Origin of the sequence: Salmonella sp. NW645, from assembly GCF_051703725.1 — a bacterium.
GTDB classification, from domain to species: domain Bacteria; phylum Pseudomonadota; class Gammaproteobacteria; order Enterobacterales; family Enterobacteriaceae; genus Salmonella; species Salmonella enterica.
This window is the reverse complement of the sequence record NZ_JAMMKR010000002.1, coordinates 575,752-633,422: the sequence shown is the minus strand read 5'-3', so window position 1 is coordinate 633,422 and position 57,671 is coordinate 575,752. Positions and strand designations below refer to the sequence as shown.

The 57,671-nt window shown below is 53.6% G+C and carries 50 protein-coding genes and 2 pseudogenes (2 of these 52 only partly in view); 22 read left to right on the top strand and 30 right to left on the bottom strand.

The features are described from left to right. Positions 1-1,098, bottom strand: partial view of a polysaccharide deacetylase family protein gene (locus NA389_RS06810; protein WP_000245325.1) — the 5' portion only. Its footprint begins 132 nt before the window's first position; only the first 1,098 of its 1,230 coding nucleotides appear in the window; its start codon is at positions 1,096-1,098; the stop codon falls past the left edge of the window. A 61-nt stretch (positions 1,099-1,159) separates the two neighbouring features. After that, positions 1,160-1,600, bottom strand: a complete 441-nt coding sequence (locus NA389_RS06805; RefSeq protein ID WP_000901967.1) for a PTS sugar transporter subunit IIA — start codon at positions 1,598-1,600, stop codon at positions 1,160-1,162. A 365-nt stretch (positions 1,601-1,965) separates the two neighbouring features. On the opposite strand from NA389_RS06805, the gene NA389_RS06800 reads away from it, so the two are divergent. From NA389_RS06800 to NA389_RS06785, 4 genes are read left to right on the top strand one after another with little or no spacing between them, the layout of a single operon-like run. Continuing rightward, positions 1,966-2,517 (top strand): fimbrial protein, encoded by a 552-nt coding sequence (locus NA389_RS06800; protein ID WP_000779119.1) that lies wholly within the window; start codon positions 1,966-1,968, stop codon positions 2,515-2,517. Between the two features lie 47 nt (positions 2,518-2,564). Next, a complete protein-coding gene (gene stiB, locus NA389_RS06795) occupies positions 2,565-3,248 on the top strand; it encodes a fimbrial biogenesis chaperone StiB (RefSeq protein WP_001086397.1) in 684 nt (227 codons plus the stop codon). A 26-nt stretch (positions 3,249-3,274) separates the two neighbouring features. Next, positions 3,275-5,821, top strand: coding sequence for a fimbrial outer membrane usher protein (locus NA389_RS06790; protein WP_001225426.1), 2,547 nt, complete (start codon positions 3,275-3,277; stop codon positions 5,819-5,821). Between the two features lie 8 nt (positions 5,822-5,829). Further along, complete coding sequence (locus NA389_RS06785; RefSeq protein WP_000794036.1) at positions 5,830-6,906, top strand: fimbrial protein; 1,077 nt, start codon at positions 5,830-5,832, stop codon at positions 6,904-6,906. Between the two features lie 117 nt (positions 6,907-7,023). Here the strand turns inward: NA389_RS06785 and NA389_RS06780 are convergent, their stop codons facing one another. Next, positions 7,024-7,794: an ABC transporter permease gene (locus NA389_RS06780; RefSeq protein ID WP_000983418.1), complete on the bottom strand. Its 771-nt coding sequence runs from the start codon at positions 7,792-7,794 to the stop codon at positions 7,024-7,026. After that, positions 7,791-8,717, bottom strand: coding sequence for an ABC transporter ATP-binding protein (locus tag NA389_RS06775; protein ID WP_000150617.1), 927 nt, complete (start codon positions 8,715-8,717; stop codon positions 7,791-7,793). Before NA389_RS06775 ends, NA389_RS06780 begins: the two co-directional genes overlap by 4 nt. A 108-nt stretch (positions 8,718-8,825) precedes the next feature. Between NA389_RS06775 and can the strand changes: the two genes are divergently transcribed. Then, complete coding sequence (can, locus tag NA389_RS06770; protein WP_000651590.1) at positions 8,826-9,488, top strand: carbonate dehydratase; 663 nt, start codon at positions 8,826-8,828, stop codon at positions 9,486-9,488. Between the two features lie 57 nt (positions 9,489-9,545). On the opposite strand, the gene hpt is transcribed toward can, so the two are convergent. Further along, positions 9,546-10,082 carry a hypoxanthine phosphoribosyltransferase gene (hpt, locus tag NA389_RS06765; RefSeq protein WP_000683342.1) on the bottom strand — a complete coding sequence of 179 codons (537 nt, stop codon included), beginning with the start codon at positions 10,080-10,082 and terminating at the stop codon, positions 9,546-9,548. A gap of 205 nt (positions 10,083-10,287) precedes the next feature. Here hpt and NA389_RS06760 point away from each other — a divergent pair, with 205 nt between their 5' ends. Further along, positions 10,288-12,678, top strand: a complete 2,391-nt coding sequence (locus tag NA389_RS06760; protein WP_000829733.1) for a glucose/quinate/shikimate family membrane-bound PQQ-dependent dehydrogenase — start codon at positions 10,288-10,290, stop codon at positions 12,676-12,678. 77 nt (positions 12,679-12,755) lie between these two features. Here the strand turns inward: NA389_RS06760 and cueO are convergent, their stop codons facing one another. Further along, positions 12,756-14,366, bottom strand: coding sequence for a multicopper oxidase CueO (cueO, locus tag NA389_RS06755; RefSeq protein WP_000946047.1), 1,611 nt, complete (start codon positions 14,364-14,366; stop codon positions 12,756-12,758). A 201-nt stretch (positions 14,367-14,567) separates the two neighbouring features. On the opposite strand from cueO, the gene NA389_RS06750 reads away from it, so the two are divergent. The 3 genes from NA389_RS06750 (at position 14,568) to speD (ending at position 16,697) form a co-directional block, all read left to right on the top strand. Next, positions 14,568-14,915 carry a YacC family pilotin-like protein gene (locus NA389_RS06750; RefSeq protein ID WP_000846613.1) on the top strand — a complete coding sequence of 116 codons (348 nt, stop codon included), beginning with the start codon at positions 14,568-14,570 and terminating at the stop codon, positions 14,913-14,915. Positions 14,916-15,021: 106 nt separating this feature from the next. Further along, positions 15,022-15,882, top strand: a complete 861-nt coding sequence (gene speE, locus NA389_RS06745; protein ID WP_000829964.1) for a polyamine aminopropyltransferase — start codon at positions 15,022-15,024, stop codon at positions 15,880-15,882. A gap of 20 nt (positions 15,883-15,902) precedes the next feature. After that, positions 15,903-16,697 (top strand): adenosylmethionine decarboxylase, encoded by a 795-nt coding sequence (speD, locus tag NA389_RS06740; protein WP_000734276.1) that lies wholly within the window; start codon positions 15,903-15,905, stop codon positions 16,695-16,697. Between the two features lie 29 nt (positions 16,698-16,726). Here speD and NA389_RS06735 read toward each other — a convergent pair whose 3' ends face one another. The 6 genes from NA389_RS06735 to acnB form a co-directional block, all read right to left on the bottom strand. Further along, positions 16,727-17,494 carry a DeoR/GlpR family DNA-binding transcription regulator gene (locus NA389_RS06735; protein WP_000678255.1) on the bottom strand — a complete coding sequence of 256 codons (768 nt, stop codon included), beginning with the start codon at positions 17,492-17,494 and terminating at the stop codon, positions 16,727-16,729. A 9-nt stretch (positions 17,495-17,503) separates the two neighbouring features. After that, positions 17,504-18,487, bottom strand: coding sequence for a D-threonate 4-phosphate dehydrogenase (locus tag NA389_RS06730; RefSeq protein ID WP_000448749.1), 984 nt, complete (start codon positions 18,485-18,487; stop codon positions 17,504-17,506). Beyond that, positions 18,477-19,748 carry a D-threonate kinase gene (gene dtnK, locus NA389_RS06725; RefSeq protein ID WP_000782193.1) on the bottom strand — a complete coding sequence of 424 codons (1,272 nt, stop codon included), beginning with the start codon at positions 19,746-19,748 and terminating at the stop codon, positions 18,477-18,479. Before dtnK ends, NA389_RS06730 begins: the two co-directional genes overlap by 11 nt. Continuing rightward, positions 19,745-20,698 (bottom strand): 2-keto-3-deoxygluconate permease 1, encoded by a 954-nt coding sequence (locus tag NA389_RS06720; RefSeq protein ID WP_001022084.1) that lies wholly within the window; start codon positions 20,696-20,698, stop codon positions 19,745-19,747. Before NA389_RS06720 ends, dtnK begins: the two co-directional genes overlap by 4 nt. A 233-nt stretch (positions 20,699-20,931) precedes the next feature. Beyond that, complete coding sequence (gene yacL, locus NA389_RS06715; RefSeq protein ID WP_000384308.1) at positions 20,932-21,294, bottom strand: protein YacL; 363 nt, start codon at positions 21,292-21,294, stop codon at positions 20,932-20,934. 188 nt (positions 21,295-21,482) lie between these two features. Beyond that, positions 21,483-24,080, bottom strand: coding sequence for a bifunctional aconitate hydratase 2/2-methylisocitrate dehydratase (gene acnB, locus NA389_RS06710; RefSeq protein WP_000888966.1), 2,598 nt, complete (start codon positions 24,078-24,080; stop codon positions 21,483-21,485). Positions 24,081-24,468: 388 nt separating this feature from the next. Between acnB and NA389_RS06705 the strand changes: the two genes are divergently transcribed. Continuing rightward, positions 24,469-26,091, top strand: a complete 1,623-nt coding sequence (locus tag NA389_RS06705) for a DUF3300 domain-containing protein (protein WP_000174537.1) — start codon at positions 24,469-24,471, stop codon at positions 26,089-26,091. 12 nt (positions 26,092-26,103) lie between these two features. Continuing rightward, a complete protein-coding gene (locus NA389_RS06700; RefSeq protein WP_000757456.1) occupies positions 26,104-26,895 on the top strand; it encodes a DUF2950 family protein in 792 nt (263 codons plus the stop codon). Positions 26,896-26,932: 37 nt separating this feature from the next. Here NA389_RS06700 and NA389_RS06695 read toward each other — a convergent pair whose 3' ends face one another. The 5 genes from NA389_RS06695 to pdhR all read right to left on the bottom strand — a co-directional run bounded on the left by NA389_RS06695 (position 26,933) and on the right by pdhR (position 34,620). Continuing rightward, entirely contained in the window at positions 26,933-27,217 is a 285-nt protein-coding gene (locus tag NA389_RS06695; protein ID WP_000765368.1) for a hypothetical protein, read from the bottom strand. Positions 27,218-27,505: 288 nt separating this feature from the next. Next, entirely contained in the window at positions 27,506-28,930 is a 1,425-nt protein-coding gene (gene lpdA, locus NA389_RS06690; RefSeq protein ID WP_001529952.1) for a dihydrolipoyl dehydrogenase, read from the bottom strand. 201 nt (positions 28,931-29,131) lie between these two features. Next, on the bottom strand, positions 29,132-31,018 hold the full coding sequence (aceF, locus tag NA389_RS06685) for a pyruvate dehydrogenase complex dihydrolipoyllysine-residue acetyltransferase (protein WP_000963593.1): 1,887 nt from the start codon (positions 31,016-31,018) through the stop codon (positions 29,132-29,134). Between the two features lie 14 nt (positions 31,019-31,032). Next, entirely contained in the window at positions 31,033-33,696 is a 2,664-nt protein-coding gene (gene aceE, locus NA389_RS06680) for a pyruvate dehydrogenase (acetyl-transferring), homodimeric type (protein WP_000003840.1), read from the bottom strand. 159 nt (positions 33,697-33,855) lie between these two features. Continuing rightward, positions 33,856-34,620: a pyruvate dehydrogenase complex transcriptional repressor PdhR gene (pdhR, locus tag NA389_RS06675; RefSeq protein ID WP_000331771.1), complete on the bottom strand. Its 765-nt coding sequence runs from the start codon at positions 34,618-34,620 to the stop codon at positions 33,856-33,858. A gap of 562 nt (positions 34,621-35,182) precedes the next feature. Here pdhR and aroP point away from each other — a divergent pair. The 3 genes from aroP to NA389_RS06660 all read left to right on the top strand — a co-directional run bounded on the left by aroP (position 35,183) and on the right by NA389_RS06660 (position 39,076). Beyond that, on the top strand, positions 35,183-36,556 hold the full coding sequence (gene aroP, locus NA389_RS06670; RefSeq protein ID WP_000969487.1) for an aromatic amino acid transporter AroP: 1,374 nt from the start codon (positions 35,183-35,185) through the stop codon (positions 36,554-36,556). Positions 36,557-36,719: 163 nt separating this feature from the next. Further along, positions 36,720-38,126 (top strand): glycoside-pentoside-hexuronide (GPH):cation symporter, encoded by a 1,407-nt coding sequence (locus NA389_RS06665; RefSeq protein ID WP_000357539.1) that lies wholly within the window; start codon positions 36,720-36,722, stop codon positions 38,124-38,126. Further along, a complete protein-coding gene (locus tag NA389_RS06660; protein WP_000024771.1) occupies positions 38,126-39,076 on the top strand; it encodes a glycoside hydrolase family 43 protein in 951 nt (316 codons plus the stop codon). Before NA389_RS06665 ends, NA389_RS06660 begins: the two co-directional genes overlap by 1 nt. A 91-nt stretch (positions 39,077-39,167) precedes the next feature. On the opposite strand, the gene ampE is transcribed toward NA389_RS06660, so the two are convergent. Both ampE and ampD read right to left on the bottom strand, forming a co-directional pair. Next, entirely contained in the window at positions 39,168-40,022 is an 855-nt protein-coding gene (gene ampE, locus NA389_RS06655) for a beta-lactamase regulator AmpE (protein ID WP_000172039.1), read from the bottom strand. After that, the gene (gene ampD, locus NA389_RS06650; protein WP_000936326.1) at positions 40,019-40,582 is read right to left on the bottom strand and encodes a 1,6-anhydro-N-acetylmuramyl-L-alanine amidase AmpD; all 564 of its coding nucleotides are present in this window, start codon (positions 40,580-40,582) and stop codon (positions 40,019-40,021) included. Before ampD ends, ampE begins: the two co-directional genes overlap by 4 nt. Positions 40,583-40,669: 87 nt before the next feature. Here ampD and nadC point away from each other — a divergent pair, with 87 nt between their 5' ends. The 4 genes from nadC to hofC all read left to right on the top strand — a co-directional run bounded on the left by nadC (position 40,670) and on the right by hofC (position 44,809). Beyond that, entirely contained in the window at positions 40,670-41,563 is an 894-nt protein-coding gene (nadC, locus tag NA389_RS06645) for a carboxylating nicotinate-nucleotide diphosphorylase (protein WP_001135132.1), read from the top strand. Between the two features lie 221 nt (positions 41,564-41,784). Beyond that, positions 41,785-42,222, top strand: coding sequence for a prepilin peptidase-dependent pilin (gene ppdD, locus NA389_RS06640; protein WP_000414986.1), 438 nt, complete (start codon positions 41,785-41,787; stop codon positions 42,220-42,222). A gap of 9 nt (positions 42,223-42,231) precedes the next feature. Further along, entirely contained in the window at positions 42,232-43,617 is a 1,386-nt protein-coding gene (gene gspE / locus NA389_RS06635; protein WP_000650588.1) for a type II secretion system protein GspE, read from the top strand. Beyond that, the gene (gene hofC, locus NA389_RS06630) at positions 43,607-44,809 is read left to right on the top strand and encodes a protein transport protein HofC (protein WP_000114112.1); all 1,203 of its coding nucleotides are present in this window, start codon (positions 43,607-43,609) and stop codon (positions 44,807-44,809) included. The genes gspE and hofC overlap by 11 nt, the downstream gene beginning before the upstream one ends. Before the next feature lie 30 nt (positions 44,810-44,839). Here hofC and NA389_RS06625 read toward each other — a convergent pair whose 3' ends face one another. Further along, the gene (locus NA389_RS06625; protein ID WP_001217363.1) at positions 44,840-45,883 is read right to left on the bottom strand and encodes a GMP reductase; all 1,044 of its coding nucleotides are present in this window, start codon (positions 45,881-45,883) and stop codon (positions 44,840-44,842) included. Positions 45,884-46,108: 225 nt separating this feature from the next. Between NA389_RS06625 and coaE the strand changes: the two genes are divergently transcribed. The 3 genes from coaE to yacG are packed head-to-tail and all read left to right on the top strand — an operon-like array spanning position 46,109 to position 47,673. Continuing rightward, positions 46,109-46,729 carry a dephospho-CoA kinase gene (gene coaE, locus NA389_RS06620; RefSeq protein ID WP_001270914.1) on the top strand — a complete coding sequence of 207 codons (621 nt, stop codon included), beginning with the start codon at positions 46,109-46,111 and terminating at the stop codon, positions 46,727-46,729. Beyond that, the gene (zapD, locus tag NA389_RS06615) at positions 46,729-47,472 is read left to right on the top strand and encodes a cell division protein ZapD (RefSeq protein ID WP_000557445.1); all 744 of its coding nucleotides are present in this window, start codon (positions 46,729-46,731) and stop codon (positions 47,470-47,472) included. The genes coaE and zapD overlap by 1 nt, the downstream gene beginning before the upstream one ends. A 9-nt stretch (positions 47,473-47,481) precedes the next feature. After that, positions 47,482-47,673: a DNA gyrase inhibitor YacG gene (gene yacG / locus NA389_RS06610; RefSeq protein WP_001286419.1), complete on the top strand. Its 192-nt coding sequence runs from the start codon at positions 47,482-47,484 to the stop codon at positions 47,671-47,673. Here yacG and NA389_RS06605 read toward each other — a convergent pair. Next, a pseudogene (locus NA389_RS06605) lies at positions 47,670-47,783 on the bottom strand (LysR family transcriptional regulator); the annotation flags it as partial. The gene yacG and the pseudogene NA389_RS06605 overlap by 4 nt on opposite strands. Before the next feature lie 36 nt (positions 47,784-47,819). Here NA389_RS06605 and NA389_RS06600 point away from each other — a divergent pair. Then, positions 47,820-47,954 (top strand): annotated as a pseudogene (locus tag NA389_RS06600) (aldo/keto reductase); the annotation flags it as partial. Between the two features lie 33 nt (positions 47,955-47,987). Here the strand turns inward: NA389_RS06600 and mutT are convergent. The 9 genes from mutT to murC form a co-directional block, all read right to left on the bottom strand. Then, complete coding sequence (gene mutT, locus NA389_RS06595) at positions 47,988-48,383, bottom strand: 8-oxo-dGTP diphosphatase MutT (RefSeq protein ID WP_000736058.1); 396 nt, start codon at positions 48,381-48,383, stop codon at positions 47,988-47,990. A gap of 151 nt (positions 48,384-48,534) precedes the next feature. After that, positions 48,535-51,240: a preprotein translocase subunit SecA gene (gene secA / locus NA389_RS06590; RefSeq protein ID WP_000905754.1), complete on the bottom strand. Its 2,706-nt coding sequence runs from the start codon at positions 51,238-51,240 to the stop codon at positions 48,535-48,537. Positions 51,241-51,301: 61 nt separating this feature from the next. After that, complete coding sequence (gene secM, locus NA389_RS06585; protein WP_000014338.1) at positions 51,302-51,799, bottom strand: secA translation cis-regulator SecM; 498 nt, start codon at positions 51,797-51,799, stop codon at positions 51,302-51,304. A gap of 278 nt (positions 51,800-52,077) precedes the next feature. Next, entirely contained in the window at positions 52,078-52,995 is a 918-nt protein-coding gene (lpxC, locus tag NA389_RS06580) for a UDP-3-O-acyl-N-acetylglucosamine deacetylase (RefSeq protein ID WP_000595487.1), read from the bottom strand. 100 nt (positions 52,996-53,095) lie between these two features. Continuing rightward, on the bottom strand, positions 53,096-54,247 hold the full coding sequence (gene ftsZ / locus NA389_RS06575; RefSeq protein ID WP_000462785.1) for a cell division protein FtsZ: 1,152 nt from the start codon (positions 54,245-54,247) through the stop codon (positions 53,096-53,098). Positions 54,248-54,307: 60 nt separating this feature from the next. Further along, positions 54,308-55,570, bottom strand: a complete 1,263-nt coding sequence (ftsA, locus tag NA389_RS06570; RefSeq protein ID WP_000588463.1) for a cell division protein FtsA — start codon at positions 55,568-55,570, stop codon at positions 54,308-54,310. Continuing rightward, positions 55,567-56,397: a cell division protein FtsQ gene (gene ftsQ, locus NA389_RS06565; RefSeq protein ID WP_000075728.1), complete on the bottom strand. Its 831-nt coding sequence runs from the start codon at positions 56,395-56,397 to the stop codon at positions 55,567-55,569. The genes ftsA and ftsQ overlap by 4 nt, the downstream gene beginning before the upstream one ends. Position 56,398: 1 nt before the next feature. Next, positions 56,399-57,319 carry a D-alanine--D-alanine ligase gene (locus tag NA389_RS06560; protein WP_000763892.1) on the bottom strand — a complete coding sequence of 307 codons (921 nt, stop codon included), beginning with the start codon at positions 57,317-57,319 and terminating at the stop codon, positions 56,399-56,401. Then, positions 57,312-57,671 carry the 3' end of a UDP-N-acetylmuramate--L-alanine ligase gene (murC, locus tag NA389_RS06555; RefSeq protein ID WP_001096070.1) on the bottom strand. It continues 1,116 nt past the right edge of the window, so 360 of the gene's 1,476 nt are visible here — the last part of the coding sequence; the start codon falls outside the window, past its right edge — the gene reads right to left on this strand; its stop codon occupies positions 57,312-57,314. The genes NA389_RS06560 and murC overlap by 8 nt, the downstream gene beginning before the upstream one ends.

Below are 57,671 nucleotides of genomic sequence, written 5' to 3'. Positions count from 1 at the left end.
ATGGAAACCGGCGTCTTTTGCTGCTTTGATCGCGGTCGCGTTATAGCCGCCAAAGGGATAAGAAAGATAAAATACGTGCGGAGTAAACTGTGCGAGCGCCCGCCGCGAACGTTCAAAATCAAACAGAATATTATGGTAGCTGCGGCTATATAAAATCGGACGACGATGCCCATCTACCCGATGTAAAAAGTGAGTATGCGACTGAAAATCAAAAACATCGCTTATCTTGCGCAATTCGGACACGCTCATAAATTGCAGCGACCTGGGATTCCATTTTTGCGGATGGCGCTTAATACGCGATGAAATAATAAATGCCGTCGCTTTCATATCGTACTGCTTTAATATCGGATACGCATAGCGACTCACCGATTTAAGGCCATCATCAAAGGTGATAGCCACCGCGCGCGCCGGGAAATTCGCACGGTTATGGATGTAATCCTCCAGTTGGTACATCGTCAACGTGGCATAGCCGCGATCGCGAAGCCAGGTCATTTGGTTGCTGAATGCCCGAACCGAAGTCGTGGTGGACGTATGGCGAAAACGGGTATTCTCTTCATCACGTAAGATGTGATGATAGGTCAAAATCGGAATGCCGTTGTCTTCCTGCGCATCCATGGCGCTGACATAAGCCAGCCTGTCGCCAATACGGATCTGATACCAGGTTTGATGTAGCCTGCCTTTCAGCTTACTAATAATGGGGTAACGCAAGTTATCCACCAATACGCCAAACGGGGCGCTACTGATGTCCGGCGCGTTATACACCGGCGTGTCCTTCCAGGTCACCAGATTCTGATTGCTGAGCGGCTTGTTAAGATCGCCCAGGCCATCTTCCACTTTTTGTTTTCCCTGCACAGGTTCCAGATGGTCTTTATCGATAAACCCCTCGCCGAAGCCGAATTTAAAGGCATAATAATCAGCCGCAACAGGCGTTACGGAAAGAATTTGTCCGGCGCGGATATTCCCTACGGTCACCATTTTATCGCCAATCTGCGACCAGATGGCGGCGTCTTTCGTCGTTTGCATATAACGAGCGGGCAAGGCAGCCAACACATTACCGGAGAAAAAGAACAGCAAGATAAGAACAACGCGCATAACCATATATCATAACCGAGGCGAAAAAACGCCGTTATTGTAGCAAAAGCGTCGTCAATGGTATTGATCAAAACTCATACAAATCATGTAGCAATACAAAAGGCGGGTTTTTCTGCTGCTGATGCCAGAGACTGGTGACATCCGGCGCGCCAAGCGCGACAATCTGGTCGCGAAATGCTGAACTGCTCATCGACTCTCGCAAAGGAAGCATTTCCTCTATCAATGAATAGCTGACACCTGAAATAACTTCACATTGAGAATGTTTATGGCTCATCAGCGACGCTACACGATAAGGCGCCGCGCCGGAAATGTCGGTTAAAAATATCACGCCTTCACCGGAGTCGGTGGCATGGAGGGCATCACACATCATACGGCTCAGCATGTTTGAGCTCAGGCCGCGCCAAAAATTGACCGCCCGGCATTGCGCCAGCGGACCATTTTTTCTCTCCAGGCGATCAAGCATATCCTGTGCGCGATCGTCATGGCAGGTAATCACCCATCCCAGCATAACTTCTCCTCCATTGAGCTCCAATCCAGCATGTCAGCATGTTTTTTTGGCCGACAACACTCTATGACCACGATCATTTTTTATTCAAAAAAATTTGCATTATTTTTAAAAATGTTCGCAGCCTTCATAGAATCTGGCCCATTGAAAGTATAATCACGGCAATTCTTAAATAAACATCCACCGAAACAATCAATAAAATATATATTATAAATATTTTATATTTATGTATTCTGAATTTTTCTTCGCGCCGCAAAAATCATCGAACATCATATTTACTCATTCGGGAATAAAAAGAACAATAACTTTCCACACAATAAATATTGCTACTATGTCAATATTTATAATATCTTAAAGGATCAAAGATAATGAAACTCACCTTAAAAACACTCGCTGTGGCACTGGCTGCCATCACCCTCTCCCCCGCCGCGCTGGCAGACACCGCTAAAGACGGCACCGTACATATCACCGGCCTCATTCAGCAAAACGCCTGTACGGTAAAAACGGATTCAGTATTAATAGAGGTAACATTACAGAACGAATTTGCCTCTCTTTTTACTGCCGCAGGGCAAACGGCAGGGGATAAAGGCTTCACCATCGATCTCGAAAACTGCGACGCAAACATCTACAGCAATGTACAGGCACGCTTTGAAGGTACGCTCGACGGAACCGATGCGACCATCCTGAAAAATGAGGCTGATGCTCAGAATATTGGCGTGCAAATTCTTGATAAAACGGGTGACAGTACGCCAGTGACCTTTAACGATCTTCAGGCATGGTCTTCCGCAGTCGCGCTCCCTACAGAAGAGGGGGTGACGACACTCTCAATGCCTTTCACCGCCCGCTATATCGCCACCGCGGTTCCCGTTGGGTCGGGAAATGTCGATGCAAGCGCAACATTCTATCTGCAATATAACTGATCCTGGCGGCCAGCGTCGGCTGGCCCATTTGTTTATTGAGGTCATCAATGAATTCATTGGCTAAAGCAGGGTTGCTTTGTTGCCTGTTGTGCGGTTCGCTGGCGCATGCCGCAGGGATAAACATCGGCGCAACGCGGGTTATTTTTCACGGCGATGCCAAAGATGCATCCATATCGATAAGCAATAGCGACAACGTTCCCTATTTAATTCAGTCCTGGGCGCAATCGATCAGCGAAACCGGGGCGAGCGGCGATGCGCCGTTTATGGTCACCCCGCCGCTTTTTCGCCTTAATGGCGGGCAAAAGAACGTACTGCGAATTATCCGTACCGGCGGCAATTTGCCGGAAGATCGCGAGTCGCTGTACTGGCTGGATATTAAATCGATTCCCAGCAGCAATCCGGACAATAAGCACAATACGCTCATGCTGGCCGTTAAAGCGGAATTTAAGCTGATTTACCGGCCAAAAGCGTTAACCCAAAAGCCAGAAGAGGTTGCCGATCGGTTAACGTGGTCGCGTCAGGGTCGCACGCTCACCGTGAAGAACCCCACGCCCTATTATATAAACTTCGCCACCCTTTCCGTTGGCAGTCAAAAAGTAAAAGCCCCGCGCTATGTGGCGCCTTTCGGCAACGCGCAGTACACGCTGCCTGCCGCCGCCAGCGGCCCGATCGCCTGGTCTATCATCAACGATTTTGGCGGTACTGGCCCCGAACATAAACAAACGCCTTGAGAAGAGTGACAGGGATGAGAGTGCCGATGCGCAAAGGGCAACACAGGGGATTTTATTTATCGCGCTGCGCTGTGTGTATCGCGCTGGGCAGCACGTTCGCACATGTTGCATGGGCGCGCGACTATTTCAATCCGGCATTTATTGAACACCATGGGCAGGCGAATCGCACAAGCGTCGATCTGTCGACATTTGATAACGACAAAAGCCAACTTCCTGGCACCTATTACGTCACTATCATTATCAACAAAACAGAAATCGGCGCGCGAAACGTTGATTTTCAACTCACGACGCTCAGTGACGGTCAACAGGCATTACAGGGCTGTTTACGGCTTCAGGAACTAAAAGATAACGGCGTCAAAACCGACCTTTTTCCAACGCTGGAGAGTGAAAAAAGCTGCGTCGATCTCAGCGCTATCCCCGGTGCCAGCCAGCAGTTTGATTTTCAGCAACAGGCATTATCGATAAGCATCCCTCAACTCTACATCGCCAACAACGCGCGCGGCTACGTGCCGCCGGAAAAGTGGCAGGAGGGAATTACCGCGCTAATGCTGAACTACAGTTTCAGCGGCTATAAAGAGTACGGTTCCAGTGAGGATTCCGACGATGCGGAATCGAAGTATCTCGCTCTCCAGCCGGGTTTTAACCTCGGGCCGTGGCGTTTTCGCAACTACAGTAACTGGAGCGCAAATAACGGCGAGAGCGGTAGCTGGAACAGCGTTTATAACTATTTACAGCGCGACATTATCGCGCTGAAAAGCCAGTTCACCGCCGGAGACAGCAATACGCCATCCGACGTGTTCGACAGCGTACCTTTTCGCGGCCTCCAGCTCACCTCTGACGATCAAATGCAGCCCAACAGCCAGCGTGGTTACGCCCCGACGATTCGCGGCATCGCCCGTTCAAACGCGCAGGTTATCGTGCGGCAAAACGGTTATATCGCCTATCAAACTGCCGTTTCGCCGGGCGAATTTGAAATCAACGATATGTTTCCCACCGGCAGCAACGGCGACTACGACGTGACGGTAAAAGAAGCCGACGGTAGCGAACAGCATTTTATCGTGCCCTACTCTTCGCTGCCGATTCTGCAGCGCACCGGACGGGCAAAATACAGCGTGACCGTGGGTAAATATCGTGATTACGACAACCACACGCTGGACGACTTCGGCCAGGCGACCCTGCTGTACGGCCTGCCGTGGGGTATCACGCTGTACGGCGGCAGCCAGATTGCCGGCGATAAATACCAGTCCGTCGCCTTCGGCGTCGGGCAAAATATGCAGATGCTGGGGGCCATTTCCCTGGACGGTATCTGGTCGCACGCCAAATTTGACGATGGCCGCAAAGAAGCCGGGCAATCCTGGCGCGTCCGCTACAGCAAGGGCGTCGTCAGCACGGGCACCACGTTTTCGCTGGCCGGCTATCGTTACGCCAGCGAAAACTACAATTCGCTGAGCGAGGTGATCAACCCGGACGACGATTTTTATGATAACTACGGCAAGCGCCATAATCGTTTCGAAGCCTCGGTCAACCAGCAAATTAGCAATACGCTCGGTTCCTTAACGCTAAGTTGGGTCAAAGAAGATTACTGGCACAGCGCGCAGCAGATGGAATCCCTGAGCGCCAGCTACAACAATAGCTGGGGTCCGGTGAGCTATACGCTGAGCTACAGCTATAACAAAAACACCTACCAGTACCGTTCGGACAATGACGATGATGACAACGACGACGATCGTTATAACCAGAACGATCGGCTGTTCACGCTGTCGCTGCACGTTCCGTTTACGGTGTTCGATTCCAGGCTATACGCCAGCTATATGCTGAACACGCGTAAGCACGATGCCACGGTGAACAGCACCACCCTTAGCGGCACTGCGCTGCGTGACAGAAACCTGAACTGGTCGTTACAGCAAAGCCACAGCACACAAGACGGTGATTCCGGCGGGGTAAACGCCAGCTATAAAGGCACTTATGCCAACCTCAACGCCGGTTACAATCAGTCGCCAGATAGCCAACAGGTCAGCTACGGCATCAGCGGCGGCATTCTGGCGCACGAAAACGGTATTACCCTGAGCCAGCCGATTACCGGCGCGGCGATTTTAATTAAAGCGCCCGGCGCCAGCGGCGTTTCGGTTGAAAACCAGACCGGCGTCGCCACCGACTTCCGGGGTTATACGGTGATCCCCAACGTCACGCCGTATTATCGCTACGATATCTCGCTCGACAGCAGCACGTTTGCCGACAACGTGGATATTCCGCTCAACAACCAGACTGTCTACCCGACACGTAATGCGGTGGTGCGCGCGGCGTATGACACGCATAAGGGCTATCGCGTGCTGTTAACGCTGACGCGTAGCAATGGCGAGCCCGTGCCCTTTGGCGCGACGGCAAGCGTCGATGGGCAGGATGCGAACCTGGCCAGTATCGTCGGCGATAAAGGCCAGGTCTTCCTCAGCGGCCTGCCGGAAGAGGGCCTGCTCCTGGTGAACTGGGGAAGCGCCTCTTGCCGCGCGGATTACCGTCTGGATATCAGCAAAAATATGAACGGCATAGTGATGGCGAACGCCGTCTGCCAGTGAGGAACACAATGAAGAATTTATGGATGCTGCTGGCGTTGTCGCTATTTTCAGGCCATGCGCTGGCAGACGGAACGATGGGCAACGGAAGCGGCTGGTGTCAACCAACCAGCGGCACGCATGATTTTCCTTTTAGTTTTAATCAAACCATTACCGATACGGATGGGAACCAGACGGGAACCATCGTTGAAGAGCACTGGTCAGCAGGCGGAGAATATTCGGCTAAATGCGACTGCGATAACAGTGATTATCGCGGGTACAACTATTTCACCGCGACCACCGGCGATCTGACGCAGAAAGGCACGCACAGCGAGACGCGATACTACGGACATATGGATTACTATGTCCTCGTGACAGGCAAACTGGAAATTGGTACCGAAGCGTATATAGCCGGGAAGCTTGGCGAATATATTCCCGTCCCGTTTTCCTCAATCAGCAATAATGATGCCTCCGCAGGCGGCTGTGGCGATGCAGAAATGAAATCAATGACGGCGGGTAATAAAGGCACGGTAAGGATTTATATTACTCATCCTTTGGTCGGAGAAATCTCGATCCCGCAAACAACGATCATGAATCTCTATTTATCAAAAACGCCGGGCAGCAGTGGAGATAATATTCCCCCCTCCATTCCCCCTATCGCGCACGTCACCATGTCCGGGACCATTACCGTGCCGCAGTCCTGTTCCATCAACGCCGGGCAGGTTATCGAGGTCAGGCTGCCGGATATTGAGGGCAAAGATATTCGTCACCTCGGCGACAGTCCGCAGAACTCGCACGTCACCACTCAGGTAAACTTTACCTGTAGCAACGTGGCGGACGGCACCAACCTGTCAATGTCATTGAATGGAGAAACCGATCCGCACAACCCGGAATACCTGAAAACCGACAATGAGAATTTAGGGATACGGATTTCCGATAAATACGATAAGACCATCGTTCCCGGCGGCAGCGCCGAATTGCCGATTGAAGATTACGCCGACGGTAGAGGCAGCACCGAGTTCACCGCCGCGCCGGTCAATACCACCGGACATGTTCCCCACACCGGAGAATACCAGGCTACCGCCACGCTGGAGATTCAGATTCGCTGAGAGAAGCGTTGGGTTTCAGCAAGCCTCCCCCTACAGACCCGTAACCCATTGATATTACGGCCCCGTAGATGGGGTGAAGCGAAGTGCAACCCAACGCCCCATCTCCCCTGTCAACACTTAACTGCGCAAACCGCGCCCACGCTGGATCAGCGACCAGCACAGCAGGTAGAAAGCGGCGATAAAGATCACCAGTACACCAAACGTCGTCACCAGCGGCACATCATGGATACCCAGGAAACCATAACGGAAGCCGCTGATCATGTAGACGATCGGGTTCAGGTGCGACAACCCTTGCCAGAACGGCGGCAGCAGCGTCAGCGAGTAAAATACCCCGCCGAGGTAGGTCAGCGGCGTCAGCACAAAGGTCGGGATCAGGCTGATATCGTCAAAGGTTTTCGCAAACACGGCGTTCAGCAGTCCGGCCAGCGAGAACAGAATCGCGGTCAGAATCAGCGTTAGCGCGACAAATACCCAGGAATGCACCTGGAAAGGCACAAAAAAGAGCGAAATCGCCGTCACCAGAATCCCCACGCACAGCCCGCGCGCCACGCCGCCGCCGACAAATCCGGCGATAATCACGTGCGTTGGTACCGGCGCGACCAGCAGTTCCTCAATATTGCGCTGAAACTTGGCGCTAAAAAATGACGACGCGACATTCGCGTAGGAGTTAGTAATAACCGCCATCATAATCAGGCCCGGCACAATAAATTGCATATAGCTAAAACCATGCATTTCGCCGATGCGCGAACCGATCAGGTTACCGAAAATAATAAAATAGAGCGTCATCGTGATGACAGGCGGCACTAGCGTTTGCACCCAGATCCGCATAAAGCGGTGGATCTCTTTCGCCCAGATGCTTTTAAGGGCAACCCAGTAAAGCTGCATCATGCGCGATCTCCTTGTTTTTCATGCACCAGCGACACAAACAGTTCTTCCAGACGGTTGGCTTTATTACGCATACTTAATACCTGAACCCCCTGCTCGCTCAGTTGGCTAAAAACGCTGTTAACCCCCTGCTCGCGCAACACTTCAACCTCCAGAGTCGAGGTATCCACCAGACGATATTGATAACCCGCAAGCTTAGGCAGCGGGCTTTTTGGCGCTAAATCCAGAATAAACGTCTCCGATTTCAGCTTTGAAAGCAGATTTTTCATGGAGGTATTTTCCACCAGCTCGCCGTGCTGAATAATACCGATATTGCGGCACAGCATTTCCGCCTCTTCCAGATAGTGGGTGGTGAGAATAATCGTGGTGCCTTTGGCGTTTAAGTCTTTCAGGAATCCCCACATCGAGCGACGCAATTCGATATCGACGCCCGCCGTCGGCTCATCGAGAATCAATAGCTTAGGCTCATGCATCAATGCGCGGGCGATCATCAGGCGGCGTTTCATCCCACCGGAGAGCATCCGCGCGCGTTCATGACGTTTTTCCCACAGATCGAGCTGTTTTAAATACTTTTCGCTACGTAAAACCGCCTCTTTATGTTCCACGCCGTAATAACCGGCCTGATTCACTACGATCTGTTGCACCGTTTCAAACGGGTTAAAGTTAAACTCCTGTGGCACCAGTCCAAGCTGTCGCTTAGCGTTAACCACGTCTTTTTCCAGGTCGTAACCAAAAACATTAACGCGCCCGGACGTTTTATTAACCAATGAGCTGATAATACCGATGGTGGTCGATTTCCCTGCTCCATTTGGCCCCAGAAGCGCGTAAAAATCCCCCGCTTCGACCTGCAAATCTATGCCGCGCAGCGCCTGAACGCCGCCGGGATAGGTTTTTTTAAGTTGTTGAAGTTCCAGCGCAATGGTCATAAATTCTCACTTACTTTACGTTCTTACACTTTATATATGGTTTAAATAACTACGGAGTTGCCCTATATTAGCCCAACGCACTTATTTGGTTACAGGTCGTTAACTTCCATGAAAGACATAGATACACTCATCAGCAACAATGCACTATGGTCAAAAATGCTGGTGGAAGAGGACCCCGGATTTTTTGAGAAACTGGCGCAAGCGCAAAAACCGCGCTTTCTATGGATTGGATGTTCCGACAGCCGCGTTCCCGCAGAGCGTTTAACCGGGCTTGAACCGGGCGAATTGTTTGTTCACCGTAATGTGGCTAACCTGGTTATTCACACCGATCTGAACTGTCTCTCCGTGGTTCAGTATGCGGTAGATGTTCTGGAAGTTGAGCATATTATCATTTGCGGCCACTCCGGTTGCGGCGGTATCAAGGCTGCGGTAGAAAACCCTGAGCTGGGCTTGATTAATAACTGGTTGCTGCATATCCGCGACATCTGGCTTAAACATAGCTCGCTGTTGGGAAAAATGCCCGAAGAGCAACGTCTGGACGCGCTCTATGAATTGAACGTCATGGAGCAGGTCTATAACCTGGGGCATTCCACCATTATGCAGTCAGCGTGGAAACGCGGGCAGAATGTGACCATTCACGGCTGGGCGTACAGTATCAATGATGGCCTGCTGCGCGATCTTGACGTCACCGCCACCAACAAAAAAACGCTGGAGAACGGCTATCATAAGGGTATCTCCGCCCTAAGTCTGAAATACATTCCCCACCAATAAGCCATTAGCTATAGGCCGGATAAGTCGCTTTAGCGACGCCATCCGGCATTTCTGCTCTTACTCGTCCAGCAGCACCACTTTACCAACATACGGTAGATGGCGATAACGCTGGGCGTAGTCGATACCGTAACCGACTACGAATTCGTCCGGAATCGAAAAGCCAACGAACTCAACCGGCACGTCCACTTCGCGACGAGACGGTTTATCCAGCAGCGTACAAATCGCCAGCGATTTCGGCTCGCGCAGGCCCAGGATTTCACGGACCTTCGACAGCGTATTACCGGAATCAATAATGTCTTCGACAATCAGCACGTCTTTACCGCGAATATCCTCATCCAGATCTTTGAGGATTTTCACGTCGCGGGTGGTGGACATGCCGCTACCATAACTGGAGGCGGTCATAAAATCGACTTCATGAGGAACCTGGACTTCACGGCACAGGTCCGCCATAAACATAAATGAGCCACGCAACAGACCTACCAGCACCATTTCACTGCCGCTGTCTTTATAACGTTCGGTAATCTGACGACCCAGCTCGGCAATACGTGCTTTGATCTCCGCTTCGGGGATCATGACTTCAACAGTATGTTTCATATTTATAACCATATGATTTAAAAACAAATCACTCAATGCCGGTGACTAATAACGCCGCATTGACGCGCAAGGCACGCAGTATAACAGCAAACGTATTCATTCGCGGCATTTGATAAGAAAGCTCATTTTGTGATTACGATCACACATGTTAATTCCTATACTTAATTGCTACTAAAAAATTAACAATTTGGGATGGTGTCTTTTTATGGCAGAAAATAACGCACGATCGCCACGATTACTCGTGACGCTGACGGCCCTCTTTGCAGCGCTTTGTGGGCTGTATCTTCTTATCGGAGGTGTCTGGCTGGTTGCTATTGGCGGTTCCTGGTACTACCCCATCGCGGGCCTCGTGATGCTGGTTGTGGCCGGATTGCTATGGCGCAGTAAACGTGCCGCGCTGTGGCTGTATGCCGCCTTGCTGCTGGCGACAATGATTTGGGGCGTATGGGAAGTCGGGTTCGACTTCTGGGCGCTCACGCCGCGTAGCGATATCCTGGTGTTTTTCGGCATCTGGCTAATATTGCCGTTTGTCTGGCATCGTCTGGTGGTTCCTTCCAGCGGTGCAGTGGCGGCGCTGGTCGTGGCGCTGCTGATTAGCGGCGGCATTCTGACCTGGGCTGGCTTCAACGACCCGCAGGAGATCAACGGTACGCTTCGCGCCGACGCCACGCCCGCCGCAACAAGCTCGTCGATCGCCGACGAAGACTGGCCGGCCTATGGACGTAATCAGGAAGGCCAACGCTATTCGCCGCTGAAACAGATCACTGCGGATAACGTTCACCAACTGAAAGAAGCGTGGGTCTTCCGCACCGGCGATCTGAAACAACCCAACGATCCGGGCGAAATCACCAACGAAGTGACCCCGATTAAAGTCGGCGATACGCTTTATCTGTGTACAGCTCACCAGCGTCTGTTCGCGCTGGACGCCGCCAGCGGTAAAGAGAAGTGGCATTTTGATCCTCAGTTGAAGACCGATTCGTCTTTCCAGCATGTGACCTGCCGCGGCGTCTCTTATCATGAGGCCAAAGCGGATACCGCCTCGCCGGAGGTCATCGCCGACTGTCCGCGCCGCATTATCCTCCCGGTCAATGACGGTCGCCTTTTCGCGGTGAATGCCGAAACCGGCAAGCTGTGTGAAACCTTCGCCAATAAAGGCGTCCTGAATCTGCAAACCAATATGCCGGACACCACGCCGGGACTGTATGAACCGACGTCGCCGCCGATTATCACCGATAAAACGATCGTCATTGCCGGTTCGGTCACGGATAACTTCTCTACCCGCGAAACGTCCGGCGTTATCCGTGGTTTTGACGTTAATACCGGTAAGCTACTGTGGGCCTTCGATCCGGGGGCGAAAGATCCGAACGCGATTCCAGCCGATGAGCACGCTTTTACCTTTAACTCGCCGAACTCCTGGGCGCCTGCCGCCTATGATGCGAAACTGGATCTGGTCTATCTGCCGATGGGCGTGACCACGCCGGATATCTGGGGCGGTAACCGCACGCCGGAGCAGGAACGTTATGCCAGCTCCATCCTGGCGCTGAATGCCACCACCGGGAAACTGGCCTGGAGTTATCAGACCGTCCATCACGATCTGTGGGATATGGACCTGCCGGCACAGCCGACGCTGGCGGATATCACCGTTAACGGTACCACCGTTCCGGTTATCTATGCGCCAGCGAAAACCGGTAATATCTTTGTGCTCGACAGACGTAATGGCGAGCTGGTCGTACCCGCTCCGGAAAAACCGGTCCCACAGGGCGCGGCAAAAGGCGATTACGTCGCCAAAACTCAGCCGTTCTCTGATTTAACCTTCCGCCCGAAAAAAGATCTCTCCGGCGCGGATATGTGGGGCGCGACCATGTTCGACCAACTGGTGTGCCGCGTTATGTTCCACCAGTTGCGCTATGAAGGTATCTTCACTCCACCGTCCGAGCAGGGGACATTGGTATTCCCTGGCAACCTGGGGATGTTTGAATGGGGCGGTATTTCCGTCGATCCAGACCGTCAGGTCGCTATCGCTAACCCGATGGCGCTGCCGTTTGTCTCGAAGCTGATCCCACGCGGCCCGGGTAATCCGATGGAGCCGCCGAAAGACGCGAAAGGTACCGGTACAGAAGCAGGTATTCAGCCACAGTACGGCGTACCATTCGGCGTCACGCTGAATCCGTTCCTTTCGCCGTTTGGCCTGCCGTGTAAACAACCGGCCTGGGGCTATATTTCCGCGTTGGATCTGAAGACCAATGAAATCGTATGGAAGAAACGTATAGGGACGCCGCGCGACAGTATGCCGTTCCCGATGCCGGTTCCGGTGCCGTTCAACATGGGGATGCCCATGCTCGGCGGGCCAATCTCAACCGCCGGTAACGTGCTGTTTATCGCCGCGACCGCCGACAACTACCTGCGCGCTTATAACATGAGCAACGGAGAAAAACTGTGGCAGGGACGTTTACCCGCCGGAGGCCAGGCAACGCCGATGACCTATGAGGTAAACGGTAAGCAGTATGTGGTCGTTTCTGCCGGAGGCCACGGTTCGTTTGGTACGAAGATGGGCGACTATATCGTCGCCTATGCTTTGCCTGACGACGCGAAATAACCATTAATGCCCGGCGTATGCCGGGCATTGTGCCGGGTGGCGGCTTCTCCTTACCCGGCCTGCGTCGGAGACAGCGATTAGACCGTAAATCCTAACATCATTCCCGTATCTTCATGTTCTAACAGATGACAGTGCGCCATATAGGCATGTTCCTTCGGCGCGTCGTGATCGAACTTGACCAGCACTTCACTGATACCGCCCTCAACGCGTACCGTATCCTTCCAGCCCGTTCTGTGCGCCGCTGGCGCTTTGCCGTTCTCTGACAGAATACGGAACTGCGTGCCGTGAATATGGAAAGGATGCAGCATCATGTCGCCCACGCCGGAAATCACCCAACGTTCATGTCGGCCTTTTTGCGCCGCGAACATCGGTTTGTTCATATCGAAGACCTGGCCGTTGATAAAGTTAGCGTTATGGAAGTCGAATTTTCCGCCGTGATTCATATTGCCCATCGCGCCATGATTCATCCCGCTGTGATCCATGTTGCCATGATCCATCTCGCCATGCCCCATATTGCCGCCCTGCATATGCGCGTTCATGCTGTCATGATCCATACCGCTCATCGCCTGAGCGCCATATTTCTTCATCAGCATTTGCATCCCCATCATATCAAGACGCGGGTCCATCGACAGTTTCAGGTTGCGCACCGTTAGCCCTTCCAGCGACGGCAACGCAGGCATCGTCGTCAACGTATCCGGCAGCGTACCGGAGGCGGTAATCCGCAGCGGCTGGATACGCATCACCGGATGCGGTTTATCAAACGGAGCGATCGCCATTCCCATCTGGCTGACCGGCAGCGTCACCAGATCAAAGGCTTTCCCGTCGCTGATATCCACCAGCACTTCAAAACGCTCGCCCATTAATAACGGCAGTTCGGTGACTTTCACCGGCTCCGCCAGCAGGCCGCCGTCGCTGGCGATCACATAAAGCGGACGATTATCGCTGGCGGCGATATTCAGCGAACGCGCATTACAGCCATTTAGCAAGCGCAGACGTAGCCAGCCTTTCGGCGCGGAATGCTGCGGATAGATAGCGCCATTGGTCAGCAGCGTATCGCCAAACCAGCCGACGGCGGCGGTCATAATATCCAGTTGATAATCAATCTGACCATCGGCGGAGAAGCGTTTGTCCTGAATGATCACCGGCACATCATCGATGCCCCACTGTTTCGGCAGGCGCAATTTGCGAATCTCGTCATCTTCAATCAGCACCAGTCCAGCAAGGCCCATCGCCACCTGGCGCCCGGTTTTGCCGTGTTTATGCGGATGAATCCAGCAGGTCGCGGCGCGTTGCTCCGGTGTAAACGTCACCGTGCGGGTTCCGCCTGCGGGAATAATCCCCTGCGGGCCGCCGTCGACGATGCCCGGAATCTCCAGACCATGCCAGTGAAGCGTCGTGTCTTCGGCCAGTTGGTTATGGATATCAACGGTCACACTTTTTCCTTTGTGAAGCTGTACCGCTGGCCCCAGCAAATTACCGTTGTAGCCCCAGGTTGTCGCGTTCTTACCGGCGAATGTCGACTGTCCGGCTTTAACAATTAACTGCATACGGTTGCTCGCATCTGCCGTTAACAGGTCAGGAATAGGCAACGCGGGACGTTCGGCGGCAAAAGCGGCGCGGCTCCACAGCGGCAGCGCTGATGCAACCCCCAGCGCCACTGAATATTTTAAGAAATCACGGCGTAACATAATCATTTCCTTATAATGAACAGGCGGGTGTCTAAGCTTAGACCCTGCCCTAACGGGAAGGTCAAGCCAGCAACACGTCTTTACCATTCCTGACAGCAATACAATAAGAATGAAAACGCCGCGACCAATCCTGATAATAAAAGTCGTCGCTACGTTCTCAGTATGCTAACGTTGACTTTCCCTGATGCCGTGGTAGAAGCAATGAAGACGTTTTTCAGACCCGTGTTGTTTGGCAGCCTGATGGCCTTATGCGCAAATAGCTATGCGCTTACTGAATCCGAAGCCGAAGATATGGCCGATTTAACGGCGGTTTTCGTTTTTCTGAAAAATGACTGTGGTTACCAAAATTTACCCAACAGTCAGATTCGCCGTGCGCTGGTCTTTTTTGCCCAGCAAAATCAGTGGGACCTGAGTAACTACGACACCTTCGATATGAAATCGTTGGGCGAAGACAGCTACCGCGATCTTAGCGGCATCGGTATTCCGGTCGCTAAAAAATGCAAAGCTCTGGCCCGTGATTCTCTGAGCCTGTTAGCCTACGTTAAATAATCCTCCGCGATCCTATTGCTGAAATAATGACCGTGCATCCACGGTCATTGTTAGCTATGATGTTGCGCCCTTTTTTTACGGGTGTTAACAATGGAGGTATCAGCCAATGGCCGAAAATACGATGTGGCATGAAACGCTACACGACCAGTTTGGTCAGTACTTTGCCGTAGACAACGTTCTGTATCATGAAAAAACCGATCACCAGGATTTAATCATCTTTGAAAACGCCGCTTTTGGCCGCGTGATGGCGCTGGACGGCGTGGTACAGACCACCGAACGCGACGAGTTTATTTATCATGAAATGATGACCCACGTCCCGCTGCTGGCGCACGGTCATGCGAAACACGTTCTGATTATCGGCGGCGGCGACGGCGCAATGCTACGTGAAGTTACCCGGCATAAAAACGTCGAAACCATCACCATGGTGGAGATCGACGCTGGCGTAGTCTCGTTTTGCCGCCAGTATTTACCCAACCACAATGCCGGCAGCTACGACGATCCGCGCTTTACGCTGGTAATCGACGACGGCGTGAATTTCGTCAATCAGACCCATCAGGCCTTTGATGTGATCATTTCCGACTGTACCGATCCGATAGGCCCCGGCGAAAGCCTGTTTACCTCCGCCTTTTATGAAGGCTGTAAGCGTTGCCTGAATCCGGGCGGCATTTTTGTCGCCCAGAACGGCGTGTGCTTCCTGCAACAGGATGAAGCGCTCGATAGCCACCGCAAGCTGAGTCATTACTTCAGCGATGTCGGCTTCTACCAGGCGGCGATTCCGACCTATTACGGCGGCATTATGACCTTCGCCTGGGCGACGGACAACGACGCTCTTCGTCACCTGTCGAGCGAAATTATTCAGGCGCGTTTTCATGCCGCCGGCCTCAAATGTCGCTATTACAACCCGGCTATTCATGCCGCTGCATTTGCGCTACCGCAATATCTACATGACGCACTGTCCGCACAGTGACGTTAAGGAGGTGATAAAAATTGAAAAAGCTGAAACTGCATGGCTTTAACAATCTGACGAAAAGCCTGAGTTTTTGTATTTACGATATCTGCTACGCCAAAACCGCAGAAGAGCGCGATGGCTATATCGCCTATATCGATGAACTCTATAACGCCAACCGACTGACCGAGATCCTGTCGGAGACCTGCTCCATTATCGGCGCGAACATCCTGAACATCGCCCGTCAGGATTATGAACCGCAGGGTGCCAGCGTCACGATTCTGGTGAGCGAAGAGCCGATCGACCCGAAACTTATCGACCAAACCGAACATCCCGGCCCGCTGCCGGAAACCGTGGTAGCGCACCTCGATAAGAGCCATATCTGTGTGCATACCTATCCGGAAAGCCATCCGGAAGGCGGGCTTTGCACCTTTCGCGCCGACATCGAAGTGTCAACCTGCGGGGTGATTTCACCGCTAAAAGCGCTCAATTACCTGATCCACCAGCTAGAGTCTGATATTGTTACCATCGATTACCGCGTGCGCGGCTTTACGCGCGACGTCAACGGTATGAAGCACTTTATCGATCATGAGATTAATTCTATTCAGAATTTTATGTCGGAAGATATGAAGTCGCTGTATGACATGGTGGATGTAAACGTGTATCAGGAAAATATTTTCCATACCAAGATGCTGCTTAAAGAGTTCGATCTTAAGCACTACATGTTTCACACCAAACCGGAAGATCTCACTGAAACCGAACGCCAGGAGATCACCGCCGCGCTGTGGAAAGAGATGCGCGAGATTTACTACGGCCGCAATATTTCTGCGGTCTGATTCACCACTGGCAGCGCCTGACGGCGCTGTCACTCCGGCTGCACCAGCGTTAGCGCAAAAGCGCGCCCTTTCAGTTCAACCTGCGCTGACGGCGGCAGATTGACGTCGGTAATCACATCATTAAAGCGCTCAAGCGGCACCACATTAAAGAGCGAATGCACGCCATACTTACTGCTGTCCGCCAGCAACACTTTGCGCTGCGCATTAGCAATAATCTCCTGTTTGAGCCCGGCCTTATCTTCCGTTGGGGTCGTCACGCCCGTTTTTACCCCCCATGAATTACAGCTCATAAACGCGATGTTCGGATAAACGCTGCGCAACAGCTTACGCCCATGCTCACCGATACAGGACTGACTGCTGTCATCGATACGACCGCCGACAATCGTCACTTCAATTTGCCGGAACTCAGCTAAAAACAGCGCAATATGCAGATCGACGGTGATGACCCGCAGCGGAAGATGGGTTAAGCATTTCGCCAGCTCCATCATTGTCGTACCGGCATCCAGCACGACGGCATCGCCAGCATTCACCAGCGATGCGGCAACGCGTGCGATCGCCCGTTTTTCAGCGGGCGATCGCAGTTGTTTTTCATTGGTGGTGGGCTGGGCGGGTTCAAAACGCCGCAGCGCCACGCCGCCATGACTACGGCTGATCACGCCCTGCTCATCCAGCTTGATCAAATCGCGACGGATAGTGGCTGGTGATGCGTCAACCGCCTCAACCAGCTGTTCTACCGTAACCAGCGTATGGTTTTTCAGATACGCCACAATGAGATCCAGACGGTGTTGTCCTTTCATAACAGGGAATTATGCCAGTTGCATTGCCAGTTTGATCGATACGGCCATGCTCTCAGATTTTGCTTTTCCCGTCCAGGCGATATCAAATGCGGTGCCATGATCGGCAGAGGTCCGAATAAATGGCAGCCCCGCGGTGATATTCACACCATCATAAAATCCAAGCAATTTCAACGGGATATGCCCCTGGTCATGATACATCGCCACCACCATATCATACTGCCCCTCATAAGCCTGGAGAAATACAGTATCCGGCGGGCATGGCCCATAAACGTCCATACCTTTTGCGCGGGCATCGGTAATGGCTGGCGTCAGGATACGCGTCTCTTCATCGCCAAACAGGCCATTCTCGCCCGCATGAGGATTCACGCCTGCCACGGCGATACGCGGTTTAACGTAACCCACACGCTTGAGGAAAGTATCAGCAATACCAATCACCGTTTCGACACGCGTGGTACTTAACGTATCAAGGAATTTTCGCAGCGCGATATGCGTTGAAACGTGAATCACTTTTAGTTTATCAGTGTAAAGTACCATCGCGTAATCGCGGCTATGGGTCAGGGTCGCGAGCAGCTCGGTATGGCCCGGATAGTTGTGCCCTGCCAGGTGCAGCGCCTCTTTATTCAGCGGCGCGGTAGCGATAGCCTGTACGTCGCCCCGTAACGCTAACTCGGTGGCGCGCTTCACGCAGCGATACGCTAAATCCCCCGCCTGCGCCTGAACTTTCCCGGCCTCCAGCGCCTCCGGCTGCGCCAGCGGCTCATCAATCACATGAATGATGCCGGGCGCAAAACGCGCTTCGGCAACCCGTTCAATGGCCCGTAACTCGACGTTCGGCGTGATGCCCTTCGCCTGTAAACGTTTCAACGTTGCGAGGCATCCAATAACCACCAGCGGCGCGCCGTTGAGACCGTCTTCGCTTAGCGCTTTAACAATAATTTCCGGCCCAATGCCCGCTGGATCGCCCATGGTAATGGCAACGGTTTTAGTCTCCACAATACATCTCCTCAATATAATAAAGCGCGTCACACAACGTACTGTCTGAACCGAATCCGCCCGCTTTGGTAATGACCGGCAGATCGTCAATTTCGCTGTTTACAAACGTTCCACAGGGAATACAGGGCGCCACCTCGCTCTGAATGCGATAACCTTCAGCGCCAAGCGCGCCGGCGACGGCGGTAGCGATATCGCCGCCGGTCAGAAACAACCCGCCAATCCGCGCCTGCCCGATAATGTTTAACGTGACGACGCCAAGCCGCTGGCTCAGTCGCTCGCCCAATTGCTGACGGCTCATCGCGGATTTTTCGCACAACGCGTCGATTAACTGTCGATCTTCTGCGCGACGGCTGGTGCGTAAAATCGTATGTCGATGCTGACTTAACAGCGCGCAGGCCTGCTCTACGACAGACGCGATTTCCTGCTCCGCGCTATCCGACACCATGCGCGCGGCATCGATATCCACGACCTCCGCACGTCCCCGGCACAGCGCATTATCCACCTGACGTCGCGTGGCTTCGCTCATCGAACCGGCCACCACCAGCACCGGCAGCCGCTGCCGGTCTTGCATAAAAAGTTCAACCGGCAACGCATTCGCCAGACCCGCTGCGCCGACGAGCAGCGGCATCGACGGTTGTTCGCACGCCGCTTGCGCAATCAACGTCAGGTCCCGCTCTTCCACCGCATCCACGACGATAATCCCTTCGCCCTCAGCCGCATAAGCCGTAAGTAAGGCGCTTAACCCACCGCGTCGAACATCCTGCAAAAAGACTTCATACACAGGGATCTCACTTTGCAACGCCACTATCTCGGCAATACGGGAAGAGACAATGGGCGTTTTCGGATCGCTGGCAAATTCGGTTTCCAGTAGCGGGACGCCATTAACCAGACATTTTCCTTCAAGCGTCGTGCGTCCAGCCGCAGGGATCGCGGCGGCGATAACGGCCAGTTTTCGCTGACTGGCGCGCATAGCCGCCGTCACTTCGGCTCCGATATTGCCGCGAAATGTAGAGTCGATTTTTTTGTACACCAGCGGCGCTGGCGATGTCTCACACCACGGGGAAAGCGCGGCATAAACGGCAGATGCCGCCTGATCTGCGGGCATCGCCCGGCTTTCGGTGTTAATGACTAACACATCGGCGCGGCGGGACGGTTTTTGCGACGCGCTCAACATGACTTCCGTTCTCGCCCCCTTCTTCGCCAACTGGACGCCGGTATCATTCGATCCGGTAAAATCGTCGGCGATGACTATCATTTTCATGCGTTTTTCTCCAAAGAAGCCTGACGCGCCTGTTTTTTCGCAACCCAGGAGGTCAACACTGGCGTCAGGATTGCCGTGGTGATCACCGAGGCGGCAATCAGCGGAGCGGCAGCAGCGGCCACCTCGGCGAGCGAAGGGTCGGCCTGCGCAATAGCCAGCGGCGTCGCAACGGCATTACCCGCGGTGCTGGAGGCCGCCGCCCCGGCAATGCCAGTTCCGCCAACCAGACGATCTGCGCGGATATTAAAGAAACCGCCAACAAACGTTGTCAGCACGCCGAGCAGAATTCCGGCAAGTCCGCCTTGCAGTAACATTTCCAGGTTGATGCCCGCCCCCAGCGCAAAAGCAAAGAAAGGAATGAGCAGCGGGCCGCCTTTGGTCAAAAAATCGCGCATATGAGGATCAAGATTGCCGAGGATCATGCCGACAACCAGCGGAACCAGCACCGCCACCAGCGCCATAATGGGAATGTTCGCCATCCCTGCCGCGCCCAGCGCAATCATCGTAAAGAAAGGACCATCATTAAGAGACAAAATAGAGATAGCGCCGACGTCGCGCTCATTGCCGAACTCACCTACCAGCGCAGCATAAAGTCCGCCATTCGAATTGCTCATCGCCGCGATAATCGCCACGCCGCTCAGGCCAAAAATACCCTCCGCGCCGAAAAGATGCTCCACGCCCAGGCCAATCCCGATGGCGACAAGCAACTTAGTGAGCGTAATCGTCCCGCCCTGCAATAGCGCCTGGGGTGCGGCTTTCACACTGATACCGGCTCCCATACACAGCAGAAAAGCGCCAATCAGCGGCGCCGCGCCGTTTTTAAATAAGGCGGTGGTAAAACCGCCGATATCAAGCGCCTGTGGAGCGAAGGTGTTAATGACTGCGCCAATAACGAGCGGTACGACCATCATGCCGCCGGGTACGCGCTCTATTGCTTTTTTGATGTTCATGGTCTTACCGCCTGTTGCTTGTTGTGATTGAATAAAATCATAACGATTATATTCAATCAAATTAAGATCACAAACGCGTCAGATCACAGTTTTAAAATGATTAATAAAAATCAAAAAATCATTCTGCAATAAAAAAGCCGGGATACTCCCGGCTGGAATATGTGGTGATTTCGTTTCCACTACGCCCCCAACTGTCCGTCGACTGGCGTTGCGGGACAATAACGAAGAGAGGGTCAGGCTTTACTGACGAATTCCCGATACGCGGCGACGACCCGCAGAAAATCCTCCATGCCGCACAGGGATAAACTCTCTTCATCGTAATAACTCATCCCCTCTTCCATCTCATCGCCGGAAAAATCCAGCTGATTGGCGCGAATCATCACCTCTTCGCCGTCCATCCAGATCGTGTATTCATGCCCTGCTCGTTGCCAGGAGCGTTCGCTGCCTTTGACCGTACGCGCGGCTTGTTCTACTTCATCCAGTAGCGATAGGTTGTCTTTAACCTCTTCATTAAACCAGTGACCGACCACCTCGTGGCCCATCGACATTCGTACTTTTACCCCTCCGGTAACGTCGCGCAGAAATTCGTAATCCATAATTGTTTTCCTCTGCAAAGCCCTTACAGTCATTATCGCAGCAGCGGAGAAGAAAAAAAGCGGGAACAGCAGGCGGAATGAAAATAAAAACCCACCGCAGTTGCGATGGGTGTTGTAGGCCCGGTAAGCGTAGCCGCCACCGGGCAATAAGAGGCGTAGGCATGGTAAGCCTGACGCCGTCAGGCAAATTACACCGCAGTCTGGAAAATCACGCCGTCCGCTTTCTCAGTGTACTGAGAGAGCTGGTCGAAGTTCAGATAACGGTAAGTATCCACCGCCGTCTTATCCACCTGCGCCACAAAGGTCTGGTACTCTTCCGGCGTCGGCAGTTTGCCGATCAGCGCCGCCACCGCCGCCAGCTCCGCAGAAGCCAGGTAGACGTTCGCCCCGGTACCTAAACGGTTCGGGAAGTTACGGGTAGAGGTAGAGACCACCGTCGCACCGTCAGCCACACGCGCCTGGTTACCCATACACAGGGAACAACCAGGGATCTCAATACGCGCACCGCTCTTACCGAACACACTGTAGTAACCTTCTTCGGTGAGCTGCGCGGCGTCCATACGGGTTGGCGGCGCTACCCACAGGCGGGTTGGCAACTGGCCTTTATGGTTATCCAGCAGCTTACCAGCCGCGCGGAAGTGACCGATGTTGGTCATGCAGGAGCCGATGAACACTTCGTCGATCTTCTCGCCCTGCACGTCAGACAGCAGACGCGCGTCGTCCGGATCGTTCGGCGCACACAGGATTGGCTCTTTGATCTCCGCCAGATCGATGTCGATCACTGCCGCATACTCTGCGTCAGCATCGGCTTCCAGCAGCTGCGGGTCCGCCAGCCATTTTTCCATGCCCTGTATACGACGTTCCAGCGTACGGCGGTCGCCGTAGCCTTCGGCGATCATCCACTTCAGCAGGACGATGTTGGAGGTCAGGTATTCAACAATCGGCTCTTTGTTCAGCTTGATGGTACAACCGGCAGCGGAACGCTCGGCGGAAGCATCGGTCAGCTCAAACGCCTGCTCGACTTTCAGATCCGGCAGACCTTCGATTTCCAGGATGCGGCCAGAGAAGATGTTTTTCTTGCCTTTCTTCTCAACGGTCAGCAGGCCCTGTTTGATGGCGTACAGCGGAATGGCGTGGACCAGATCGCGCAGGGTGATGCCCGGCTGCATTTTGCCTTTAAAACGCACCAGCACGGATTCCGGCATATCCAGCGGCATCACGCCAGTCGCGGCGGCAAACGCCACCAGGCCTGAGCCCGCCGGGAAAGAGATACCAATCGGGAAACGGGTATGGGAGTCACCGCCGGTACCGACGGTGTCCGGCAGCAGCATACGGTTCAGCCAGGAGTGGATAACGCCGTCGCCCGGACGCAGGGAGACACCGCCGCGGTTCATAATGAAGTCTGGCAGCGTGTGGTGCGTGGTGACGTCAACCGGCTTCGGATAGGCTGCGGTGTGACAGAACGACTGCATGACCAGATCGGCGGAGAATCCCAGACAGGCCAGGTCTTTCAGCTCATCGCGGGTCATCGGGCCAGTAGTATCCTGAGAACCGACGGAGGTCATTTTCGGTTCGCAGTACGCGCCCGGACGAATGCCTTTCACGCCGCAGGCGCGACCGACCATTTTCTGCGCCAGAGAGAAGCCACGGCTGCTTTCTGCCACGTCTTTCGCCTGACGGAAAACATCAGAGTGCGGCAGACCCAGCGCTTCACGCGCTTTGGTGGTCAGGCCACGGCCGATAATCAGCGGAATACGGCCACCGGCGCGTACTTCGTCGATCAGCACGTCGGTTTTCAGTTCGAAGGTTGCCAGTAGCTCGCCGGTTTCATGATTGCGCACTTCGCCTTTGTACGGGTAGACGTCAATCACATCGCCCATATTCAGGTTAGAAACGTCAACTTCAATCGGCAGTGCGCCCGCATCTTCCATAGTGTTAAAGAAGATAGGCGCAATTTTGCCGCCGAGGCACAGACCGCCGCCGCGCTTGTTCGGCACGTTAGGGATGTCATCGCCCATGAACCACAGCACGGAGTTGGTCGCGGATTTACGGGAAGAACCGGTGCCCACCACGTCACCCACGTAAGCCAGCGGGTAGCCTTTTTTCTGCAATGCTTCGATTTGTTTGATCGGGCCGACAACGCCTGGCTGATCCGGCTCAATGCCTTCACGGGCGTTTTTCAGCATCGCCTGCGCATGTAACGGGATATCCGGTCTCGACCACGCATCCGGCGCCGGAGAGAGATCGTCGGTATTCGTTTCGCCGGTCACTTTGAAAACGGTGACGGTGATTTTTTCCGCCAGCGGCGGACGGCTCAGGAACCATTCGGCGTCGGCCCAGGATTGCATCACCTGTTTGGCATATTCATTGCCCGCTTTGGCTTTCTCTTCTACGTCGTAGAAGTTATCGAACATCAGCAGAGTGTGGGACAGCGCTTTGGCAGCAATCGGCGCCAGTTTCGCATCGTCCAGCGCATCAATCAGCGGATGAATGTTGTAACCACCCTGCATGGTGCCCAGCAGTTCAATGGCTTTTTCTGGGGAGACCAGCGGGGAGGTGGTGTCGCCTTTCGCGACAGCAGCGAGAAAACCGGCTTTAACATAAGCGGCTTCATCTACGCCAGGAGGAACGCGGTTGATCAACAGGTCTAACAGGAATTCTTCTTCGCCCACAGGCGGGGTCTTCAGCAGCTCGACAAGCGCAGCCATTTGGGTTGCGTCTAAAGGTTTCGGCACAATCCCCTGGGCAGCACGCTCAGCTACGTGCTTACGGTATTCTTCTAGCACGACGATATCTCCTCGCTCTCATTGTCATAATGCGGCGCTTTTGTTGATGGGCGATTCTCTTCACGCTCCTGTGAGACAGTAGTTAGTAGGGTAAATGCCCGGTACCGCATAAGGCACAATAACAGGATTTTCTTTAAGTGTTAATCTGTTTACAAAAAAGCAACATAAAAAAGTGGCTGAATCGTTAAGGATGGTCTAATGCTCTACTGAGACGGGAGCTGCAGCCATAAATGCTTACCTCATTTCGTGCTTTGATCGTCACGTAACGTTACCGATCCCAACATTAGCTAAAAATTAAACTATCGTCCCTTTATACTCACGCCAAACTGCACCCCGTCGGCGGCAGGCATAATGACCATAGCGATTCTCGGGAATCGGGAGAGATAAAATGACGTTGCCCTTTAAACCCCATCTCATTGCCCTTGTGTGCAGTGCCGGGTTATTTGCCGCTTCGGGCGTACTGTATGTTAAAAGCCGCGCTCCCGAAGCGCCCGCGCAGGCGGCGACTCCCGCCCCTGAGCAAACGCAGACCGCTGTGCCCGCGCCTGTCGCGAAAACGACCTTTACCACTGCGCAAATTGATCAATGGGTCGCGCCTGTCGCGCTTTATCCCGATGCCCTGCTTTCTCAGGTGCTCATGGCCTCCACCTACCCGGCGAACGTGGTTCAGGCCGTCCAGTGGTCGCGAGATAACCCCACACTGCAGGGCGATGCCGCTATTCAGGCGGTGGCCAGCCAACCGTGGGATCCCAGCGTCAAATCGCTGGTCGCCTTTCCCCAGTTGATGGCGCTTATGGGCGAGAATCCGCAATGGGTGCAAAACCTGGGCGATGCGTTCTTAGCCCAGCCACAGGATGTGATGGATGCGGTGCAAAGGTTGCGTCTACTCGCTCAACAAACCGGTTCGCTAAAATCAACGCCGCAGCAAACCGTCACCAGCGTGCCGAAGTCCAGCGCTTCTACCGCCGTCACGACGACAACCACCACATCCGCCAGTACGCCAGCGACACCGTCGACCGTCATCAAAATTGAACCCGCGAATCCGCAGGTGGTGTACGTGCCGAACTATAACCCCGCGACGGTGTATGGCGCCTGGCCCAATACCGCTTATCCGCCGGTGTATTTACCGCCCCCTCCGGGACAGCAGTTTGCCGATAGTTTTGTTAAAGGTTTTGGTTATAGTCTGGGCGTCGCCACCACCTATGCGTTGTTCAGCAGCATAGACTGGGATGACGACGATCATCACCACCATGACGACGACCATCATGATGATGATTACCATCATGGTGGTAGCGGTTATCAACATAATGGCGATAATATCAACATCAATGTCAATAATTTCAACCGGATATCCGGGCAAAACCTGCCGGGCCAAACGATGGGCTGGCAGCATAATCCCGCCTGGCGCAATGGCGTCCCCTATCCGAATAATACCGTTGCGCAACGGTTCCATCCCACCAATGTTAGCGGCGGGTTAAGCGCAACGCAGCAAGCGCCAGTGTCTCGCGACAGTCAGCGCCAGGCGGCCATGACGCAATTCCAACAGCGCAGCCATACATCACCCGCTAACCTGTCAGGCGAGACATCCCGCGATAGACAGCGCAAAGCGGCATCGCAGCAGTTAAATCAAATTGCCCAGCGTAATAATTACCGTGGCTATGACGGAACACAAAACAGCAGTCGTCGCGAGGCGGCGCAGCAGACACTGAATAAATCCACCACGCAGCAGCATCGTTCCGAGCTGAAGGCTAAAGCCCAGCAGCACCCTGTTTCACAACAGCAGAGAGACACCGCCCGCCAGCGTATTGAATCCTCTACGCCACAGCAGCGTCAGGCATTTCGCCAGAATATGCACGCCAATGTGTTTAGCGGGAACGACAGTCGATCGCCGTCATGGCAATCGCAACAGCTACGCGGCCTGGAAAGCCGTCGCGGCAGTCACTTAAACACCGAGCAACGCGCCGCCGCGCGGGAACATTTTTCTGAACATCATGAATTTCATCGCCGTTAACCGGAGCAGATAATGAAAAAGGTTATGTTAAGCGCTCTGTTACTGTCGTTACCCTTGCTGGGCTACGCGCAGGAACGGTTCCCCTCCCCGGAAGCGGCCGCCAGCGCCTTCGCCGCGGCGGTAGCCGGCAAAAACGAAACGCAGCTTACCGCGCTACTGGGCGATGACTGGCGGCAATTTCTGCCGCCGGAAGGCGCCGATCCCGAGGCCGTGGCCCGCTTCAACCGTGACTGGCGCGAAGGCCATCGCATTGTACAAAAAGACAATACGGTGCACCTGAATGTCGGACGAGAAGACTGGCAGCTCCCGGTGCCCATGGTGAAAGAGGCTGGCGGCTGGCGCTTTGATATGGCGGCAGCCGGGAATGAGATCCTCACCCGTACTATTGGGAGAAATGAACTTTCTACCTTACAGGCTATGCATGCTTACGTTGATGCGCAGCAGGACTATTACTTACAAAACCATCGCTGGGCGCACAGGATAATCAGTAGCGAAGGCCAAAAAGATGGCCTGTACTGGCCAACCAAAGCAGGCGACGCCCCCAGTCCCTTAGGCCCAAACTTTAGCCCCGCAGCGCCAGATGAGGGTTACCACGGCTACCATTTCCGTATTATCAGCGATAACGACGGTCACGGCGCGGCGCTTCTGGCCTGGCCGATGCATTACGGCGAAACCGGGGTGATGAGTTTTATGGTCAACCAGGACGATCGTATTTATCAGGCGGATTTAGGCAAAGAGACGGAGAGTAAAGTTCAGGCTATCACGCGTTTTGCGCCAGACGCGCAGTGGCAGGTCGCCGAATAACCCGTAAGCGCCTGGCGTTATCGCCAGGCCATGATCATTAGCCCTGATGCGGCATTAATTCCGGGTGGCCTTGTACCGGCGGCTTGTTGCTGGTCAGCGCGGCTTCATCAGCCTGAATGCTGCCGGAATTGGCCGCCCATACGCCTTCATGCGTGTGGGTGATCTGCTGATGCTGCGCATTCAAATCCTCGCCCATTGCCGCAATATGCGTACTTTCCGTACCGCCGCTGTTAGTCGCCCAGGGGATGACGGGATCGCTGGCAAATGCCATGCCGGAGATCAACGTCGCGGTTAGCACTGCTGTTGTCAGAAAAAGTTTCATATATCAAACCTCATAATTAGCTCGCTATTATTTTATATCGTTACTAATTTCAGGGTGATGACAAAGTAAGGAGAGGTATTTCTTATGAAACAATTAGTTGGTCGAAAATGACTGACAAAGGCACTACCGACGGCATAAGGTTTGAAAAGCGCACTGCTGCGGAAAAGATAAATTTTGCGGTTTCGTTATCCTTCGCCATCATTTGACACATCTGATTTGCCATGCATAAAAAAAGCGGCTGTAAAGCCGCTTTTCTGTGTCGAATGGCGCATTGCCACCTACAGAAGATTATTTCTTCTTCGCTTTCGGGTTCGGCAGGTCAGTAATGCTACCTTCGAAGATTTCCGCCGCCAGGCCCACGGACTCATGCAGAGTCGGGTGCGCATGAATGGTCAGCGCGATGTCTTCCGCGTCACAGCCCATTTCGATCGCCAGACCGATTTCACCCAGCAGCTCGCCGCCGTTGGTGCCGACAATCGCCCCGCCGATCACGCGGTGAGATTCTTTGTCGAAAATCAGTTTGGTCATACCGTCTGCGCAGTCAGAAGCGATAGCACGGCCAGAAGCTGCCCACGGGAAGGTGGCGGTTTCATAGCTGATGCCTTTTTCTTTCGCTTCTTTCTCGGTCAGGCCAACCCATGCCACTTCTGGCTCGGTGTACGCGATAGACGGGATAACTTTCGGATCGAAGTAGTGTTTCTTCCCGGCGATAACTTCAGCGGCAACGTGGCCTTCGTGAACGCCTTTATGCGCCAGCATCGGCTGACCGACGATATCGCCGATAGCGAAGATGTGCGGCACGTTGGTGCGCAGCTGTTTGTCGACGCGGATAAAGCCACGGTCGTCAACTTCCACGCCTGCTTTGCCCGCGTCGAGGTTTTTACCGTTCGGCACACGACCGATCGCCACCAGAACCGCATCATAGCGCTGCGCTTCAGCCGGGGCTTTTTTGCCTTCCATCGAAACGTAGATACCGTCTTCTTTCGCTTCAACGGCAGTTACTTTGGTTTCCAGCATCAGGTTGAATTTCTTGCTGATGCGCTTGGTGAAGACTTTAACGATGTCTTTATCAGCCGCCGGGATAACCTGGTCGAACATTTCAACCACGTCAATCTCTGAACCCAGCGCGTGGTATACGGTACCCATTTCCAGACCGATGATACCGCCGCCCATGACCAGCATACGCTTCGGCACTTCTTTCAGTTCCAGAGCGTCGGTAGAATCCCATACGCGCGGGTCTTCATGCGGAATAAACGGTAATTGGATCGGACGAGAACCTGCCGCGATAATCGCGTTGTCGAAGTTGATCACGGTTTTGCCGTTTTCGCCTTCAACTTCCAGGGTGTTCGCCCCGGTGAATTTACCCAGACCGTTGACCACTTTCACTTTACGGCCTTTGGCCATACCCGCCAGACCGCCGGTCAGCTGCGTGATCACTTTCTCTTTCCAGGTACGAATCTTGTCGATATCGGTTTTCGGCTCACCGAAGACGATACCGTGTTCAGCCAGCGCTTTGGCTTCTTCGATAACTTTTGCTACGTGCAGCAGCGCTTTAGAAGGGATACAGCCGACGTTCAGACAAACACCGCCAAGGGTGCTGTAACGTTCTACAATTACGGTTTCCAGACCTAAATCAGCGCAACGGAAAGCGGCAGAATAGCCTGCCGGGCCCGCCCCAAGTACCACGACCTGAGTTTTGATTTCAGTACTCATCATGACCTCTTTATTTGTATCCGGCGGTCCGGGGTACTTGATCGCCCATCATCCACCGGGTCGTTCTATCCGCCCGTATCTTACAAAATTGTTAACAATTTTGAAACAACAAACGGATCACGAATTATCGCTTTCGCTAATAACCTCACAAAATACATGAGATTATCAAAAAAAAGCCGGCCGTCGGGCCGGCTTTTTCGCTTACATCACCAGACGGCGAATGTCAGACAACATATTGTTGATAATGGTAATGAAACGCGCACCATCAGCACCATCGATCACACGGTGGTCGAAGGAAAGAGAGATAGGCATCATCAGACGCGGCACAAACTCTTTCCCATTCCACACCGGTTCCATCGCCGACTTAGAAACGCCGAGGATAGCCACTTCCGGCGCGTTGACAATCGGCGCGAAGTGGGTAGTTCCCAGGCCGCCGATGCTGGAGATAGTGAAGCAACCACCCTGCATTTCGCCAGCGGTCAGCTTACCATCACGCGCTTTTTTGGAGATGGTGGTCAGTTCGCGAGACAGCTCGGTCACGCTCTTCTTATTCACGTCTTTAAAGACCGGAACCACCAGGCCATTCGGGGTATCAACCGCCACGCCGATGTTGATATATTTTTTCAGGGTCAGACGCTGACCGTCTTCGGACAGAGAGCTGTTGAAGCGCGGCATCTGTTCCAGAGCAGCGGCAACCGCTTTCATGATGAAGACCACTGGCGTGTATTTCACATCCAGTTTGCGCTTCTCAGCTTCGGCGTTCTGCTGTTTACGGAACGCTTCCAGATCGGTGATATCGGTTTTGTCGAAGTGCGTAACGTGCGGGATCATCACCCAGTTACGGCTCAGGTTCGCGCCAGAGATTTTCTGGATACGGCCCAGTTCCACTTCTTCAACTTCACCAAACTTGCTGAAGTCCACTTTCGGCCACGGCAACATACCCGGGATACCGCCGCCCGCAGCAGCCGGCGCAGCTTCCGCGCGTTTGATAGCATCTTTCACGTAAGCCTGAACGTCTTCGCGCAGAATACGGCCTTTACGACCAGTCCCTTTCACTTTCGCCAGGTTGACGCCAAACTCACGCGCCAGGCGGCGAATCAGCGGAGTAGCGTGAACGTAAGCGTCGTTTTCAGCGAACTCAGACTTGCCTTCCGCTTTGGCAGCCGGGGCAGCAGGCTTCTCAGCTTTCGCCGCCGGAGCCGGTGCCGCCGCTTCCTGTTTAGCCGGAGCGGCCGCAGGCGCTGCGCCTTCTACTTCGAAGACCATAATCAGAGAACCGGTTTTCACTTTGTCGCCGGTGCTGATTTTGATTTCTTTCACGGTGCCCGCGAACGGCGCAGGCACTTCCATGGAGGCTTTGTCGCCTTCCACGGTGATCAGCGACTGTTCAGCGGCAACTTTATCGCCGACTTTGACCATCACTTCGGTGACTTCAACTTCGTCGCCGCCGATGTCCGGTACGTTAACGTCTTTCACGCCCGTCGCTGCTGGAGCAGCCGCTGCCGGAGCGGCCTCCGCTTTCGCTGGTGCTGCGGCAGGCGCTGCGCCCGCCACTTCGAAGACCATAATCAGTGAGCCGGTAGACACTTTATCACCGGTGTTCACTTTGATCTCTTTCACGGTGCCCGCGAACGGCGCCGGCACTTCCATAGAGGCCTTGTCACCTTCGACGGTGATCAGCGACTGTTCAGCTTCAACGGTGTCGCCCACTTTCACCATCACTTCAGTCACTTCAACTTCGTCACTGCCGATATCCGGAACGTGAACGTCTTTCGCCGCTGCCGCAGCAGGTGCTGCTGCCGGAGCCGCTTCTTTCTTCTCTTCTGCCTTAGCAGGTGCAGCGTCAGCTGCACCGTCGGCGGAATCGAAAATCATGATAAGTGCACCGGTCTCGGTTTTGTCGCCGACAGAGACTTTGATCTCTTTCACGACGCCAGCCTGCGGAGACGGGACTTCCATAGAGGCTTTGTCGCCTTCTACGGTGATCAGCGACTGTTCAGCTTCCACTTTGTCGCCCACTTTGACCAGAATCTCGGTGATTTCAACTTCATCTGTCCCGATGTCCGGTACTTTGATTTCGATAGCCATTATTCTTTTACCTCTTACGCCAGACGCGGGTTAACTTTATCTGCATCGATGTTGAATTTGGTAATCGCATCCGCTACCACTTTCTTGTCGATTTCGCCACGTTTAGCCAGTTCGCCCAGCGCTGCAACAACCACATAAGAAGCATCAACTTCGAAGTGGTGACGCAGGTTCTCACGGCTGTCGGAACGACCGAAGCCATCCGTACCCAGTACGCGATAGTCGTCAGCCGGTACGTAAGTACGAACCTGCTCGGCGAACAGTTTCATATAGTCAGTAGATGCCACTGCCGGAGCGTCGTTCATCACCTGAGCGATGTACGGAACGCGCGGGGTTTCCAGCGGGTGCAGCATGTTCCAGCGCTCACAATCCTGACCATCACGCGCCAGTTCGGTGAAGGAGGTTACGCTGTACACGTCAGAACCTACGCCGTAGTCTTTCGCCAGGATCTGTGCTGCTTCACGCACATGACGCAGGATAGAACCGGAGCCCAGCAGCTGAACTTTACCTTTGCTACCTTCAAGGGTTTCGAGTTTGTAGATACCTTTACGGATACCTTCCTCGGCACCTGCTGGCATGGCCGGCATGTGGTAGTTTTCGTTCAGGGTGGTGATGTAGTAGTAAACGTTCTCTTGTTTCTCACCGTACATACGCTCCAGACCATCATGCATGATGACAGCCACTTCGTAAGCGTAAGCCGGGTCGTAAGAGATACAGTTCGGGATAGTCAGCGACTGAATATGGCTGTGACCATCTTCGTGCTGCAGACCTTCGCCGTTCAGCGTTGTACGACCGGAAGTCCCGCCGATCAGGAAGCCGCGAGCCTGCTGGTCGCCAGCCTGCCAGCACAGGTCGCCGATACGCTGGAACCCGAACATGGAGTAGTAGATGTAGAACGGGATCATCGGCAGATCGTTGGTGCTGTAAGAGGTCGCCGCAGCCAGCCAGGATGCGCCTGCGCCCAGCTCGTTGATACCTTCCTGCAGAATCTGGCCTTTCTCGTCTTCTTTGTAGTAAGCAACCTGCTCACGGTCCTGCGGGGTGTACTGCTGGCCGTTCGGGCTGTAGATACCAATCTGACGGAACAGACCTTCCATACCGAAAGTACGCGCTTCGTCAGCGATGATCGGAACCAGGCGATCTTTGATCGACTTGTTCTTCAGCATCACGTTCAGGGCACGCACGAAAGCGATCGTAGTGGAAATCTCTTTGCTTTGCTCTTCCAGCAGCGCGCCGAAATCTGAAAGTTGAGGCAGCTCTAACTTCTCGGTGAAGTTCGGCTGACGGCTTGGCAGGTAGCCATGCAGCGCCTGACGGCGTTCATGCAGGTATTTGTGTTCTTCAGAACCTTCCGGGAAGGTAATGTACGGCAGTTTTTCGAGATCAGCATCGGCAACCGGCACGTTGAAACGATCGCGGACGTAACGCACGCCGTCCATGTTCATTTTCTTAACCTGGTGAGCGATGTTTTTACCTTCAGCAGTGTCACCCATGCCGTAACCTTTAATGGTATGGGCGAGGATTACAGTTGCTTTGCCTTTGGTTTCCTGCGCTTTTTTCAGTGCAGCGTAGACTTTCTTCGGATCGTGACCACCACGGTTCAGGGCCCAAATCTGCTCGTCAGTCCAGTCAGCCACCAGCGCTGCGGTTTCCGGGTATTTACCGAAGAAGTGCTCACGTACGTATGCGCCATCTTTGGATTTGAAGGTCTGGTAGTCGCCGTCAACGGTTTCGTTCATCAGCTGGATCAGTTTACCGCTGGTGTCTTTACGCAGCAGCTCATCCCAACGACCGCCCCACATGACTTTGATAACGTTCCAGCCAGCACCTGCAAAGATGCCTTCCAGTTCGTTAACAATCTTGCCGTTACCGGTGACCGGGCCGTCAAGACGCTGCAGGTTACAGTTGATAACAAAGACCAGGTTGTCCAGTTTTTCACGGGTCGCGATAGTGATCGCACCTTTAGATTCTGGCTCATCCATCTCGCCGTCGCCGAGGAAGGCGTAAACGGTCTGTTTAGAGGTATCTTTCAGGCCGCGGTGTTCCAGATATTTCAGGAATTTCGCCTGGTAGATAGCACCGATTGGGCCCAGACCCATAGAGACGGTCGGGAACTGCCAGAATTCCGGCATCAGTTTCGGGTGCGGATAGGAAGAGAGGCCATTGCCGTGAACTTCCTGACGGAAGTTATCCATCTGTTCCTGGGTCAGACGACCTTCCAGGAACGCGCGAGCGTAGATGCCCGGAGAGATGTGGCCCTGGAAGTACACCAGGTCGCCGCCATCCTGTTCGTTGCGCGCACGGAAGAAATGGTTGAAACAGACATCATAGATCGTGGCGGAAGACTGGAAGGACGCCATGTGGCCGCCCAACTCAAGGTCTTTTTTAGACGCGCGCAGCACGGTCATGATGGCGTTCCAGCGGATAGCAGAACGAATGCGACGTTCCAGCTCCAGATTGCCCGGGTATTCCGGTTCGTCTTCAACGGCAATAGTGTTGATGTAATTACTGGCCCCTGCGCCTGCCGCGACTTTCACGCCGCCTTTGCGAGCTTCAGAAAGCAGTTGGTCAATCAGATACTGAGCGCGCTCAACACCTTCTTCACGGATGACCGATTCGATCGCCTGTAGCCAGTCGCGAGTTTCGATCGGATCCACGTCATTTGGGAAACGTTCTGACATGGGGGTATTCCTTATCTATCTAATACGTTGAGTTATCTGGAACCTGTCCCATTAAACTTTCGTCAGAAAGCTTAATAAGACAGGTTCTGCGTTTAGTTGCCGCGCACATTTTTACGCGTTATTCACAACATCTTCTGGTTAACGTTCTGCCAGAAAAAACTAATTCTTGCGCTGCTCCAGACGGCGTAAGGCGCGTTCACGACGGCTCTCCTCACGGCTTCTGTCCAGCATAATCTCTTCGATAAACGCCAGATGGCGGTGTGACGCTTCACGCGCTTCTTCTGGTTTTCCGGCCATAATGGCTTCAAATATACGAGTGCGATGCGTACTCACCAGCGGCAGCATCTCCCGACGCGCATACAGCAATTCGAAGTTCTGCCGCACGTTTTGCGCCAGCATCGGCTCCATACACCTTAGCAGATGAAGCAATACCACGTTGTGTGCCGCTTCGGTGACGGCGATTTGATACTGGAGCACGGCTTCGGACTCGGCATCCAGATCGCCGGACTCTTGCGCCAGCTCAATGGCATGGTGCAGCTCGCGAATACGGTCTTTATCTTCATCGGTGCTGCGCAGCGCCGCGTAATAAGCCGCAATGCCTTCCAGAGCATGGCGCGTTTCGAGCAGGTCAAACTGGGATTCAGGGTGATCGGAGAGCAGTTCCACCAGCGGGTCGCTAAAGCTCTGCCACAGGCTGCTCTGCACGAAGGTTCCGCCGCCCTGACGACGAAGCAACAATCCCTTCGCTTCGAGACGTTGAATCGCCTCGCGCAAGGAGGGACGGGAGACGTCGAACTGTTTTGCCAGTTCACGTTCCGGTGGGAGTTTTTCTCCGGGACGCAATGTTCCCTCAAGGATTAAAAACTCCAGCTGCTGCTCGATCACATCGGAGAGTTTTGGTTGGCGGATTTTGCTGTAGGCCATGATTTCCTGTCTTAAGCCATTTGCCCGGAGTCAATTGGTCTTACCAATTTCATGTCTGTGACGCTAAAGTAACAAAGTATTCACCTTCTGTCCATACAGGTTTTGATTGAAATCAGTAAAGGAGGCACATTTTAACAATTTTACAGAAATCATGTTTCAAAACTGTAACTGTGCACAAATGTTAAATTTACCCACCAGGAGGTAAATTTAACGTATTTGAAACGATAAAAAATCTCATCTGAACCGATTCAACAGTAGATTAAATGCATTTTTATGCATAAATAATGAATAAAAACAAATTAACATCTGTAAGGGAAAATAAAAGGAGGTATTTACAAGTGCTTTCTTTTTACGCAACTCGTCATCACCCCTGCACAAAGCAGGTGCATTCGCGGCCACATACCATTATTCTGATCAAGACGAAAGAGTTGAAGTGACATTTTAAAAAACGAGCTTGTAAATAAATCAATACAAAAAGCGGAATTGCAAACTTACACACGCACTACTGCATCGTTCAAAATAAGCGCGTTATGAATAAACCGCGCCCGATACACGAGGTTTTATAATGGACAGTCAGCAGCACGGCGAGCAGCTCAAGCGCGGCCTGAAAAACCGCCATATTCAGCTTATCGCATTGGGCGGCGCGATAGGGACAGGCTTGTTCCTGGGAAGCGCCTCCGTTATTCAGTCGGCGGGGCCAGGAATTATCCTGGGCTATGCGATTGCAGGCTTTATTGCCTTTCTGATTATGCGCCAGCTGGGGGAGATGGTGGTTGAAGAACCGGTCGCCGGCTCTTTTAGCCACTTCGCCTATAAATACTGGGGCGGCTTTGCCGGATTCGCTTCCGGCTGGAACTACTGGGTGCTGTACGTATTAGTTGCCATGGCGGAACTGACCGCAGTGGGTAAATATATCCAGTTCTGGTATCCGGAGATCCCCACCTGGGCTTCTGCGGCAGCCTTCTTTGTGATTATCAACGCCATCAACCTGACCAACGTTAAAGTGTTCGGTGAGATGGAGTTTTGGTTCGCCATTATTAAAGTGATCGCCGTCATCGCTATGATTCTGTTCGGCGCGTGGTTACTCTTCAGCGATACCGCTGGTCCGCAGGCAACCGTGCGCAACCTGTGGGAACAGGGCGGCTTTCTGCCGCATGGCTGGACCGGGCTGGTGATGATGATGGCCATTATTATGTTTTCGTTTGGCGGACTGGAGCTGGTAGGGATCACCGCCGCTGAAGCCGATAACCCGGAACAGAGCATTCCCAAAGCCACCAATCAGGTTATCTATCGCATCCTGATTTTTTATATCGGCTCGCTGGCGGTCCTGCTTTCGCTGCTGCCATGGACTCGCGTCACCGCCGATACCAGCCCGTTTGTCCTTATCTTCCATGAACTGGGCGATACGTTTGTCGCCAATGCGCTGAATATCGTGGTTCTCACCGCCGCGCTATCGGTTTATAACAGCTGCGTTTACTGCAACAGCCGTATGCTGTTCGGTCTGGCCCAGCAGGGAAATGCGCCGAAAGCGCTGCTGAACGTCGACAAACGCGGCGTGCCGGTGAGCTCCATTTTGGTTTCCGCCGTCGTGACGGCGTTGTGCGTGCTGCTCAACTACCTGGCCCCAGAGTCCGCATTCGGACTGCTGATGGCGCTGGTGGTCTCCGCGCTGGTCATTAACTGGGCGATGATTAGCCTTGCCCATATGATGTTCCGTCGCGCAAAACAGCAGCAGGGCGTGAAAACCCGCTTCCCGGCCCTGTTTTATCCGTTCGGCAACGTTCTCTGTCTGCTGTTTATGGCGGCGGTATTGATCATTATGCTGATGACGCCAGGTATGGCGATCTCCGTGTGGCTGATTCCGGTATGGCTGCTCATCCTGGGCGTCGGCTACCTGTGTAAAGAAAAAACGGCAAAAACGGTGAAAGCCCACTGATCGTGGCGTTACTTTTCCGCCCTCCCCGTCCGGGGAGGGTGTTATCTGTCTCACAGTTTCCCACGTATAACCATTTTATCCATATCAGCGGCGTGATCCTGCTACGCAAATAAAAGCTCGCAGGCGAATAATTACCGCCATCATCTGATGGGGAGAAGTCTCAATGGATAAGGGCAGACTTTCGGTAAGAGAGAAAATCGGGTATGGCATGGGTGACGCCGGATGTAACATTATTTTTGGCGCTATCATGCTGTTTGTTAATTATTTTTATACGGATATTTTTGGTCTTGCCCCGGCGTTAGTCGGTGTTTTACTCCTTTCAGTACGCGTTATCGATGCCGTTACCGATCCGGTGATGGGCGCGCTTGCCGATCGTACCCAAAGTAAATATGGTCGTTTCCGCCCCTGGCTACTGTGGATTGCATTTCCCTACGCGCTGTTCAGCGTGCTGATGTTCACGACGCCGGACTGGGGCTATAACAGCAAAGTTGTCTATGCTTTCGTCACCTATTTTCTGCTTTCCGTGACCTACACCGCCATCAATATTCCCTATTGCTCACTGGGCGGCGTGATCACCAACGATCCAAAAGAGCGCGTGGCCTGTCAGGCTTATCGCTTCGTGTTAGTCGGCATCGCGACGCTGTTGTTATCGTTAACGCTATTGCCGATGGTGGACTGGTTTGGCGGCGGCGACAAAGCCAAAGGCTATCAGTTGGCGATGACCGTGCTGGCGATTATCGGCATGGGTATGTTTCTGTTCTGCTTTGCCAGCGTCCGCGAACGCGTTCGCCCTGCCGTTCCGACGCACGATGATATGAAGAATGATTTCAAAGACGTGTGGAAAAACGATCAATGGGTACGCATTCTGCTATTGACCTTATGTAACGTCTGCCCGGGGTTTATCCGTATGGCGGCGACCATGTATTACGTCACCTGGGTGATGGGACAAAGCACCCATTTCGCTACGCTTTTTATTAGCCTTGGCGTGGTCGGTATGATGATCGGCAGTATGCTGGCAAAAGTCTTAACCGATCGCTGGTGTAAATTGAAGGTATTTTTCTGGACCAATATCGCGCTGGCGATTTTCTCCTGCGCGTTCTATTTCTTTGATCCGAAAGCTACCGTGATGATAGTGGCGCTCTACTTCCTGCTCAATATTCTGCATCAGATCCCTTCCCCGTTGCACTGGTCGCTGATGGCGGACGTCGATGATTACGGCGAATGGAAAACCGGCAAACGCATTACCGGTATTAGCTTCTCCGGTAATCTGTTCTTCCTGAAACTGGGCCTGGCGATTGCCGGGGCGATGGTCGGCTTTTTGCTCTCCTGGTACGGTTATGACGCCAGCGCCAAAGCGCAAAGCGCTTCGGCGATGAACGGTATTATGCTGTTGTTTACCGTTATCCCTGGCGTTGGCTATCTGATTACCGCAGGCGTGGTACGTCTGCTGAAAGTTGACCGTGAACTGATGAAAAAAATCCAGGACGATTTGGAAAAACGTCGCACTAATTACCGCGAATTGAGTGAGTTGCAGGAGCTCAAAGCCGCTGAAAGCGTAAGGAAAGCCTGATGGCAAACTGGCCAAACCCGTTTATTGAACAACGTGCCGATCCGTTTATTTTACGCGACGGCAGCGATTACTACTTTATTGCCTCCGTACCGGAATATGACAGGCTGGAAATCCGCCGGGCTGATTCGCTGGAAGGGTTGCGCGCCGCCGACCCCGTTGTCGTCTGGCGCAAACCGGAAAGCGGCCCGATGAGCCAGCTCATCTGGGCACCGGAAATGCACCGCATCAACGGTAAGTGGTACATCTATTTTGCCGCTACCCATACTCAAGCGCTTGATAAGCTGGGAATGTTCCAGCACCGCATGTTTGCCCTGGAGTGCGCCGATGCCGACCCACTCACCGGCAAGTGGACGGAGAAAGGTCAAATTAAAACACCGTTTGATACCTTCGCCCTCGATGCCACCACTTTTTATCATCAGGGAAAACAGTGGTATCTGTGGGCGCAAAAAGCGCCGGATATTGCCGGTAACTCAAATATTTATCTGGCTGAACTGGAAAACCCGTGGACTCTTAAAGGCGAGCCGGTAAGACTCAGTAAGCCAGAGTACGACTGGGAGTGTCGGGGTTTTTGGGTTAACGAAGGTCCGGCCGTCGTGGTGCATGGCGACAAGCTGTTTATCAGCTATTCGGCCAGCGCCACCGATGAAAACTACTGTATGGGGTTACTGTGGATTAACGTAAACGACGATCCGCGCGATCCGGCCAACTGGCATAAATCACCGCGCCCGGTCTTTACCACCAGCTATGAGAATCGCCAGTATGGGCCGGGACACAACAGCTTTACGCAAACGCCGGAAGGTGAAGATGTACTGGTGTACCACGCGAGAAATTACACCGAAATTGAAGGCGATCCGTTGTACGATCCCAACCGCCATACGCGTCTGAAACGGGTGCGCTGGGACGAAAACGGGATGCCTGATTTTGGCGTACCGCCAGCCGATACGATCTAAGCCGTTGCACTGCCCGGTGGCGCTAACGCTTACCGGGCCTACAGATTTTTCCATTGTAGGCAGCATAAGCGTTAGCGCCATCGGCACAACGCTATACTAATGCCCCATAAATGGTGAGCAACGCAATAATCACCACCACCACAAACGAGGCCTTCTTCGCCATCGACACCGCCGCTTTGGGGGTTTCTACCTTGTCAGTATGCGGTTCGCGCGCCAGTGAGAACTGCGCCAGACGTGTGAGCACCTGATACTGCGAAGTATGCAGATCCGCCAGCGAGGCAAACCAGGCCGGCAACGCTTTCTCGCCATGCCCCAGTAATGCATACACTACGCCCGCCAGACGTACCGGAATCCAGTCCAGCACATGAAGAATAGCGTCAATGCCGGATTGCAAACGTTGGTGCGGCGTCTGATAGCGCGCCAGCCACGTCTGCCAGGCCCGTAAAAACGCATAGCCCACCAGCGTTACCGGCCCCCACGGACCGCCAACGATAAACCAAAATAGCGGTGCGAGGTAAAAACGGAAATTTATCCATAACAACGCATTTTGCAGCTCACGCAAAAATTCACGCTCATTACAATCCGGCGGCACGCCGTGAATCAGCGTAAGCTCGCTGGCCATCGCCTCGCAAGGATGCGGATCGTTACGGGACGCCGCTTTCAGCCAGGCGTGATAATGTACTCGCACTTTGCCCGCGCCGATACACAGCACGCCCAGGAGAATCCACACCACCAGCGTTGGCACGTTAAATAGCAGCCCTTTTAACGCCTGGAGCAGTAGAAAAGTCACCACCATCGCGATCGCCGTCATTCCCATCGTGCGCAACATCGAAAAATGCGTAATCCGACGGAATAGCGCCTCCAGCCGATGATCGAGCTGCCAGTGCTCGCCCAGCTTAAACAGGCGCTCGACAATCAGCACCAGTAATGTCGTAAACAGCGTCATGTCATCTCCTTGTGCGACGAGAGGGCTACCAAAGCGCGAAAACGCGGCCAGTCAAAGGCAGGGCCAGGGTCCGTTTTGCGGTCAGGCGCAATGTTACAGTGTCCGGTCATATTGTCGGCGATCGCCGGATAGCAAGCGATAAGCGTGCGCGTCACGGCGGCTAGCTGCTGATACTGTGCATCGGTATAAGCCAGCGTATCCGTCCCCTCCAGCTCAATACCAATGGAGAAATCATTACAACGTTCCCGCCCCTGATAGTTTGATACGCCCGCATGCCACGCACGCTTATCAAAAGGCACATACTGGACGATTTCACCGTCGCGACGAATCAGACAATGGGCCGAAACACGAAGATGAGCGATTTCTGCAAAAAAAGGATGGGCGTCTGGATCTATCGTTCCGGTGAATAATGCATCGATCCACGGACCGCCAAACTCGCCGGGGGGCAGGCTAATATTATGCACCACCAGCAAGGACGGTTTTTCGTCATCCGGACGGCAATCATAATGCGGAGAAGGGACGCGTCGCGCCTCTACCAACCAACCCTTATCTGGCAACATGCAGAGTCTCCTTTTGAGTGGTGCTTATAGCTGCTTCAGAGTAGCATGTTTCTACCTTATGATTCGTTAGCAATTTGGAGTTTTATCATGCCGCCTCGCCGTTATAACCCAGACGACCGACGTGACGCGCTACTGGAACGCATTAATCTCGATATCCCTGCCGCCGTTGCTCAGGCGCTGCGTGAAGATTTAGGTGGAGAAGTCGATGCTGGCAACGATATCACCGCGCAACTTTTGCCGGCAGATACGCAAGCCCATGCCACGGTGATCACTCGTGAAGACGGCGTTTTCTGCGGCAAGCGCTGGGCTGAAGAGGTCTTCATCCAACTGGCGGGCGATGATGTGCGCCTCACCTGGCATGTCGATGACGGCGATGCCATTTATGCCAACCAAACAGTGTTTGAACTGAACGGCCCAGCTCGCGTATTGCTGACCGGCGAGCGCACGGCGCTAAACTTTGTCCAGACCCTTTCCGGCGTCGCCAGTGAAGTACGCCGCTACGTTGGACTGCTGGCTGGCACCCAAACCCAGTTGCTCGACACGCGTAAAACGCTGCCGGGTCTGCGCACCGCGCTCAAATATGCAGTTTTATGCGGCGGCGGCGCCAATCATCGTCTGGGCCTCACTGACGCGTTCCTGATTAAAGAAAACCATATCATCGCCTCCGGTTCTGTTCGTCAGGCGGTGGAAAAAGCGTTCTGGCTCCATCCGGACGTGCCGGTAGAAGTCGAGGTCGAAAATCTGGATGAACTGGACGATGCGCTGAAAGCAGGCGCGGATATTATCATGCTGGATAATTTCAACACCGACCAGATGCGCGAGGCGGTGAAACGCGTCAACGGCCAGGCGCGGCTGGAAGTATCCGGCAACGTCACCGCGGAAACCTTACGCGAATTTGCTGAAACCGGGGTGGATTTCATCTCCGTTGGCGCGCTGACCAAGCACGTACGCGCGCTCGATCTCTCCATGCGTTTTCGCTGATCCTCTCCACCCGATGGCGCTGCGCCGTCGGGTCTATAAATCACCTGTCCGTAGATCCGCGTCGTGATTCGGTAAAATATTCGTAGCGCCTCGCAATAACGTTGCCGTGTCATGTAACGCAGCGAAAATCTTCAGAATCCGCCTTCCCGTTTTACCTTTTGCCGCTCGCCCGCTCTTCCCGCGTTTGCCACAGTAGCGCCAGCTAACTCAAGGAGCGAACAATGGAAAAACAACGCGGTTTCACGCTTATCGAACTGATGGTCGTTATTGGCATCATCGCCATTTTAAGCGCCATCGGCATTCCGGCTTACCAGAACTATCTGCGTAAAGCGGCGCTGACGGATATGTTGCAAACGTTTGTCCCCTACCGTACCGCCGTCGAACTCTGCGCTCTGGAACATGGTGGGACGAGCACATGCGATGCGGGCGTCAACGGTATCCCCTCGCCCGTCATCACCCGTTATGTTTCGGGCATGAGCGTGGAAAAAGGCGTCATCACGCTTACCGGCCAGGAGAGTCTGAGCGGGCTTAACGTCATCATGACGCCCGCCTGGGACAATGCTAACGGCATTATCGGCTGGACGCGTAACTGCAATATTCAAAGCGACAGCGCGTTACAACAGGCTTGTGAAGATGTCTTCCGTTTTGACGCCAACTAAGGAGACAAGATGAAAGACGCTCAGCTCAACACATTGTGTCAACGTCATCAGGCTGTACTGATCAATAGCGCCAGCAACAGTATCACTGTTGCGGTGGTCGACGCGCCCTCTCATGCGTTACTGGACGCTCTGCATTTCGCCACGCAAAAACAGATTGATATTGTGTGCTGGACTCGCCAGCAAATGGAAAATCATCGGCATAAGCCGGATCAGGCTCCCTCGGCAAACGCCGCGAAAGGCGGAGAAACCGCGGCCCAGCTTCTCAATCAGACATTACGCTCGGCGATGGCGAAACGCGCCTCTGATATCCATCTCGAACCAGGCGCCAGCCGCTACCGGATAAGACTCCGCATCGACGGCGTTCTTCATATTCTGCAGGACATCGCCAAAGAGACGGGGCTTGCGCTGACGGCCAGATTGAAAGTCCTGGGAAATTTGGACATCGCTGAACATCGGCTGCCGCAGGACGGGCAATTTACCGTTGACCTGGCGGGCGACAGCATCTCTTTTCGTATCGCCACGCTTCCCTGTAAAGAAGGCGAAAAAGTCGTCTTACGGTTGTTGCATCAGGTTGAACAAACGCTGGATCTGGACACGCTGGGCATGTACGGGGCACAACTTACCGCTTTTAGACAAGCCCTACAGCAACCTCAGGGGCTGGTACTGGTGACTGGCCCCACCGGTAGCGGAAAAACAGTCACGCTATACAGCGCGCTACAAACCCGGAATATGCCGGGTATCAACCTCTGTAGCGTTGAGGATCCGATAGAAATTCCACTGGATGGGATTAACCAAACGCAGATCCATCCCCGCGCCGGGCTCACCTTTCAAAATGTGCTGCGCGCGCTTTTACGCCAGGATCCTGACATCATCATGGTAGGTGAAATTCGTGACGGCGACACCGCAGAAATCGCCATTAAGGCGGCACAAACGGGCCATCTGGTACTTTCCACGCTCCATACGAACTCCACCAGCGAAACCCTGATACGTTTACAACAAATGGGCGTAGCACGCTGGATGATCTCATCGGCGCTTACGCTGGTGGTAGCGCAACGCCTGGTAAGGAAGCTTTGCCCGCACTGCAAACAGCGCCTGAGCGATCCCGTGGTGCTATCGCCCAATCTTTGGCCCAGCGCGCTACCGCGCTGGCAGGCAAGCGGCTGTCAGCATTGCTACCACGGCTTTTATGGCCGAACCGCGTTATTCGAAGTGTTAACCGTTACCCCGACATTACGTCAGTTAATTGCGAGCGGCGCATCGGCACAAGCACTGGAAGCCCACCTCCAACAGACCGGTACAGGGACGCTTTTTGAAAATGGCTGTCGCGCCGTTGAGCAAGGCATGACGTCCTTTGAAGAGATACTGCGCGTTCTGGGAATGCCCCATGAGCGTTAAACAGCTCTGGCGCTGGCAAGGCGTTAACGATAAAGGTCAACTGGAACAAGGCGTTGTATGGGTGGACAATCGTCTGGCGCTGATCATCACCCTGCAACATCAGCGCATTATGCCGCTTCGCATCAAGCGCATGGGCGTTAACGCCGCACTGTGGAAAGAAGAGCAAAGCGCTGAAATTATTCATCAGTTGGCCACGCTCATTCATGCCGGACTGACGCTTTCTGAAGGGCTGGAACTCCTTGCGCAACAGCATCCCCACCGACAATGGCAAGCGCTGTTGCGCACGCTGGCTCACGAGCTTGAACAGGGCGTCCCTTTTTCCAGCGCATTAGTCTCCTGGCCGCAGGTATTTCCGCCGCTCTACCAGACGATGATCCGCACCGGAGAACTGACCGGCAAACTGGCCGAATGCTGCTTTGAACTGGCCCGTCAGCAAAAAGCGCAGCGGCAGATTACGGTTAGCGTGAAAAAGGCGCTGCGCTATCCCGCCATTATTCTGACAATGGCCGCTCTGGTCGTTTTCGCCATGCTGCACTTTGTTCTGCCGGAATTTGCCGCCATTTACCGTAGCTTTAATACCCCGCTCCCTCTTCTGACGCGCGGTATTATCGCGATAGCGCAATGGGGGTCGGCATGGGGTTGGCTCATCTTGTTCCTGGCGATGCTCGTTGCTATCGCTCACCGCAGGGTAAAACAAAAGCCGTCCTGGCAAGCGCAGCGGCAGCGTCTTCTGCTACGGCTTCCCGTTATGGGTCGCCTGATAAGAGGCCAGAAACTAGCGCAAATATTCACCGTACTGGCATTGACCCAAAGCGCAGGCATTCCTTTTCTTCAGGGACTGGAAAGCGCTATCGATAGCCTCGGCTGCCCTTACTGGTCACAGCGTTTAACGCAGGTACATCAGGAGATCGCCGCGGGCAATCCGGTCTGGTTGGCGCTAAAAAATACCCAGGAATTTAGTCCGCTATGCCTGCAACTGGTCAGAACGGGCGAAGCGTCCGGTTCACTCGATATCATGCTGCATAACCTTGCCCGTCACCACAGTGAAACTACGCTGGCGCTGGCCGACAATCTGGCGTCGCTGTTGGAACCGGCGTTATTGATCATCACCGGCTTAATTATCGGTACGCTGGTGGTGGCGATGTATTTGCCGATTTTTCATCTGGGAGACGCGATGAGCGGGATGGGATAAGGCTGGCGCACATTTACGCCAGCCAGAATATTAGAGGCTATTGAAAATGCGGTTTTCTTGTTCCTGCACCCGAATAAAGGTGGTGCGTTTGGTCAACTCTTTCAGGCGAGACGCGCCGACATAAGTGCAGGCTGAGCGCAAACCACCCAGGATATCGCGGGCAGTATTGCCCACCGGCCCACGCAGCGGCAATTTAACCGTTTTACCTTCTGCCGCGCGGTATTTCGCGACGCCGCCGACATGACGGTTCATCGCAGATTCCGAACTCATGCCGTAGAACAGCATAAATTTCTCGCCGTTCTCTTCTACCACGCTGCCGCCGCTCTCTTCGTGACCCGCCAGCATACCGCCCAACATAACGAAATCCGCGCCGCCGCCGAAGGCTTTTGCTACGTCGCCTGGCATGGTGCAGCCGCCATCGCTGACGATCATGCCGCCCAGGCCATGCGCCGCGTCAGCACATTCGATAACCGCCGACAGTTGCGGATAACCAACGCCAGTTTTTACACGCGTCGTGCATACGGAGCCGGGACCAATTCCCACTTTCACGATATCGGCGCCGGAGAGGATAAGCTCTTCGCACATCTCGCCCGTTACCACATTGCCTGCGCAGATTGTTTTTGTCGGCCATGCTTCACGTGCTTTCGCGACGAACTGCACAAAATGTTCTGAATAGCCATTGGCCACATCAATACAGACAAAGTTCAGCGCAGGATCCAGCGCCAGAATCTGCACGGTCTTTTCGAAATCAGCATCAGAGGTCCCGGTGGAAACCATCACATGCTTCAGAACATCAGCCGAAGCCGTGTTGATAAAAGCTGCCCACTCTTCAACGGTATAATGTTTATGTACAGCAGTCAGAATATCAAACCCGGCCAATGCTTGCGCCATTTCAAACGTCCCGACGGTATCCATATTGGCCGCGATAATCGGTACGCCAGACCAGGTCTGACCTGAGTGTTTAAAGGTGAATTGACGTTCCAGTTCGACATCGGAACGGCTTTTGAGGGTAGAACGTTTAGGACGGATAAGAACGTCTTTGAAACCTAACTTCAGATCTTCTTCAATACGCATGTGCGGATTCCTGGGGTTAATGGCGAAAAATCGAAACTCACAACTCCAGTGACGCTATCATACGCACTAATCATGGCCGTACAAGACTGCGAAATTCTCTTTTTTTACGTTACAATCCCATAAATTTACCTGGCGAATAGTAGGTTAATGCTCAGAGCGCATCGTCTTTGTATGTTTAAAATTTAACCTTTTGATTATCAAACTAAAATTCCGGAAGCTGGAGATATGAGGTATACCGTAGCCTTAACCGGCGGTATTGGCAGCGGTAAAAGTACCGTCGCTGATGCCTTCGCTGACCTCGGAATAACCGTCATCGACGCGGATATTATCGCGCGCCAGATGGTTGAGCCAGGGCAGCCCGCCCTGAACGCAATAGCGGAACATTTTGGTTCTGAACTTATCGCCGCCGACGGCACATTACGTCGCCGGGCGCTGCGTGAGCGTATTTTTTCGCATCCGGAAGAAAAAGCCTGGCTTAACGCTCTGCTTCATCCCTTAATTCAGCAGGAAACCCAACGACAGTTTCAACAGGCTACGTCGCCCTATGTGTTATGGGTTGTGCCTCTGCTGGTTGAAAACAGGCTGTATCAAAAAGCCAACCGCGTACTGGTGGTTGACGTTACGCCCGAAACGCAGCTTATGCGCACAATGCAGCGTGATGATGTTACGCGCGAGCATGTTGAACACATTCTCGCTGCGCAGGCGACGCGTGAAGCGCGCCTTGCCGTGGCGGACGATGTTATTGATAATAACGGCGCACCGGATGCTATCGCATCAGATGTGGCCCGCCTGCACGCCAGTTATCTTAAGCTCGCGTCGCAGTTTGTCTCACAGGAAAAACCGTAATGCACACCCAGGTCCTATTTGAACACCCTCTCAATGAGAAGATGCGTACGTGGCTGCGCATAGAGTTTTTGATCCAACAGCTCTCCATCAACCTGCCAATTGCAGACCATGCTGGCGCACTGCATTTTTTCCGTAACATCAGCGATCTACTGGATGTGTTCGAACGGGGCGAAGTCCGTACCGAACTGCTGAAAGAACTGGAGCGCCAGCAGCGTAAATTACAGGCCTGGGTTGAGGTTCCCGGCGTCGATCAAGACCGTATTGAAGCCCTGCGCCAGCAGTTAAAATCCGCGGGCAGCGTGCTGATCTCCGCCCCGAGGATTGGCCAGCAGCTACGCGAAGATCGCTTGATTGCCCTTGTGCGTCAACGCTTAAGTATTCCTGGCGGCTGTTGCAGTTTCGATTTACCCACTCTGCATATCTGGTTGCACCTACAACAGGCGCAGCGCGACGTCCAGATTGAAAGCTGGCTTGCCAGCCTGAATCCCCTCACCCAGGCGCTGACGTTGGTGCTTGATCTGATCCGTAATTCAGCGCCTTTCCGTAAGCAAACCAGCCTGAACGGTTTTTATCAGGATAACGGGGACGACGCCGATTTGCTGCGTCTTATGCTGACGCTCGATTCACAACTTTATCCGCAAATTTCCGGCCATAAGAGCCGTTTTGCCATTCGCTTTATGCCGCTGGATAGTGAAAATGGTCTGGTGCCGGAGCGTCTTGATTTTGAACTGGCCTGTTGCTAAGGAGTAAAAATGTCTGACGTGACCGTCGTAAACTGTCCGACCTGCGGTAAACCGGTCGTCTGGGGAGAAATTAGCCCCTTCCGCCCATTTTGTTCTAAACGCTGTCAGTTAATTGATTTGGGCGAATGGGCCGCCGAAGAGAAACGAATCGCCAGCAGCGGCGACCAGTCTGATAGCGACGACTGGAGCGAAGAGCGCTAACGGAGATGGCTCTGTTGAGACGGCAATATCGCCTTATGACAAAAATAATCAATAAATACGCGTAGTTTTAGCGCCATATGCGCGCGGCCGGGATAATACCAATAAAATCGGCGAGATTAGGCTATAACAGAAACGTAGCCGCCACTGCGCCAGAAAACCCTGGCGCGTTATCACTGACCCTAAGCCCGCAGGAGCTGACGGCAATTGAGGCGGTTTTTCCTCACGACGCCGCGGCCGGCCCCCGCTACTGGCCGGAAATTATGTCGACATTAAATCGCTAATAAGATCGATGGGGATCGTGTTGCGATCCCCCACTAAGGCGCAAATTGGCGTAATTTACGAATAATCGGTTCATTGGCCGGTGGAAAATCGTCCGTATTCAACGCGTTTTGCGCGATCCACCGTCCCGGCTGTCCTTCTTTCCCCCACGGTTCGCCCTCCCAGCGTTCAACCAGCCAAAACCACAGCGTAATGTGTCGGTCCGGGAATTGATATTCCAGAGTGTCGAATAATGTCACCTGTGTTGGCGTAATCCCCACCTCTTCCTGTAGCTCCCGGATCAACGCCTGCTCTGGTGTTTCGTCGGCTTCAATTTTTCCGCCGGGAAATTCCAGCTTGTTCGCCATATGCGCATCCGCGGCGCGTCGGGTAATAAAAATTTCGTCGTTCGGGTTGCGGATAATCCCAACCGCGATTTGCAGTTTTTTCATCTTGTTGCATCCATAAAAAAGGCGCAGTCGCCTGCGCCTTTTTATCTGTGTTCAATGCCAGGCCGAATAAGCGTAGCGCCCTTCGGCAATAATGCCAGCACCGACCTGATGGCAACACATTATGTCTTATCAGGCCGGTAAGTTTATCGCATTAGCTCAGGCGACCGTGACACTGTTTGTATTTCTTACCGGAACCACAAGGGCAAGGATCGTTACGTCCAATCTTACGTTCGCCGGTTTGGGCGGCCAGATCGGCAGCCACGGCGGCATCGTCATCCTGATGGCTTAGCTGCTGCATCTGCGCCAGGCGCTCCGCCTCTTCGCGACGCTGCATTTCCATCGCTTCGACCTCTTCCGGCATACGTACCTGGACTTTGCTCAGGGTGCTGATCACTTCATATTTCAGCGATTCCAGCATCGCGGCGAACATAGCGAAGGATTCGCGCTTGTATTCCTGCTTCGGATCTTTTTGCGCATAGCCGCGCAGATGAATACCCTGACGCAGGTAATCCATCGCCGCCAGGTGCTCTTTCCACAGGGAATCGAGCGTTTGCAGCATCACGCCTTTTTCGAAATGACGCATCATTTCAGCGCCAACCACCTCTTCTTTACGCTGATACACTTCGATAGACTGCGCCAGGATGCGCTCACGCAGCGTCTCCTCATGCAGCTCCGGCTCTTTATCCAGCCATTCGGCAATCGGCAGCTCCAGGTCGAAGTCGTTTTTCAGGCGTTCCTGCAAACCCGGGATGTCCCACATCTCTTCCAGCGACTGCGGCGGAATGTAGGCGTCGATAGTCGCCTTAAAGACATCTTCGCGAATGCTGTTAATGGTGTCGCTCACGTCAGACACATCCAGCAGTTCGTTACGCTGGGTATAAATTGCACGGCGCTGATCGTTCGCCACATCATCATATTCCAGCAGTTGCTTACGAATATCGAAGTTACGGCTTTCTACTTTACGCTGCGCGTTAGCGATAGCTTTCGTCACCCACGGGTGCTCAATCGCTTCGCCCGGCTTCATCCCCAGTTTACGCATCATACCGGAGACACGATCGGAGGCGAAAATACGCATCAGCGCATCTTCCATCGACAGGTAGAAACGGGAAGAACCCGGATCGCCCTGGCGACCGGAACGGCCACGCAGCTGGTTGTCGATACGGCGGGATTCATGGCGCTCGGTGCCAATGATATGCAGACCGCCGGCAGCCAGAACCGCGTCATGGCGTACCTGCCAGTCCGCTTTAATCTGCGCAATCTGTTCTTCCGTCGGCGCTTCCAGCGCGGCGACTTCCGCCTGCCAGCTACCGCCCAGCATAATATCGGTACCACGCCCCGCCATGTTGGTAGCGATAGTGACCGCCGCTGGATAACCAGCCTGCGCAACGATGCCTGCTTCGTTGGCGTGGAATTTTGCGTTCAGGACGTTATGTTTGATGCCCGCTTTGGTCAGCTCTCTGGAGACCACTTCAGATTTCTCGATAGAAATCGTCCCGACCAGCACTGGCTGACCGTTCGCGGTACGCTCTTTAATATCTTCGATAATGGCCTGGATTTTTTCCGCTTCGGTCATGTACACCAGATCCGGCAAATCTTTACGGATCATCGGACGGTTGGTCGGAACAACGACGGTGTCCAGCTTATAGATAGAGCTAAATTCGAAGGCTTCAGTATCCGCCGTACCGGTCATACCGGCCAGCTTTTCATACAGACGGAAGTAGTTCTGGAAGGTGATAGACGCCAGCGTCTGGTTTTCATTCTGAATTTCAACGCCTTCTTTCGCTTCTACCGCCTGGTGCAGACCGTCAGACCAGCGACGCCCCTGCATGGTACGACCGGTATGTTCATCAACAATGATGACTTCACCGTCTTTCACAATGTAATCCACGTCACGGGTAAACAGCGCGTGCGCGCGCAGCGCGGCGGTGACGTGATGCATCAGCATAATATTGCCAGGCGAGTAGAGCGACTCGCCTTCATCCATAATGCCTTCTTGCACCAGTAGCTCTTCGATCAGCACCAGACCGCGTTCGGTCAGGTTAACCTGGCGCGCTTTCTCATCAACGGAGAAGTGGCCTTCGCCCTGGAAAGTGTCAGAATCTTCTTTCTCCTGACGAATCAGGTGCGGAATGATTTTGTTCACTTTTTTGTACATTTCCGAGCTATCTTCCGCCGGGCCGGAAATAATCAGCGGCGTACGCGCTTCATCGATCAGGATGGAGTCGACCTCATCCACCAGCGCATAATGCAGTTTACGCTGCACGCGCTCTTCCGGGCTGAACGCCATGTTGTCGCGCAGGTAGTCAAAACCGTATTCGTTGTTAGTGCCGTAAGTGATGTCGGCAGCGTAAGCTTCACGTTTGGCTGGCGCAGGCATACCTGGCAGGTTGATACCAACGGACATGCCGAGGAATTCGAATAGCGGACGGTTGTTTTCGGCGTCACGCTGCGCCAGATAGTCGTTCACGGTTACCACATGAACGCCTTTGCCGGACAGCGCGTTCAGGTAGGCTGGCAGCGTTGCGGTCAGCGTTTTACCTTCACCAGTACGCATTTCGGCGATACAGCGATCGTTGAGCACCATACCACCCAATAGCTGAACGTCGAAGTGACGCATCCCAAAGACGCGTTTACTGGCTTCACGCACCACCGCGAACGCTTCCGGAATCAGGCTCTCTACGCTTTCGCCTTTTTCAATACGGGCGCGAAATTCGTTGGTTTTCGCTTTCAGTTCGTCATCGGAGAGTTTTTCCATCTCCGGTTCCATCGCATTAATAAGGCTGACGGCCTTACGCATACGACGCAGCGTACGATCGTTACGGCTACCGAATACTTTGGTTAATAATTTGATTAGCATAATAAAGTCTCAAATGCCCCGCGCCGCGGAGCTACAAATAAAGTAAAAGGGTCTTTTTTCGTTAGCTGAGACGTTGCGGACCGGCGCGGATACCCTGCGCCTGACTTATCCAGGCCGGGATGCTAAATGCGGTTTGTGGCGCAAAATACGCCAGGGAGAGGCGGCGAACAATCGCCGGCGGCGTGCCCTCCTGCGTGAGCATCGCGCTGAGCGTATTCAGTAAGGCGATATGATGCGCCTGTAATGGCGAAGGCGCATCGGCAACGGGCAGCGTTTGCGGCGCCATTGCAAAAGAAAGGTGGCGAATCACCGTGCGAATAGCGTGCTGATGCCAGTAATCTACGGTGAAATTGGGACGACGGTTAGAGACTTCTAACAGCGCAAGATGGCTAAAGTTAACTTTAGACGCGGTGCTGGCGGTCGTCCTTGCAGGCGTATTGGTTTCGGCGGCGTTACTGAGCGCGGGCAAACCAAAACTCGCCGCGACCATCCCTAATAAGAGATGCGGCCAGAAGTATCGTCTGCCTAACTGTCGCCAGCGCGTCAGTATTCCACTCACGTCATTGCCACCTGATATGCCCCTCATGGGCTTACGGAATCAAAACAATTTGCGCACAAATCTTATCATTAAAGCGTACGCGCTACAGCAGTAATGACGAGAAGCTAAGGTGAAAATCGGCTAAGAAAACAGCGAACGCGCCGTGTTTCCATTTAACCCTGTCAAAATGGCTGTATTAAGGAAAGCGCAGATAAAGAATAGTAAAAAAAACGACTGGCTCGCCTGGCCGGAGAGAGTGCCAGGTTAACCAGTCGAATTTTATACGACAGCGTATGTCGTTATGCCAGTACCGTCGAAGGCGCTTTGAAAGCCAACGGCAGTTCTGCGTCGTCCTGGAAGGTCACAAATTCCCAGGCTTCCTGTTTTGCCAGGACTGCCTGTAACAATTTGTTATTCAATGCGTGACCGGATTTATACGCGGTAAACGCACCAATAATATTGTGACCACACATGAACAAGTCACCGATCGCGTCGAGCATTTTGTGACGAACGAATTCATCTTCAAAACGCAGGCCGTCTTCGTTCAATACGCGATAATCGTCAACAACGATGGCACAATCGAAGCTGCCGCCCAGGCACAGGCCGCGGGACTGCAGATATTCGATATCACGCATAAAACCGAAGGTACGCGCACGGCTGATCTGGCGCATGAACGCATCCGCAGAGAAGTTCATCGCGTAGCGCTGGCTGCTGGAATCGATCGCCGGATGGTTAAAGTCGATAGTGAAATCCAACGTAAAACCATTGTACGGTCTGAATTCAGCCCATTTATCGCCATCTTCAACCCGAACAGTCTCTTTGATGCGTACGAATTTTTTGGCGCAGTTCAGTTCATCAATACCGGCATCAAGCAGCAGGTAGACAAACGGAGCGGCACTGCCATCCATGATCGGGATTTCCGGGGCATTAACCTCAATAACGATGTTATCGATACCTAAGCCCGCCAGAGCAGCGTTCAGGTGCTCAACGGTTGAAATCCGTACATCATGCTCATTCACCAGACACGTACAGAGCATGGTATCACGCACAGATTTGGCATCGGCCGGGAAATCTACCGGTGGATTCAAGTCGGTGCGACGATAGATGACCCCGGTATTGGCCGGCGCAGGGCGTAATGTCAGGGTGACTTTTTTGCCGGTGTGTAAACCGACGCCAGTCGCCTGAACGATACGTTTAAGTGTCCTTTGTTTGATCATCGTATAATCTCGCCAAATTATCTATCCAACCGAAGTGTACTATACATTCGGCGGGCCAGTTTAGCACAAAGAGCCCAGAATCCCAAATTCCAGCTAATTCTTAATCAGCTTGCTTACGCAGGAATGCGGGGATATCCAGATAATCCGGCTCTTTCGCCGCCTGTGGTGTATTGTCGTTAACCACTTTCGCGACCGTTTTTTGCTCCTGCGTCAGCGGCGCCATACCGTGCTGCTGATAACGATCCAACACCGGCTGCTGCACCTGTTTATTGGTGACCAGGGTGATTTCCGGACGTTTGTCCATACCAATTCCAGTGGCAACAACGGTCACGCGCAGTTCGTCGTTCATATCCGGGTCCAGAGAGGTACCGATAACCACGGTGGCGTTATCCGACGCAAACGCGCGAATGGTGTTGCCGACGGTTTCAAACTCGTCCAGACGCAGGTCGAAGCCCGCCGTAATGTTGACCAACACGCCGCGCGCGCCGGACAGGTCGATATCTTCCAGCAGCGGAGAGGAAATAGCCATTTCAGCCGCTTCTTCCGCACGGTCTTCACCGCTCGCCACGCCGGAGCCCATCATTGCGTAGCCCATTTCAGACATCACAGTACGCACGTCAGCAAAGTCGACGTTCATCAGGCCTGGGCGGGTGATCAGCTCTGCGATACCCTGAACCGCGCCTTTCAGCACGTCGTTAGCCGCGCCGAACGCGTCGAGCAGGGAGATACCACGGCCCAGCACTTTCAGCAGCTTGTCGTTCGGGATGGTGATCAACGAGTCCACATGCTTGGACAGCTCGGTGATACCCTGCTCCGCAAATGCCATGCGCTTTTTGCCTTCAAAATTGAAAGGCTTAGTCACCACGGCAACGGTCAGAATACCTAAATCTTTTGCCACTTCAGCAACCACTGGCGCCGCGCCGGTTCCGGTACCGCCGCCCATGCCTGCTGCGATAAATACCATGTCTGCGCCTTCAAGCGCCGCACGCAGCGCTTCACGGTCTTCGTCCGCCGCGTTACGACCGACTTCCGGGTTAGCGCCGGCGCCCAGACCTTTGGTAATGCCGCTACCAATTTGAATGGTCTGGCCAACCGCCGTTTTACGCAACGCCTGAGCGTCGGTATTCACCGCGAAGAATTCAACACCTTCGATGCGCTCGCGCACCATGTGTTCAACAGCGTTACCGCCGCCACCACCGACGCCGATGACTTTAATCACCGCGTCGTTGGTTAGTTCCATAGGTTCAAACATAATCTCTCTCCGTCATGTGCCTGTCGCCTGAGGCCGTAATATCTGGCGGCCTCATAAAAATTAAAACTCTTTTCGCAGCCAGCTATTAAGTCGCTTGATCCACGAGCCAACTGATGCCGTAACACGTTTTTCCACTTCTGCTTCACCGTTTAAGTGGGACTCTTTCCCGTAGTGAAGCAAGCCCACCGCCGTTGAGTAATACGGCTCCTGGGCATAATCCGTCAGACCGGTGATATTCAGCGGCGCGCCGATACGCACCTGCGTATGAAACACGCGCTGAGCGCAAGCAGCAAGCCCTTCGATTTGCGCCGCGCCGCCGGTTAACACAATCCCCGCCGCCAGGTGATGTTTTACCCCTTGTTGGCGAAGCTGTTCCTGTAATTGCAATATCTCTTCGTTGACCAGATTGAGCAGCTCGGTGTAACGCGGCTCAATCACTTCCGCCAGCGTCTGACGTTGCAGGCTGCGCGGCGGACGCCCGCCTACGCTCGGTACTTCAACGCTCTCGTCTTTACCGACGATGGAACCCAACGCGCAACCGTGGCGGACTTTAATGGCTTCAGCATCGCTCGGCGGCGTACCAAAGGCATAAGCGATATCGCTGGTCACCACGTTCCCCGCGTAAGGGATCACTTTGGTATGACGCAGCGCGCCGCCAGTATAAACGGCGATATCCATTGTACCACCGCCGATATCCACGACACAGACGCCCAGTTCACGTTCATCTTCCGTTAACACGGAATAACTGGCCGCCAGTCCGGCAAATATCAGTTGGTCAACTTTCAGACCACAACGTTCAACAGCTTTGACAATGTTTTTTGCCATATCGTTGTGGCAGGTAATCAAATGTACTTTCGCCTGCATACGCACGCCGGAAAGACCGACCGGATTTTTAATGCCTTCCTGGTAGTCAATGGCGTACTCCTGAGGAATCACATGCAGCACGCGATGTTCATCGCGCACGCGCACTGACTTCGCAGTATGCACGACGTTTTCCACATCTTCCTGCGTCACTTCCTCTTCGGAAATGGGCACCATACCAATTTCATTCTGACAGCTAATATGTTTGCCGGAAAGCGCCAGATATACCGAGGAGATCTGGCAATCAGCCATCAATTCCGCCTGGTCAATGGCGCGCTGAACGCATTTCACCACTGACTCAAGGTCATTCACCCCGCCTTTATCCATACCCCGCGATGGGCAACTGCCCACGCCAATGATATTGACCATACCGTCGGGCAGAACTTCCCCTACTAAAGCGGCAACCTTCGCGGTGCCAATCTCCAGTCCTACTACCAGTTTTCTGTCCGTCGCCTTGATCATTGTTGTTCTGCCTGTGCCTGATTCTGTTGCTGATTAGATTCCTCAGGGGGGAGCGGCGCCCAGCCAACTGCCGCACCTGAGTCATAACGCAAATCAACGTAGCTAATCCGTTTGCCATCGGTTTGCGCCTGCTGCTGTAAAACCGGATAGAGTTCTACAAAGCGAGCCAACCTTTTCATCGTATCGCCCCTGCCGAGATTGAGCTTAATGCCGTTATTAAGCGTCAATTGCCAGGAGCGACGTGCGGTCATCGCCGCTTCCTTTAGAGTGAATTTATCCTTAGCCAGCACCTGCCCCATCTCGCGGTATCCCTGCAACACTTCACTCGCGCTGCCTTCCGGGCCATACAACATGGGTAAAACCTGTTTGCCGATGCGGTCTGACGGCACGCTGAAGGTGTTCCCTTCAGCATCGACCATATGTTGATCATTCCAACGCGCAATCGGCACATATTCAACCAGATGAATCTTCAATTCATCAGGCCACTGTTTTCTGACGCTGGCCTGTTTAATCCACGGCAAACGCTCAATCTGGCTCTGGATAATGTTCACATCCTGCGTCATGAAGGTTCCCGGCGCGCCCAGAGCCAGTATCGCCTGACGGATATCATCGTTACGCGTGTAGTGACGCTCGCCGGTTAATACCAGCTTTGATAACGGTAAACGCTGCGCATCTTCCATCCACCCTAACACGACCCACCCGCTAACAAACACGGTGCACAGTACCGTCAGCAGGAATAAAATTCCTGCAAGACGCGTTCCATTATTGCGGCGTGAAGAAGGCGTCTCTTCATCACTGTTTCGCGTGTTCAGCGCAGCCTGCGACATATCAGTCCGCCAACTCCAGAATTCGTACCACTAACTGCGAGAAGCTCATTCCCGCCTGACGCGCCGCCATCGGCACCAGACTATGGCTGGTCATCCCCGGAGATGTATTGGCTTCCAGCAGATAAAACTGACCATCGCTGTCCAGCATGACGTCAATACGCCCCCATCCCGTGCAGCCTAAAGCTTTCCATGCCTGCAGGACGAGAGACTGTAGCGCGGCTTCCTGGGACGCTTCTAAACCAGCAGGGCAGAAATACTGAGTCTCATCAGAGAGATACTTCGCCTCATAATCATAGAAGGTTCCTGCCGGTTGGATACGAATTGACGGTAAAATTTCTTCGCCAACTATCGCCACCGTAAATTCCGGACCGCACAGCCATTTCTCAATCAGTATTTCGTCATCATGCTGAAAAGCCAATGATAACGCACCCTGTAAAGCATTTTCTTCTACTACTTTCGTCATACCGACGCTGGAGCCTTCACGGCTGGGTTTGACAATTAGCGGTAAACCCAGCGCCGAAATTCGCGCTTTTTGTTCTTCGCTAAGGCCTTTTTCAAACTCAGCGCGCGTCAGCGCGACCCACGGCGCAACCGGTAAGCCTGCGCCCTGCCACAGCAATTTACTGCGCAGTTTATCCATGGAAAGCGCCGAGGCCATCACACCGCTGCCGGTATAAGGCAGGCCGAGCAGTTCAAGCATTCCCTGTAAGGTGCCATCTTCACCGCCGCGGCCATGCAACGCAATAAAGGCCTTCTGAAAGCCCATTGCTTTAAGCTGCGCGACATCGACCTCTTGCGGATCGACGGGATGCGCATCAATGCCGCCTTCACGTAACCCGGCCAACACTGCCGCGCCGGAATTTAACGAAACGTCCCGCTCCGCAGAGGTTCCGCCCAACAGGACCGCGATTTTATCAGCCATGTTGCTCTTCCTCCTGGATTTGCGGCTTCAGCTTGATTTCAGATAAGTAACGCGCAATTTTGCCAACATTTCCTGCGCCTTGCACTAATATCAAGTCGTTACCCGTCAGCACCGGCGCTAACATTGTCGCAACCTGAGCCGGATCGGAAACCAGAATTGGGTCAATTTTTCCCCGATTACGAATCGTGCGACATAAAGAGCGGCTATCCGCGCCCGGAATCGGCGCTTCGCCCGCCGGGTAAACGTCCAGCATCAGCAGCGCATCAACCTGGGTCAGCACATTGGCGAAATCGTCATACAGATCGCGCGTGCGCGTGTAACGGTGCGGCTGAAACAGCATCACCAGGTTTTT

What these genes read in the sequence shown, in the direction of transcription:
- dtnK (WP_000782193.1), bottom strand. Translation starts at nt 19,748, where the DNA reads ATGAAAATGATAGTCATCGCCGACGATTTTACCGGATCGAATGATACC.
- speE (WP_000829964.1), top strand. Translation starts at nt 15,022, where the DNA reads ATGGCCGAAAATACGATGTGGCATGAAACGCTACACGACCAGTTTGGT.
- ampE (WP_000172039.1), bottom strand. Translation starts at nt 40,022, where the DNA reads ATGACGCTGTTTACGACATTACTGGTGCTGATTGTCGAGCGCCTGTTT.
- secA (WP_000905754.1), bottom strand. Translation starts at nt 51,240, where the DNA reads ATGCTAATCAAATTATTAACCAAAGTATTCGGTAGCCGTAACGATCGT.
- NA389_RS06625 (WP_001217363.1), bottom strand. Translation starts at nt 45,883, where the DNA reads ATGCGTATTGAAGAAGATCTGAAGTTAGGTTTCAAAGACGTTCTTATC.
- ampD (WP_000936326.1), bottom strand. Translation starts at nt 40,582, where the DNA reads ATGTTGCCAGATAAGGGTTGGTTGGTAGAGGCGCGACGCGTCCCTTCT.
- NA389_RS06660 (WP_000024771.1), top strand. Translation starts at nt 38,126, where the DNA reads ATGGCAAACTGGCCAAACCCGTTTATTGAACAACGTGCCGATCCGTTT.
- aceE (WP_000003840.1), bottom strand. Translation starts at nt 33,696, where the DNA reads ATGTCAGAACGTTTCCCAAATGACGTGGATCCGATCGAAACTCGCGAC.
- NA389_RS06665 (WP_000357539.1), top strand. Translation starts at nt 36,720, where the DNA reads ATGGATAAGGGCAGACTTTCGGTAAGAGAGAAAATCGGGTATGGCATG.
- zapD (WP_000557445.1), top strand. Translation starts at nt 46,729, where the DNA reads ATGCACACCCAGGTCCTATTTGAACACCCTCTCAATGAGAAGATGCGT.
- ftsZ (WP_000462785.1), bottom strand. Translation starts at nt 54,247, where the DNA reads ATGTTTGAACCTATGGAACTAACCAACGACGCGGTGATTAAAGTCATC.
- NA389_RS06735 (WP_000678255.1), bottom strand. Translation starts at nt 17,494, where the DNA reads ATGAAAGGACAACACCGTCTGGATCTCATTGTGGCGTATCTGAAAAAC.
- lpdA (WP_001529952.1), bottom strand. Translation starts at nt 28,930, where the DNA reads ATGAGTACTGAAATCAAAACTCAGGTCGTGGTACTTGGGGCGGGCCCG.
- gspE (WP_000650588.1), top strand. Translation starts at nt 42,232, where the DNA reads ATGAAAGACGCTCAGCTCAACACATTGTGTCAACGTCATCAGGCTGTA.
- ftsQ (WP_000075728.1), bottom strand. Translation starts at nt 56,397, where the DNA reads ATGTCGCAGGCTGCGCTGAACACGCGAAACAGTGATGAAGAGACGCCT.
- can (WP_000651590.1), top strand. Translation starts at nt 8,826, where the DNA reads ATGAAAGACATAGATACACTCATCAGCAACAATGCACTATGGTCAAAA.
- ppdD (WP_000414986.1), top strand. Translation starts at nt 41,785, where the DNA reads ATGGAAAAACAACGCGGTTTCACGCTTATCGAACTGATGGTCGTTATT.
- pdhR (WP_000331771.1), bottom strand. Translation starts at nt 34,620, where the DNA reads ATGGCCTACAGCAAAATCCGCCAACCAAAACTCTCCGATGTGATCGAG.
- stiB (WP_001086397.1), top strand. Translation starts at nt 2,565, where the DNA reads ATGAATTCATTGGCTAAAGCAGGGTTGCTTTGTTGCCTGTTGTGCGGT.
- cueO (WP_000946047.1), bottom strand. Translation starts at nt 14,366, where the DNA reads ATGTTACGCCGTGATTTCTTAAAATATTCAGTGGCGCTGGGGGTTGCA.
- NA389_RS06800 (WP_000779119.1), top strand. Translation starts at nt 1,966, where the DNA reads ATGAAACTCACCTTAAAAACACTCGCTGTGGCACTGGCTGCCATCACC.
- NA389_RS06775 (WP_000150617.1), bottom strand. Translation starts at nt 8,717, where the DNA reads ATGACCATTGCGCTGGAACTTCAACAACTTAAAAAAACCTATCCCGGC.
- ftsA (WP_000588463.1), bottom strand. Translation starts at nt 55,570, where the DNA reads ATGATCAAGGCGACGGACAGAAAACTGGTAGTAGGACTGGAGATTGGC.
- NA389_RS06695 (WP_000765368.1), bottom strand. Translation starts at nt 27,217, where the DNA reads ATGAAACTTTTTCTGACAACAGCAGTGCTAACCGCGACGTTGATCTCC.
- aceF (WP_000963593.1), bottom strand. Translation starts at nt 31,018, where the DNA reads ATGGCTATCGAAATCAAAGTACCGGACATCGGGACAGATGAAGTTGAA.
- NA389_RS06760 (WP_000829733.1), top strand. Translation starts at nt 10,288, where the DNA reads ATGGCAGAAAATAACGCACGATCGCCACGATTACTCGTGACGCTGACG.
- NA389_RS06705 (WP_000174537.1), top strand. Translation starts at nt 24,469, where the DNA reads ATGACGTTGCCCTTTAAACCCCATCTCATTGCCCTTGTGTGCAGTGCC.
- nadC (WP_001135132.1), top strand. Translation starts at nt 40,670, where the DNA reads ATGCCGCCTCGCCGTTATAACCCAGACGACCGACGTGACGCGCTACTG.
- coaE (WP_001270914.1), top strand. Translation starts at nt 46,109, where the DNA reads ATGAGGTATACCGTAGCCTTAACCGGCGGTATTGGCAGCGGTAAAAGT.
- yacL (WP_000384308.1), bottom strand. Translation starts at nt 21,294, where the DNA reads ATGGATTACGAATTTCTGCGCGACGTTACCGGAGGGGTAAAAGTACGA.
- yacG (WP_001286419.1), top strand. Translation starts at nt 47,482, where the DNA reads ATGTCTGACGTGACCGTCGTAAACTGTCCGACCTGCGGTAAACCGGTC.
- NA389_RS06780 (WP_000983418.1), bottom strand. Translation starts at nt 7,794, where the DNA reads ATGATGCAGCTTTACTGGGTTGCCCTTAAAAGCATCTGGGCGAAAGAG.
- lpxC (WP_000595487.1), bottom strand. Translation starts at nt 52,995, where the DNA reads ATGATCAAACAAAGGACACTTAAACGTATCGTTCAGGCGACTGGCGTC.
- NA389_RS06560 (WP_000763892.1), bottom strand. Translation starts at nt 57,319, where the DNA reads ATGGCTGATAAAATCGCGGTCCTGTTGGGCGGAACCTCTGCGGAGCGG.
- hofC (WP_000114112.1), top strand. Translation starts at nt 43,607, where the DNA reads ATGAGCGTTAAACAGCTCTGGCGCTGGCAAGGCGTTAACGATAAAGGT.
- NA389_RS06720 (WP_001022084.1), bottom strand. Translation starts at nt 20,698, where the DNA reads ATGAACATCAAAAAAGCAATAGAGCGCGTACCCGGCGGCATGATGGTC.
- NA389_RS06750 (WP_000846613.1), top strand. Translation starts at nt 14,568, where the DNA reads ATGAAGACGTTTTTCAGACCCGTGTTGTTTGGCAGCCTGATGGCCTTA.
- NA389_RS06700 (WP_000757456.1), top strand. Translation starts at nt 26,104, where the DNA reads ATGAAAAAGGTTATGTTAAGCGCTCTGTTACTGTCGTTACCCTTGCTG.
- NA389_RS06805 (WP_000901967.1), bottom strand. Translation starts at nt 1,600, where the DNA reads ATGCTGGGATGGGTGATTACCTGCCATGACGATCGCGCACAGGATATG.
- NA389_RS06785 (WP_000794036.1), top strand. Translation starts at nt 5,830, where the DNA reads ATGAAGAATTTATGGATGCTGCTGGCGTTGTCGCTATTTTCAGGCCAT.
- mutT (WP_000736058.1), bottom strand. Translation starts at nt 48,383, where the DNA reads ATGAAAAAACTGCAAATCGCGGTTGGGATTATCCGCAACCCGAACGAC.
- NA389_RS06790 (WP_001225426.1), top strand. Translation starts at nt 3,275, where the DNA reads ATGCGCAAAGGGCAACACAGGGGATTTTATTTATCGCGCTGCGCTGTG.
- hpt (WP_000683342.1), bottom strand. Translation starts at nt 10,082, where the DNA reads ATGAAACATACTGTTGAAGTCATGATCCCCGAAGCGGAGATCAAAGCA.